The sequence below is a fragment of the Streptomyces sp. NPDC028907 genome, assembly GCF_055564995.1.
On the sequence record NZ_JBVHVE010000006.1, the window covers coordinates 365,961 to 420,501 of the forward strand.

Genomic DNA, 54,541 nt, shown 5'->3' on the forward strand with positions numbered 1-54,541 from the left:
CGCGTGCACCGACAGGGAGTTGATTGAAGCCCTTGTCACGCTGGCAACGGATCGAACGCGCGGCTGGTGGGAGGAGTACCGCGGCCGTCTGCCCACCCCGTTCCTGGACATCGCCGAGTTGGAACACCATGCCACCTACCGAGACGACGTGGAGTTCCTGTTCATCCCTGGCCTACTCCAGACCGAGGACTATGCCCACGCCGCCTTCTCCTCCAGAGTTCCGGAACTCTCCCCCGAGGACCTGGAGCTACGTGTCCGGCATCGCATGCTGCGCAAAGCAGTCATCGAGGGCACCACTCCCACCCCATACAAGGCGCTCATCCATGAGGCAGCCCTGCGTATCCGGGTCGGCGACCGCGCCACCTCGCGAGCCCAACTCAGCCGCGTTCTGGAGCTGTCCGAGGCGGACCACGTCACTGTGCGAGTCATCCCCTTCGACCTCGACGGCTTCGGCGGGACATGGAGCACCATGATGCTGGCGGGCGGCACGGTCCCCAAGCTAGACACCGCCGTCCGCGATGCACCCCATGGCACGGGATTCATCGACTCCGAAGCGCAGCTCAGCGTCTTTCGAACAGTCTTCCGTAGAGTAGAAGCGGTATCGCTCGACCCCGTGAGGTCGCGCGACTTCATCCACGACCTGGCCGAGGAACTGTGAGGCACGCCGTGACCACCCCTGGCACCTGGAGAAAGTCGTCCTACTCCGGCGGCGGCGACGGCAATAACTGCGTCGAGGTCGCCAGCTCCCCTGCCCACATATCCATTCGGGACTCAAAGACGCCGGCCATGGCAGCCCTCACCTTCCCCCACACCGCCTTCACCGCCTTCGTCACCGCCCTCAAAACCGCCACCCAGGGACCCCACGCCGAATGACCGCCAAGGTAACCGCAGTCAGCAGCAACAGCGAGTACTCCTTCACCAAGCCCAACCGCCCCGGCATCACCCTGCTGGCCGGCCTCGGAGTCGAGGGAGACGTGCACGCCGGCGTCACCGTCAAGCACCGTTCCCGGATCGCACAGGACCCCACGCAGCCGAACCTGCGTCAGGTCCACCTCATTCACGAGGAGTTGTTCGCGGAGGTCGACCAGGAAGGCTTCGCCGTCAGGCCTGGTGAACTCGGGGAGAACATCACCACCAGCGGCATCGACCTGCTCGCGCTACCGACAGGGACGCTTCTGCACATCGGCGACGAGGCGGTCGTGGAGGTCACGGGTCTGCGCAACCCCTGCCTGCAGATCGACGCCTTCCAGCAGGGCCTGCTGAAGCAGGTCGTCGGCCGTGACGAGGCGGGGAACATCGTGCGCAAGGCAGGGATCATGAGCGTCGTCCAGGTGGGCGGCGTGGTGCGTCCCGGTGACACGATCACCGTGAAGCTCCCGGACGAACCGCACCGCCCGCTGGAGCGGGTCTGACCGAGCGGGTCTGCCCCCACCCGCGACGGCTACTCCACCGTCACCGACTTCGCCAGGTTCCGAGGCTGATCCACCTCGTTCCCCCGGGCGGTGGCCAGCTCGCACGCGAACACCTGCAACGGCACCGTGGCCACCAACGGCTGAAGCAACGTCGGCGTAGCCGGAATCCGGATCAGGTGATCGGCGTAGGGCACCACCGCCTCGTCCCCTTCCTCCGCGATCACGATGGTCCGAGCTCCCCGGGCCCGGATCTCCTGCATGTTGGAGACGATCTTGTCGTGCAGAACCGACCGCCCCCGAGGCGACGGAACGACCACGACCACCGGCAGGTCGTCCTCGATCAGGGCGATCGGCCCGTGCTTCAACTCCCCCGCCGCGAACCCCTCGGCATGCATATAGGCGAGTTCCTTCAGCTTCAGCGCGCCCTCCAGCGCCACCGGATAGCCGACATGCCGCCCGAGGAAGAGCACCGTGTTCTTGTGGGCAAGGCTCCGCGCCAGCTCCCGCACCGGCTCCATGGTCTCCAGGACCCGCTCGACGTCACCCCCGATGTGCGCCAGGTCCCGGATCACGGCATGGATCTCGTCCCCCCACTTGGTGCCGCGCACCTGCCCCAGGTACAGGGCAACCAGGTAGCAGGCCACGAGCTGCGTGAGGAACGCCTTCGTCGAGGCGACGGCGACCTCGGGCCCGGCGTGCGTGTACAGCACCGCGTCCGACTCCCGCGGAATGGTCGACCCGTTGGTGTTGCAGATCGCCAGTACTCGCGCCCCCTGCTCACGGGCATGCCGCAGCGCCATGAGGGTGTCCATGGTCTCGCCTGACTGGGAGATGGCGATGACCAGCGTCTGCTGATCGAGGATCGGATCCCGGTACCGGAACTCACTGGCCAGCTCCACCTCGCACGGAATCCGCGTCCAGTGCTCGATGGCGTACTTGGCGATCAACCCGGCGTGGAAGGCCGTGCCGCAGGCGACGATGACGACCTTGTCGACCTCCCGCAGCTCGGAGGCGCTGATCCGCACCTCGTCCAGCGTCAGCGACCCACCGGCGTCGATGCGCCCCAGCAAGGTGTCGGCGACAGCCTTGGGCTGCTCGGCGATCTCCTTGAGCATGAAGTAGTCATAGCCCCCCTTTTCCGCCGCGGCGGCATCCCAGTCGACGCGATACGACCGCACCTCCGCCGGGCGCCCGTCGAACCCGGTGACGGTCACCCCGTCCCGCCGCAGCTCGACGACCTGGTCCTGCCCCAGCTCGATCGCCGACCGCGTATGGGCGATGAACGCGGCGACGTCCGAGGCGAGGAAGGCCTCACCCTCCCCAACGCCCACCACCAGCGGCGAGTTCCGCCGCGCCCCGACCACCGCATCGGGCTCATCGGCATGCACGGCGACCAGCGTGAAGGCCCCCTCCAGCCGCCGGCACACCAGCCGCATGGCCTCGGCGAGATCGGCGGTCACCGAGAACTCCTCGGCGAGCAGGTGAGCCACCACCTCGGTGTCGGTCTCCGACCCCAGCTCGTGCCCCCGCTCCTCCAACTCGGCACGCAGCCCTGCGAAGTTCTCGATGATCCCGTTGTGCACGACGGCGACGCGCCCGGCGTTGTCGAGATGCGGATGGGCGTTGGCATCGGTCGGCCCACCATGAGTGGCCCACCGCGTGTGCCCGATCCCGGTGGTCCCGGTCGGCAGGGGCCGCTCCGTCAGCTCCTTCTCCAGATTGACGAGCTTCCCGGCCTTCCTCGCGGCCGCCAGCCCCCCGTCCGCCAGGACGGCGACCCCCGCCGAGTCGTACCCCCGGTACTCCAGCCGCTTCAGTCCGGCCGTGACAATCTCCAGCGCCGACTGCGACCCCACGTATCCCACGATTCCGCACATGCGCGGCAGCCTACGGTCCGGACGTCACCGAGTTCGCCCCCGAACACCGCGCCGCCTGCCCGAATTCGGAAATTCCCACCGGGGTACGAGCACCCGGTCCGCACGCCCCGAAGGCCAACTCATGTCTTGGCCCGATAGGCCCGCATGGCCACCGGATAGAACACCACCGCGATCCCCGCGGCCCACACCAACGACCACAACACCGGCTCCGCCACCGCCCCACCCAGCAACAGCCCCCGGAACGCGTCCGACAGATGCGTCACCGGATTGACGTCGCTCCACGCCTGAAGCCAGCCCGGCATCGTGTCGACCATGACGAAGGCGCTGCTGGTGAAGGTGATCGGGAAGATGATCGTGAACGCGAAGGCCTGCACCTTCTCCGCGTCCCCGGCGAGCATCCCGATGAGCACCGCGCTCCACGAGACCGCCGCGGCGAAGACGACCACCAGCAGCATCCCGAGCACCAGTCCGTCCACTCCCCCGGTGACCCGGAAGCCGAGCAGCAAACCGAGGCCGATCATCAGCAGCATCGCCCAGACGTGCTTGGCGAGGTCCGCGGTGATACGGCCGATGAGCGGGGCGGAGCGGGCTATCGGCAGGCTGCGCAGGCGGTCGAAGACGCCCTTGGTGAGGTCGGTGTTGAGCGCCATGGCCGTGTACATGGTCATGAACAGGGTGTTCTGGACGATGATCCCGGGCAGCGCGTACTTCAGGTACGCCTCGGGCGACCCGGCCATCTGCCCGCCCAGCACATACGTGAAGAGGAACACGAACATGATCGGCGTGATGCTGTAGTCGACCAGCTCCAGCGGGTTGTGCTTGACCGCGACGAGGCTCCGCCAGGCCATCGTGAAGGTCTGGCGGAGTCCGTCGAGCGGTCGGACGCGACCCGACTTGGTGACCGGGGCCGTGATGGTCGTGGCGGTGGCGGTCATGGCCGCATCACCGCCTTGCGCACCTCGGCCTCCCGCAGCTCCGCGTCGTCCTCGTCCCGGGCGGCCGCACCGCCGTTGCCCTCGGGATCGCCCGGCTCGGCGCGGTGGCCGGTCAGCGCGAGGAAGACCTCGTCGAGCGAGGAGCGGCGCAGCGCAAGCTCACCGACCGCGATCCCCTCACGGTCGAGGGTGCGCACGACGGCCGGCATCAGCTCGGGGTCCTTCACCGGGGCGGTGATCGTCTCGCCCTCGATCCGGGCCTGAGGCCCCGCGGCCCCGGCCACCAGCACATGCGCCCGCGCGAGGTCCTCTCCCAGCACCGGCCGCAGCTCCAGCACCTGCCCTCCGACCTGCGACTTCAGCTGGTCCGGGGTGCCCTCGGCGATCACCCGTCCCTTGTCGATCACCACGATGTCGTCGGCGAGCACATCGGCCTCGTTCAGATACTGCGTGGTCAGCAGCGCCGTCGCCCCGTCCGCGACCAGGCCCCGCAGCAGGTCCCACAGCTCACCGCGGCTGCGCGGGTCGAGGCCCGTGGTCGGCTCGTCCAGGAAGAGGATGCTGGGCCGGCCCACGAGGCTGGCGGCCAGGTCCAGGCGCCTGCGCATACCGCCGGAGAAGGTCTTCACGGCCCGCCCGGCCGCGTCCACCAGCTGGAAGCGCTCCAGCAGCTCACGGGCCCTCGCCCTGGCGTCCCGCCGGGACAGACCGAGCAGCCGGCCGATGAGCAGCAGGTTCTCCGTGCCGGTCAGGTTCTCGTCCACCGCCGCGTACTGCCCGGTCAGCCCGACCATCGCCCGGACGACCCCGGCCTCGCGGACCACGTCGTGCCCGGCCACCCGGGCCGTGCCCCCGTCCGGCTGGAGCAGCGTGGCGAAGATCCGGACGGCGGTCGTCTTGCCCGCGCCGTTGGGTCCCAGCAGCCCCAGCACCGAGCCCCTGCGGGCCCCGAGATCGACGCCGGCCAGCGCCTCGGTCTCCTTGAACCGCTTGACCAGGCCCTCCGCCTCTATCGCATACGTCGTCATGAGCACCCCTCACGCCTGCTGCCTCTGGCCAGGTCGCCCGCCGGGATCGGGGGCCCGACCGGGCCCACCTCTCCCACAACTGTGACGCACACCACTGACATTCCGCGCTTCGTAGGTTCTCTCCCCCGAGGGGTACCCGCAGGGCTCAGCGGCGTCGGGGCGGCGGCTGGACGCTGAAGCTGGCCGATTTCAGCCAGCGTCGCATCCTCGCGGCGACCGGCCGTTCGACAAAGCGATGGGCCAGATACGACAGCAGCACGAGGCCACTGACCGTGACGGCGACCAGTGTCCAGGGGTCGACCCGGTCGCCGTAGTGGCGGGCGATGGTCAGGCCGAGGACATCGTGCAGCAGATACAGCGGGAACGTCATCGTCCCGGCGACCGTGAGCCAGCGCCAGCGGATCCTGCTGGTCAGACCGAGCGCGATGGCGGCGATCAGCACGAAGAAGACACTGACCGCGAGGACCAGCCAGCCACGCCACGGCGCCCAGGTGTCCCAGTCGTTGCGGCCGCCGTCCGGGGTGAGCAGGAAGTGCAGGGCCAGCAGCCACGACATCACGACGATGCCCCACAGCAGCGGCGTGGACCGGAACCGGTACATCAGGTAGAAGGCCATGCCCGCGATGAAGTACGGCGCGGAGGGCGGGTTGACCAGCAGCGTGAGCAGGGGGATGTCGGCGGCGGGAGCGAGCACCGCGGCGACGGTCCACAGCCCGCAGTAGACGACGACCCGCTGGTAGGTGAGGCCCTTCCACACCACGACCCCGAAGGTCAGGTAGAAGCACAGCTCCGGCCAGAGCGTCCAGTAGACCGAGTCGAGGTTCTTCACACCGAGGGGCTGCTGGAGCATCGTGAGGTTGGCGAAGATGACCCGCGGATTGGCATGCCCGAACGGCGTGTCGGTGAGGAAGATGACACAGGCCGCCAGGACGACCGAGATCCAGTACATCGGGTACAGCCGGGTCACCCGCGAGATGAAGAAGTCACGCAGGCTGCGGTCCCAGGCGCTCATGCAGATGACGAAGCCACTGATCAGAAAGAACAGGTCGACGCCGAGCCGGCCGAAGGCGAAATAGGCATGGGCCTCGGGGAAGACGCTCTGGTAGGGGCGGCCCCAGATCTTCTCCATCGTCGACGCTTGCTGGCCGACGAAGTGGAACAGCACCACGGCAAGGGCCGCCAGGAACCGCAGGCCGTCGAGCGCGGCCAGCCGCTGTACTGGTGGCCGCATCTCCGCGGCCGGCACCCCGGGGGGCGACGGGACCGCTGGTGCGGCCGCCCCCTCTCCTGTGCGCCGCCCCTTGGACAGGTCGAGGAGCTGGGTGTCCGCCTGGCTCATCCGTTCACCGTTCTGTCGTCGCCTTGTCTGGTGCCGGTCGGCGACCCGCGATCGTCCGACTGCGAGCGTTCCATCCCCACCGTACAAAGGCCGTCCCGAGCCCCCCGTCCTGCCAGGAATCGCACAGGACCGGCACGGGACGGTCACGCGCCGGTCACGGGTACCCACTGAACGACGACATCCTCACGACCTCCGCCCGCGTCGGCGGCTTGACGCCTTTTCGCGTGCGCCCGCCCGGTGCCGCGTGACGCAGCCCACCCCCCGCCTCGTTCAAACTCGGCTCACAATGGACTGTGATCTCTCCGGTCTCCTCGATGCCCCGGAGCGCCCACCGGCCCAGGCCGGAGGCGACTCCCTACGTCGACCTCACCCGCTCGGAGTGGAGCGCGCTGCGCGACAAGACCCCGCTGCCGCTCACCGCGGAGGAGGTCGAGAAGCTGCGCGGTCTCGGCGATGTCATCGACCTCGACGAGGTCCGGGACATCTACCTCCCGCTCTCCCGCCTCCTCAACCTCTACGTGGGCGCCACCGACGGCCTGCGCGGCGCCCTGAACACCTTCCTCGGCGAACAGGGCTCCCAGTCCGGCACGCCGTTCGTCATAGGGGTCGCCGGCTCGGTCGCCGTGGGCAAGTCCACGGTCGCCCGTCTTCTCCAGGCCCTGCTCTCCCGCTGGCCCGAGCACCCACGCGTCGAGCTGGTCACCACCGACGGCTTCCTGCTCCCCACCAAGGAGCTCCAGGCCCGCGGCCTGATGTCGCGGAAAGGTTTCCCCGAGTCCTACGACCGCCGCGCCCTGACCCGGTTCGTCGCCGACATCAAGGCCGGCAAGGACGAGGTCACGGCCCCCGTCTACTCCCACCTGATCTACGACCGCGTCCCGGACCAGAAGCTCACGGTCCGCCGCCCCGACATCCTGATCGTCGAGGGCCTCAACGTCCTCCAGCCCGCCCTGCCCGGCAAGGACGGCCGCACCCGGGTCGGCCTCGCCGACTACTTCGACTTCAGCGTGTACGTCGACGCGCGCACCGAGGACATCGAGCACTGGTACCTCAACCGCTTCAAGCGGCTGCGCGAGACGGCCTTCCAGAACCCCTCGTCGTACTTCCGCAAGTACACCCAGGTGTCCGAGGACGAGGCCCTCGACTACGCCCGCACGATGTGGCGCACCATCAACAAGCCCAACCTGGTCGAGAACATCGCGCCCACCCGCGGACGGGCCACCCTGGTCGTCCGCAAGGGCCCGGACCACAAGGTGCAGCGGCTCAGCCTGCGCAAGCTGTGACGGCTACGCTGCCGCCATGCTGCACCTGCGCCTGATCACGCCGTCCGACAAGACCGACGACGTGGTCCGCCTCATCGAGAAGACGGTGGGGACGGCCCATGTCGCCGTCCTGCCCGGCGCCGCCCGCAACCCCGTCGGGGACCTCGTGCTGTGCGACGTGGCGCGCGAGGCGGGCGACGAACTCCTCACCGACCTTCAGGAGTTGGGCATCGAGGAGTGCGGCTCCATCGCCGTGGAGAACATCGACCTGTCGCTGTCCAAGCGGGCCGACAAGGCCGAGGCGGACGCCCCCGGCGAGGGCGCCGACGCGGTGCTGTGGGAGCACCTGGCCGACGCGACGCACGAGGAGTCGACGCTCTCCGCCACCTACCTCGCCTTCCTCACGCTCGCCACGATGATCGCGGCCTGCGGTGTCGTGCTCGACAACGCGATCCTGATCGTGGGCGCGATGGCGGTCGGCCCGGAGTTCGGCCCGCTGGCCGGGCTCAGCACGGCGATCGTCCAGCGGGCGCCCCGGCTCGCCCTGCGGTCGCTGATCGCGCTCGTCGTCGGTTTCGCCGTCGCCATGGCGGTGACGGTCGGCTTCAGCTCGTTCATGGACTCGCTGGACCTGTTCTCGAAGGAACGGCTGGAGGCCGACCGCCCGAGCACGGCCTTCGTCTACGCCCCCGACGCCTTCTCGTTCATCGTGGCGGTCCTCGCCGGCATCGCCGGCACCCTCTCCCTGACCTCCGCCAAGTCCGGCGCCCTGGTCGGCGTGGCCATCTCGGTCACCACGGTCCCGGCTGCGGCCAACGCGGCGGTGGCCCTGAGCTACGGCGACACGAAGCAGACGTGGGGCTCCACGGAACAGCTCCTGCTGAACCTGCTGGGCATCGTAGTGGCCGGCGCCCTGACACTACTGGCCCAGAAATGGCTGTGGAGAAAAGGGCGCCAACGCACGAACGCCGGCTAGGCCAACTACCCCAGCGCGGACTTCACCACATCGGCCAGCCGCCCGGCCACCGACCGCGCCTGATCGATGTCCGCGGCCTCGACCATCACCCGCACCAACGGCTCGGTCCCTGACGGGCGCAACAACACCCGCCCGGTGCCCCCGAGTTCCCGCTCCGCGTCCGCGACCGCCGCCGCCAGCTCCGCCGACGTCTTCACCCGGGACCTGTCCACATCCGGCACATTGATCAGTACCTGAGGCAACCGCTCCATCACAGCGGCGAGCTCTCGCAGCGTGCGACCGGTCTGCGCGACCCGAGCGGCCAGCAGCAGCCCGGTCAGCGTGCCGTCACCGGTCGTCGCGTGATCGAGGATGATCACATGCCCGGACTGCTCGCCGCCGAGGGCGTACCCGTGCTGTTTCATCTCCTCCAGCACATACCGGTCGCCCACAGCGGTCTGCACCAGCTTCAGCCCCTCGCGCTCCAGCGCCAGTTTGAAGCCGAGGTTCGACATGACGGTCGCCACCACGGTGTCGGCGCGCAGCACGGACCGCTCCCGCATGTCCAGCGCGAGCACCGCCAGGATCTGGTCTCCGTCCACCTCCTCGCCGGTGTGGTCGACGGCGAGGCAGCGGTCGGCGTCACCGTCGTGCGCGATCCCGAGGGCGGCACCGTGCTCGACGACGGCGGCCTTCAGCTGCTCCAGATGCGTGGAACCGCACCCGTCGTTGATGTTGAGCCCGTCCGGCTCGGCACCGATGGTCACGACCTCGGCGCCGGCCCGCTTGAACACCTCGGGCGACACACCGGCCGCGGCGCCGTGCGCCTCGTCGAGGACGATCTTCAGCCCGTCCAGCCGGTTGGGCAGCACGCCGAGGATATGGGCGACGTACTCCTCGAACCCCTCGTCGTACGACCGCACCCGCCCGACCGCCGCACCCGTCGGCCGCTCCCACGGTTCACCGTGCCGGTGCTCGTCGTAGACGGTCTCGATACGGTCCTCCAGCTCGTCGGCGAGCTTGTGGCCGCCGCGGGCGAAGAACTTGATGCCGTTGTCGGGCATGGCGTTGTGGCTGGCGGAGAGCATGACGCCGAGGTCGGCGCCGAGCGAGCCGGTCAGGAACGCCACCGCGGGCGTCGGCAGCACGCCGACGCGCAGCACGTCGACGCCCGCACTCGCCAGGCCGGCCACCACGGCGGCCTCCAGGAACTCCCCGGACGCACGCGGATCCCGTCCGACCACCGCCTTCGGCCGGTGGCCCTCGAAGGTGCCCGCCTCGGCCAGTACATGCGCGGCCGCCACGGACAGACCGAGCGCCATCTCGGCCGTCAGGTCCGCGTTGGCGACGCCGCGCACGCCGTCCGTGCCGAAGAGTCGTCCCACTTGTCCTCCTGAGGAAACTTCAGATCCGGAAGCGGAGCCGGTCCGCCGTCCGCGGCCGGCGGCTCCCGCTTCCCGGCATTCCATGCCTGCGGCATCGGATCACACAAGCCTTTGAACGTCTTGTGCCGTTATACGCCCGAGGCCGGTGATAAAACGAACGCCCCGGCGGCACTGTGCTGTGCCGCCGGGGCGTTCGGAGTACCGGAGTACGTGCAGAGGCAGCTTGCGCTTAGCGCTTGCTGTACTGCGGGGCCTTGCGGGCCTTCTTGAGACCGGCCTTCTTGCGCTCGACCGCACGGTCGTCGCGCTTGAGGAAGCCGGCCTTCTTCAGCGGGCCGCGGTTGTTGTCGACGTCGGCCTCGTTCAGCGCGCGGGCGACACCGAGACGGAGCGCACCGGCCTGACCGGAGACACCGCCACCGGCGATGCGGGCGACGACGTCGTAACGGCCCTCGAGCTCGAGAACCTTGAACGGCTCGTTGACTTCCTGCTGGTGCACCTTGTTCGGGAAGTAGTCCTCGAGGGTGCGACCGTTGATCTTCCACTTGCCGGTGCCCGGAACGATCCGGACGCGGGCGATGGCGTTCTTGCGGCGGCCCAGGCCGGCGGCCGGCTGGGGCTCACCGAAGCGCGAGGCGAGGGACTCGGAGGTGTATTCACCCTCCACCGGAACCTCGGACTCGGTGGTGTAGCTGTCGATGTCAAGCTCTTCGAGCGGCTGCTCGGCAGTGGTCTCGGCCACGATTCTCCTCAGATTCTCTTCAGGCTTAGGGGGTGGCCGGACTTACTGCGCGACCTGGGTGATCTCGTACGGCTGCGGCTGCTGCGCGCCGTGCGGGTGCTGGTCACCCTTGTAGACCTTCAGCTTCGAGAGCATCTGACGGCCCAGCGTGTTCTTGGGGAGCATGCCCTTGACGGCCTTCTCGATCGCCTTCTCAGGGTTCTTGTCGAGGAGCTCGTCGTAACGGACGGAGCGCAGACCACCCGGGTAGCCGGAGTGGCGGTACGCCATCTTCTGGGTCCGCTTGTTGCCAGAGAGGTGCACCTTGTCGGCGTTGATGATGATGACGAAGTCACCGGTGTCGACGTGGGGCGCGTAGATCGGCTTGTGCTTGCCCCGCAGGATGGAGGCGGCGGTGCTGGCGAGACGACCCAGGACGACGTCCTGAGCGTCAATGACGTGCCACTGGCGCGTCACATCGCCGGGCTTGGGGCTGTACGTACGCACGGTTCGTAGCCTTCGCTTCGAGTGAATGGTCCTGAACAGGTCACCGAAACGATCACGACAGCCTGGACCGCACTGCGGCGACGCATACCGCGTACGTGGGGTCGCTGGTCATCGGCCCGGTGGACCGGTGTAAGGGCCCGTCCCGTGAGAATGAGCAAGCCAATACACAACGAACATGCAGGATACCTGCGGCGCCTCGGCCGGGTCAAAATGGCGTGACGACGACTGCCCCGCTGTCCGCCGACCAGGATAAACGCCCCGGCGGTGAGTCGGCACCGGAAGCCGTCCCCGGCACTGGGAGCACCTGGGCCGGACGCGCTGCGCGCGATGCACGGCGCGCTCGACGCGACACCGGCGCTCACTCCCCCGCCCCGGGCGCCTCTGGTGCCGCCCGCGGCCACGTCTCGGCCGACCGGGTCGGGGCCGGGGCCGATGGGGCGGAGCCCCTGGAGGACGGGACGGGCAGGGGCGGCGGGTGCGCGGAAGCACCTCGCCGGCAGCGGGCGGCCAGTGTCACCGCCGTCGCACACAGCGTCACCGCGTCCCGGAACGCCCGCCGCTGCACCGTCTCCAGATACGGCCAGCTCACACCGGGCAGCTGCGGCACCAGCGCCAGCCAGAACCACGGCCCCCGAGCCACCGTCCCCGCACACGGCAACCCCGCCACCAGCAAGGGCACGACAACCAGCAGATAGTGGTCGTAGGACGGCCTGGCCACCAGGAACGCCGAGAGCATCACCATCGCCGCCGTCTCCGCGAGCCGCACCGCCCCACCGTCCCCCCGTCGCCACCGCCACCACGCACACCCCACCCCCACCCCGGCCAGCACCATCCCGATCGCCCCGGCGAGCACCCCCGGCACCCCCACCCGCGGCAGCACCGCACCGGGCGACGCCTCATATAGCCGTACGAACCCGTCGTCCCCGCTCAGCAGAAACGGCAGGGTCCGCGTGAAGAACCCCGCCGGATCCGGCAGCAGCAACGCCGCCCCCGCCGACGCCACCACCGGCACCCCGACCAGCGCCCCCAACCCCCGCCACCGCCCCGCGAACACGAACACCAACGCCGCCGGCGCCAGCAGCGGCTTCAGCGCCACCGCCGCCCCGATCACCGCACCCGCCGCCACCCACCGCCCCCGCCCGGCCAGCAGCAACCCCAGCGGAAGAGCCAGGGCCGCCGTCGCCGTCCAGTTCCCCAACTGGACGAGGTGGGCGAACGGCGCGAACCCGGCCGCGAGCCCGAGCAGCCCGAGCGCGGCGAAGCGACTGCGCAGCGGGACGCCGTAGAGACGTAGAGCACACATCCAGCCCCCGACCAGACACCCGGTCACCGCCAACGGCACCAGCACGCACAGCACACCGCGCGGCAGCAGCACCTGAGGCGCCGCCGCCAGCACCGCGCCCGGCAAATAGAGGAAGTGGGAGTCGTCATACGGCGAACCCCCGGCCCACCACACCCGCGCCGCCCGCACGACGATGGCGTTGTCCATCCCTCCGTCCGAGGTCACCCGGGCCGTACGCACCACAAGGGCGGCCAGCACCACCCCGAGCGCCCCCCACAGATGCCACGTCGCCCGTCGTACCAACCACCCGGAGATGTCGCTTTTGCGCTCGCTCATCGTGTGAACGCTAGGTGCGGGTGCGCCTCTTGGGGCGGACCGGCACACCCTCGGTCCGTCTAAGATGCGCCCCATGAGCTACGGGCAGCAGGGGGGACCCCAGTCCCAGTGGGATCCCTGGACACCGCATTCCCAGCAGCCGTGGAACAGCGGCACCGACGAGACGCCGGACTGGGCCGCACTCGCGGAGGCGTCCGAGACGCGCAACAAACGGCGCCGGCTGCTCTTCATCGGCGGCGGCGCGCTGGCCACCGTCGCCATCGGTGCCGCGGTCGCCGTGGCCGTGGTGTCGGCGAACGACGGCAACCCGGCCGCGAACAAGCCGGCTTCCGGCGTCCCGGGCAGCTCAGGCCTGCCGACCCAGACCACCGCCCCGTCGTTCGCGTCGACGAGCGCTCCGCCGCCGCTGGACCCGAAGGACTTCGTCTCCAGCAAGAGCAAGGACACCGCCCCGCTCAGCGCGGAGAGCCTCTTCCCGGGCACCCAGCTGACCGTGGGCAGTGACACGGTGTACAAGAAGGGCGCGACGGACGACACGAAGAACTGCTCCGCGGCCACCAAGGGCGGCCTGCCGAAGATCCTCACCGACAACAAGTGCACCAGCTTCATGCGCGTCTCGTACGTGAAGGACGGCGTCGCGGTGACGGTCGGCGTGGCGGTCTTCGACAACGCGGCGCAGGCCACCAAGGTCAAGGGCAAGGTCAACACCAAGAAGGACATCATCAGGTCGCTGTCCGGCAAGGGCATCAAGGACTTCTGCACGACCTCGATCTGCCTGTCGACCGCCAACTCCTACGGCCGTTACGCCTACTTCACCATCACCGGCTTCACCAGCGGCAAGAACATGACGGACAAGGACACGGACGCCTTCCAGGTCGGCGAGACCCTGGAGGACTTCGCCTTCCGTCAGATCCGCAGGCGCGGCGAGATCCAGGCGTCGGCAGCGGCCGGCGAGTAACGCCCGGCCTCACCGCGGTCCCCCGCCCCCGGGCGGGGGACAATCTCCTCACGAACGCGTCGGGGAGGGGCGGGGGCTGTGCGGATGCGAGGCCGGATCGGGCTGCTCGGTGCGGCAGCGGGTGCCGCGCTGCTGGCGCCGCTGGGCCTGTGGGCCTGGCGGGAGGAGACGGACGGGGAGCCGGGCGGGACCACGCTCGTGCCCACCGATCTGCGGACCCGGGACCCGAGGGCGACGGTCGCCGCACGCCGGGTGTACGCCCTGCTGGCGGGCCTGGAGAACGACGCCCGCCGCGGCCGCCCGAGCCGCACGGTGATCGGGCAGCACGTCGAGCTGCACAACGAGCGGTACAACCCCGAGTACGGCGACTACCGGGGCGTGAAACAGCCGGGCTACTACTACCGCAAGGCCCGGGACATCACCGGCCGGCTGCCCGGCTTCGTGGAACTGGACCTCGGGCCGGGCTACGACCGTCCTGGCTGGGCGGTGGGCCAGTCCCGCTCCTACTCCCGCGCCTGGCCGAGCTGCCGGCCGCAGTGGGGGTACACCGAGGACGCGGTGGATCTGGCGGTCGGCGTGTGGGCGGGTCTGCCCCGGCCGGCCGACGGCTCGTACCGCCCCACCGGCGGGCACACGGACTGCGCCGACGGCGCCGAGGTCTCCCTGCCGCGGGGCGACGGCGGCCCGGCGGGCATCGTCGGCTTCTCCTTCCACCAGCCCTACCCGGGCAGCCCCGTCAAGGGCTTCGCGCAGACGCTGCACCGCAACTCGCCCGGCGCCCGGGAAGCGGACTGGTTCGCCCGGGTGGTCACCCCGGGCAGCACCGAGCACGGGCACCTGTTGCAGGACCTCGCCTTCCTCGCGGACCATCTCGGCTATCTCGCCGGCCGAGGTGTGCCGGTGCTGCTGCGCCCGTACCACGAGATGAACACGGCACCCGGCCGGGGCTTCTGGTGGGCGGGCCAGGACCCCGCCGCGTTCCGGAGGCTGTGGCGGCTGACCTACGACTACCTCGTGCACCGGCGCGGACTGCACAACCTGGTCTTCGTCTGGGCGCCGAACTCCTGGGAGGGGACGTACGCCCGAGAGCCACGGGACTACTACCCGGGCGGCCGCTACGTCGATGTCGTGGGCGTCGACGACTACAGCGACACCCCCGCCGAGCCTTTCGGCACGGGCGCCTGGACGGAGGTCTGGTACCGGGGCCTGGAGCCGTACCGCAAGCCCCGCGTCCTCGCCGAGTCCTTCCATGTGCCGCTCAACTCCGCCCGCCCCGACACCCTGACCAGCACGCCGTGGGTGCTGTGGACGGTATGGGGCCAGGCACTGTCGTACGACAACCTCAGCGAGCCTCGGCGCAAGAACAGCGACAGCGATGTGAAGCGGACATACGGATCACCGATGGTGATAACGGCCGGTGACTTCGTTAACATTTGAACACACCTTTCTCACATCCGTTCCAATGTCCGACACATATATGCAAGGATCGGCCATCTGTTCGGCCTGTTGTTTGGGCGCCTGGGGGGGCATCTGAGCGGCGACAGGGCCGAAGCGCCAATGAAGGCGTTGGGGGGCAGAAGCCCGAAGTAGACGTGCCGTGGTGCGCTGTGCGTGCCAGGGCCGAGATCTGTTGCTGCCTCAACGCACCACCGATCTCACAGGAGTTCCGCAGTCGTCATGGCATCGACACTGGTCGAGGGGGGCGTGCCGCATTCGCGGCACCATCAGAAACTCGCGAAGCGCACAGCGGCCTGGAAACCGGGAATCCTCCCGTTCCTGCTGCCGTTCATTCTGCTGGTCGCGTTCGGACTCTGGAGCTACCGGCCCAGCTCGTCCCTGATGAGCTGGATCCTGACCGTCGTCTGGTCCCTGCCGGTGGCCGGTGTGCTGGTCGGCATCCAGGGAGCCCTGCTGATCCGCCGACGGGTCCGCAAGAGCGACCGGATGACCCCGCCGGCACCGGCCGAACAGGACTTCCTGATCGTCCTGTGCCCGACCATCGGACGGCACGACACCTACCCGGCCCTGGAGCGCTCGGTCCTCAGCTACGTCGAGCACCTGCCGGAGTGGTTCCCGTACATGCGGGTCGACATCCTCACCGAGGAGGGCTGCGAGGCGACGGAGGCCATCGACCGGCTCGCCGACTCCCACCCGCTGATCCGGGTCGTCACCGTCCCCAAGGACTACGTCCCGGCCAACGGCACCCGCTTCAAGGCCCGCGCCAACCACTACGCCCACGAGCTGCGCATCGAGGAGGGCGAGGCCCTCGACTACGTGTGGGTGCTGCACATGGACGACGACACCGGCGTCGGCCCCGACACCGCGTCCTCGCTCGCCCAGTTCATCAACCGCCAGCGCCGTGCCCACCCCGACGACGCCAAGCACATGGCGCAGGGCATCCTCACGTACCCCCGTGAGAACGCGGTCAACATGTTCACCTGGCTCGCGGACGCCGTGCGCCCCGCCGACGACATCGCCCGCTTCCGCGCGCTGACCGGCATGGGCACTCCGGCCGCCGGCGTGCACGGTGAGCTGCTGGTGCTGCGGGCGTCCATCGAGGCCGAGATCGGCTGGGACTTCGGCCCCAAGGAGATCGTCGAGGACGCACGTCTCGCCCTGACCTTCTGCCGCAAGTACCCGGGCCGCAGCGACTGGTTCAACGGCCGCTGCTACGGCGCCTCCCCCGCCAGCGCCGCCGACTTCGTCAAGCAGCGCGACCGCTGGGCCTGGGGCCTGGTGGCGCTCTGCTTCAACCGGGCCGTGCCCCTGCGCTACCGCTGGTTCCTGTCGATCTGCGTGACCACCTGGATCCTCGGCCCGCTGCAGCACATCGGCGCCGTACTGCTCGTCGGCTGGCTCATCAACGACATGAACACCTCGCCGGTGACCCAGTCCATCGTGCTCCTGTGGGCGCTCAACTTCGCCTACGTCATCTGGACCTACTGGGAGGGTCTGCGGCTGAACGCGCTCGCGTCGGTCAGCGGGCGGCGCAAGTGGTGGGAGCCGATCGTGGTGGTCGCGCTGATCCCCGTCTTCTCCGTGCTGGAAGGACTCGGCGGCTTCAAGGGCTTCCTGAAGTTCGTCCGGCGTGAGGAGAACAAGTTCGTCGTGATCGCCAAGCCCGCCTGACCACCCGGAAGACCACTGACATGCGTTCACGACTGCCTTTGCTTGCCATTTTCCCGGTGACCGTCCTCACCGTCGTGCTGGGCACGCCCTTCGTCCTCGGCGACCACCCGGTGCGCTGGGAGTCGGGCTCGGCCCTGCCCAGGATCGTCATCGGCGACTCCGCGGACTCCGCCGACCCGGCCGGCGGCACCGACGGCACCAAGTCCACACCCTCCGAGTCCTCGTCCTCCCCCGCCGACACCCTCCAGGTCGCCCGGCCCTGGAAGAAGGGCATGGCGCAGTGGGGCGTACAGCTCTACTGGGAGGAGGAGAAGACCCAGCGCTCGGACTCGTTCATCGAGAAGCAGGCCGCCAAGCACGCCAAGTACCTCGTCGGCCTCGGCGCGAACTCGGTGGCCCTCTCCTTCCCGTTCTACATCGAGAGCGCCACCTCCAACGAGCTCACGGCCGGCGCCAAGACCCCGTCCCCCGAGCGCGTCCAGCGCGTGCTGAAGGTGTTCAAGGACGCCGGTTTCCGCACCACGCTGCGCCCGATCATGGACGAGGGGAACCTGACCCAGGGGAACGGCTGGCGCGGCAACATCGAGCCCGGCTCCCGCTCCGCCTGGTTCGCCTCGTACAAGAAGCTCCTCACCCCGTATCTCAAGGCCGCCGACGAGACGAGGACGAACACCTTCGTCATCGGCACCGAGCTCAACTCCCTGGAGGGCGACCCGGGCTGGAACACCCTGGTCGACTCGGCCGAGAAGACCTTCTCCGGCGAGGTCTCCTACGACGCCAACTGGGACAACTACGTCTCCGGCCGCATCAACATGCCGGTCAACCACCTCGGCGTCGACGCCTACTTCCCGGTCAAGGTGGCGGACACCGCGCCCGTCGGGGACCTCGTCGAGGGCTGGAACGACTGGCTGGACCGCAAGGCCGCCGGCCCGCTGCCCAACATCCTCATCGCGGAGTCCGGCATCGGCGCCATGAACGGCGCCTACCACGCGCCCGGTGACTTCTACGCCCGGCGCACGGTCAACCAGAAGGTGCAGGCCAACTGGTACGAGGCGGTCTGTCAGGTCGTCCAGGAACGGAAGATGCAGGGCGTCTACTGGTGGTCGATCCACTTCGACGACGACCCGAACACCGCCCCCGACGACAAGACCGCCTCCCGGCTCGACTTCGCCGGACGTCCCCTCACCGAGAAGGCCATCAAGACCTGCTTCAGCTCTGACTACGCAGGCCCTGGCACCGACACCGCGAGCTGACCGAGCGAGGCAATCATGCAGGAAGCCATCATCCTCGTGGGCGGCAAGGGAACCCGCCTGCGACCTCTCACGAACCACACCCCGAAGCCGCTCCTCAACGTCGCGGGCTCCTCCTTCATCCGGCACCAGATAGCCAAGCTGATGGACGCCGGCGTCGAACACGTCGTCTTCGCCACCTCGTACCTGGCCGGGCTCTTCGAGGAGGAGTTCCGGGACTTCTCCCAGAACCTGGAGATCTCCTACGCCGTCGAGGAAGTGCCGCTCGGCACGGGCGGCGCGATCCGCAACGCCGGGCGCCTGCTGCGCGGCGACGCGGCGGACGCGCCGGTACTCGTCCTCAACGGCGACATCCTGTCCGGCGTCGACCTGCGCGCCCTCCTGGCCCGGCACGAGGCACGGGACGCGGAGGTGACGCTGCACCTCACCCGGGTCGCCGACCCGCGCGCCTTCGGCCTGGTCCCCACCGACGAGGCCGGAAGAGTGCTGTCCTTCCTGGAGAAGCCCAAGACGGCCGAGGAGATCGTCACCGACCAGATCAACGCCGGCTGCTACGTCTTCCGCCGCTCCGTCCTCGACGCCATCCCGGCCGACCGCGAGGTCTCCGTCGAGCAGGAGACCTTCCCTCAACTGGTCGCCGCGGGGCAGCACGTGTTCGGCCACACCACGGCCGAGTACTGGCGTGACCTCGGCACCCCGCTGGCCTTCGTGCACGGCTCCGCCGACCTGGTCACCGGCAAGGCGCCCTCGCCCCTCGTGGAGCGGCCGGCCGAGGCCCTGGTCCACCCCACGGCGGTCATCGACCCGACCGCCCGCGTCACGGGCGGCTCGACGGTCGGCCCGGACGCCGTCATCGGCGCGCACGTGGTCGTCGACCGCTCCATCATCGGCGCCAACGTCACGGTGGCCGAGGGCGCCCAGGTACGCGAGTCCGTGGTGGACCACGACTCCTCGATCGGCAGCGAATCGTTTCTCCGTGAAGCCGTGGTGGGCTGCCACTCCCATGTCGGCGCCCAGAACGAACTGCCGGCCCAGCTGAGGCTGTCGTGCGGCATCCGCATCCCCGCCCAGGGCGTGCGCGTCAGCGGTACAGCTGTCGCCTGCCCGACGGTCCACTGAAGTCGCCGGTCAGCCCGGACAGTTACTGGAGAACCGTGACCCGCCATCGTTCACAGGCCGCGAACGCGGAACGCCTGCGCAAGTACCGGCCGGACATTCAGGGCCTGCGTGCCGTCGCCATCATGATGGTCGTCAGCATGCACTGCGGCATACTCGACATCCACGGCGGCGTGGACGTCAGCTTCGTGCTCAGCGGCTTCCTCATCGGCAGCCAGCTCCTCGCCGAGATCGGCAAGACCGGCAAGGTCTCCCTGAGCAAGTTCTGGGCCCGCCGCTTCCGTCGTCTGGCGCCGGGCGCCGCCTTCACCATCGTGGTGGTGGGTGTCCTGTCCTGGCTCTACGCGAGCCCGTTCAGGTTCCGCGAGTACATGGACGACGGACTCGCCGCCTCGCTGAGCGTCATCAACTGGCGGCTGGCCGAGAACGGCACCGACTACTTCGCGAACGACGGCACCCAGTCCCCGTACCAGCACTTCTGGTCGCTCGGCATCGAGGAGCAGTTCTACCTCGCGGCCCCGATCGTGCTCGTCGTAGCGGCCTGGCTCAGCCGGGCGGTCTTCCGCAACCGCCTCCTGGTGGGCGTGGTCCTCATGGCGGTGGTGGGCGGCTCGTTCTACGTCGGCTACACCCAGACCACGACCAACCAGCCCCAGGCCTACTTCGGCACCCACGCCCGCATCTGGGAACTCACCATCGGCGTCCTGCTCGCCCTGTGGGCGCCCTTCCTCTCCCGCATGCCCCGGGGGCTCGCCGCGTTGGTCTCCTGGCTGGGCCTGGGCACCGCCCTCGTCACCGGACTCCTCATCACGGAACACACCCCGCTGCCGGGATACGCCGTAGCCGGCCCCGTGCTGGGCGCGTCGATGATCATCGCCGGCGGCTGCGCCAACCCCCGCTTCGGCGCCGAGAAGCTCCTCGACAACCCCGTCTTCGACTTCATCGGCAAGGTCAGCTACGGCTGGTACCTGTGGCACTGGCCCCTGCTGATCCTGTGGACCCACATGATCGACTGGGAGTTCGGCTACGCCGACCGATTCCGGGTGGCGGTCCTCTCCTTCCTCTGCGCCATCGCGATGCACTTCATCGTCGAGAAGCGGTTCAGGGAGAACGTGAAGCTGGTCGTCCGCCCCTGGCGCGGGATCCTCACCGGCGGCACCCTGACGGCCACCTCCGCCGTCGCCATGGTGGTCGCCCTCCAGGTACCGCTCAACCTCTCCATCGGCACCGCGGGAACCGCGGCCGCACTCACCGGATTCACCGGCACCGACTCCGTCGAGCAGGCGGTGCGCGAGAGGAGCGAGCCCAAGGTCAGCCAGAACACACTGCTGAAGTCCCCCGACGACCGGGGCGACCACGGCTGCATCGACCAGCTCCTGGTCACCAGCTTCACCCCGTACGACGAGTGCGTCATCGGAGACCCGACATCCGACCGAACGATGGTGCTGCTGGGCGACTCGCACGCCTACCAGTGGGGCAACGCCTTCGACGCCCTCGGCCGCGAGCTGAACGTCAAGGTCGTCACGGTCATCAAGAGCGGCTGCTCCCCGGAGGCCTACAAGATCACGCGCGAGGATCTCGGCCGTGAGTACACCGAGTGCCCCCAGTGGCGAAAGACCGCCCTCGCCTACATCAAGAAGCTCAAGCCGGACGTCATCGCGGTGGCCAACCGCGTCCAGTACACGACCGTACGGGAGGGCGCCGAGGACACGTTCAGGGCGCTCAAGGCCACGGGGGCGGAACTGGTCTACCTGACCGACACCCCCAAGCCGACCTTCAGCGTCCCGGACTGCCTGGCCGAGCAGTCCGACAACCCCGCCGAGTGCGCCCTCAGGGCCGAGACCGCCGTCGACCTCCCGGAGTTCCGCAAGCTGGAACGCGAGGTCGCCGAGGAGTACGGGGCCACGGTCATCAACACGCTCCCCGCCTTCTGCGCCGACGGCTACTGCCCGGCGGTGATCGGCGGGCACGTCGTCTACTGGGACAACAGCCACATGACCGGCGGCTACGCCGAGTCCCTGGTGCCGTTCCTGGAGCCGGCCTTCAAGCAGGCCCTGGCCGGCTGACAGCACACCCCCGTTGCCCGGGCCCGGCTCAACAACAGCCGGCCCCGGGCAACGACCGCTTGTTCCGCGCCTCCTTGCTCCGCGCGGCCAGCAACTCGTCGGCCGGATAGCCCACTTCTTCGAGCGTGAGCCCATGGGGCCGTACGACATGCACGGCCGAGTCCCTGACCCCGGCGGCGAGCACCTTGCCCGGCCAGTCCGCCGGCCGATGCCCATCCCCCACGAACAACAACGCCCCGATGAGCGACCGCACCATGTTGTGGCAGAAGGCGTCGGCACGCACGGTGGCGGTGACGATCCCGTCGTCCCCCCGCACCAGACTCAGCTCCTGCAACGTCCGGATGGTCGTGGCCCCCTCCCGCTTCTTGCAGTACGCGGCGAAGTCATGCTCACCGAGCAGGCGTCCGGCGGCCTCGTTCATGGCATCGACGTCCAGCGGCCAGTCGTGCCAGAGGACATGACTGCGCAGCAGCGGATCGACGCCCCCGGGATTGTCGGTGACGCGATACGCGTAACGCCGCCACACGGCCGAGAACCGCGCGTTGAACCCGCTCGGCGCCTCCCTCAGCGCCCACACCCGCACATCCTTGGGCAGCCGCCCGGCCAGCCGCTTGAGCAGCTTCTCGTGATGCTCACGCCACACCGCCTCCGGCAGATCGACATGCGCGACCTGCCCCCGCGCATGCACCCCGGCATCGGTTCGCCCGGCCACGGTCAGTTCGTACGTGGTGCTACCCGACCGCGTGACGGTCCGCAGCGCATCCTCGATCTCCCCCTGCACGGTCCGCCGCCCACCGGCCTGCTTGGCCCACCCGGAGAACTCGGTCCCGTCGTAGGACAGATCAAGACGGATACGAACATGCCCGGCCGCTACTTCATCACTCACACAGAGATCCTCTCAGGAACACAAAAGCGGGCCCGCTCCTGGAAGGAACGGGCCCGCAAACGCCCCTAGGGGCTCGGGGAACTGCGCGACCAGCCACGACGGCGCCGCAGCCGCAATCGAACAGCCCCCGGCAGAACGCTTAGGCGTCCTTCGACTCCTCGGCAGCAGCCTCGTCGTCGGCCTTGGTCGTGTCGACCTTGGCCTCGGCAACCTCGGCAACCTCGGCGTCCTTGGCGGCACGCTTGGTGGCGGCCTCGGCCTCACCCGTGGCCTCCTGCGCGACCGTCAGCGCCTCGACCAGCTCGATGACAGCCATGGGCGCGTTGTCGCCACGACGGTTACCGATCTTGGTGATCCGGGTGTAGCCACCGGGACGGTTCTCGTACCGCGGGCCGATCTCGGTGAAGAGCGTGTGGACGACGCTCTTGTCCGTGATGACCTGGAGCACCTGACGGCGGTTGTGAAGGTCGCCCTTCTTCGCCTTGGTCACCAGACGCTCGGCGTACGGCCGCAGACGACGGGCCTTCGCCTCGGTGGTGGTGATACGGCCGTGCTCGAACAGCGCCTTCGCGAGGTTCGCGAGGAGCAGCTTCTCGTGCGCGGCACTGCCGCCCAGACGGGCACCCTTGGCGGGCTTCGGCATGGTGTTTCTCCTAGGTGTCTGCCCCGGCCGTGTCAGGTACCGGAGTCAGTATCTGAGCAGGCGGTCGCCTGTCAGAGATCCGAGCAGGCCCCGAGGGGCCGCTCGGAATGGGGCGCGGGGAACTGCGCGATCAAGCACAGCGCACCCGCACCCAAGTACGGACCGTAGGGCCCGAGCTCTTAGTACTGCTCGGTCTCCACGAAGCCCGCGTCCGCGTCGTCGTCGGCGCCGAAGGCGTCCGCGGCGGCGGTCGGGTCGAATCCGGGCGGGCTGTCCTTGAGGGCCAGGCCCATGCCGGCCAGCTTCGCCTTGACCTCGTCGATCGACTTCGCACCGAAGTTACGAATGTCGAGGAGGTCGGCCTCGGAGCGCGCCACGAGCTCACCCACGGAGTGGATGCCCTCACGCTTGAGGCAGTTGTACGACCGAACGGTGAGCTCCAGCTCCTCGATCGGCAGCGCCAGATCGGCGGCGAGGGCGGCGTCCGTCGGGGACGGACCCATGTCGATGCCCTCGGCGTCGATGTTCAGCTCACGGGCGAGACCGAACAGCTCGACCAGCGTCTTACCGGCCGACGCCATGGCGTCACGCGGACGCATCGCCTGCTTGGTCTCGACGTCGACGATCAGCTTGTCGAAGTCGGTGCGCTGCTCGACACGCGTGGCCTCGACCTTGTACGTGACCTTCAGCACCGGCGAGTAGATCGAGTCGACCGGGATACGCCCGATCTCCTGACCGACCTGCTTGTTCTGAACAGCCGAAACGTAACCACGGCCGCGCTCGACCGTGAGCTCCATCTCCAGCTTGCCCTTGCCGTTGAGCGTGGCGAGGACGAGGTCGGGGTTGTGCACCTCGACACCGGCCGGGGGCGCGATGTCGGCGGCGGTGACCAGACCCGGGCCCTGCTTGCGCAGGTACATCACGACGGGCTCGTCGTGCTCCGAGGAGACGACCAGCTGCTTGATGTTGAGGATCAGGTCGGTGACGTCCTCCTTGACGCCCGGCACGGTGGTGAACTCGTGCAGCACGCCGTCGATGCGGATGGACGTGACCGCCGCACCCGGGATCGAGGACAGGAGGGTCCGGCGGAGGGAGTTTCCGAGGGTGTAACCGAAGCCCGGCTCCAGCGGCTCGATCACGAACCGGGAGCGGAACTCGTCGACGACCTCTTCGGTCAACGAGGGACGCTGAGCGATCAGCATGTGTGGATCAGATCCTTCTCTCGTGGACGCCCGCTATTTGACGCCCGACGGAAACCGCACCTGTGAGAAGTGCGGGTACTGCAAGGGTACGGGCGATACGGCCCCTTTACGGTGCCGTACCGCCCGGCTGTTACATGTGGGGGACAACCCCCACACCCCCGGCCGAAAAGCCCGGAGGCGCAGCAAGCCCTTGAAGCGCCGGTGTCAGACGCGACGACGCTTCGGCGGGCGGCAGCCGTTGTGCGGGGTCGGGGTGACGTCCTGGATGGAGCCGACCTCGAGGCCCGTGGCCTGGAGCGAACGGATCGCGGTCTCACGACCGGAACCCGGACCCTTCACGAACACGTCGACCTTGCGCATGCCGTGCTCCTGGGCGCGGCGGGCAGCCGACTCGGCGGCCATCTGCGCGGCGAACGGCGTGGACTTCCGGGAGCCCTTGAAGCCGACGTGGCCGGCGGAGGCCCAGGAGATCACGTTGCCGGACGGATCCGTGATGGAGACGATCGTGTTGTTGAACGTGCTCTTGATGTGCGCGTGGCCGTGAGCGACGTTCTTCTTTTCCTTGCGGCGCACCTTCTTGGCAGCGCCCTGACGACCCTTGGGGGGCATCTACAAACTCCTACGGGGAGGTGGTCGGTCCTACAGCGAAGACCGCTGATGAAGCGTTGTCCGCTGAGGACTACTTCTTGCCCGGCTTCTTCTTGCCGGCGATGGCGCGACGCGGGCCCTTGCGGGTACGGGCGTTCGTGCTGGTGCGCTGACCGCGGACGGGCAGGCCGCGACGGTGACGCAGACCCTGGTAGCAACCGATCTCGACCTTGCGGCGGATGTCGGCCTGGATCTCACGACGGAGGTCACCCTCGGTCCTGATGTTGTTGTCCACGTACTCGCGGATCGCGACGAGCTGCTCCTCGGAGAGGTCGCGAACGCGGGTGTTCGGGTCGACGCCGGTGGCGGCCAGCGTCTGCTGCGAAAGGGTCCGGCCGATGCCGAACACGTAGGTGAGGGCAACCTCCACGCGCTTGTCGCGCGGGATGTCAACACCGGAAACGCGTGCCATTCAATGGCTCCTGGTGATCTTCGGAGGTCTTCCGCAGAACCGACTCCCAGCCGCCGTACGAGGTACGAACTGAGTCCCCGGCCTCCGAACCGGGGGTGTCAGGCGAACGATCGTTCTCCTGGGTTCTGCGTATGAACATATTCAGCTTGCGTCGCGCGAATCTCTGCGATGGATGCAGAGGGATCGGTCGTGCGTCAGCCCTGGCGCTGCTTGTGGCGCGGGTTCTCGCAGATGACCATGACCCGACCGTGACGGCGGATCACCCTGCACTTGTCGCAGATCTTCTTGACGCTCGGCTTGACCTTCATTGGGTGAGGTTCTCCGGGTCAGTGCCATCGCCCAGGGAGGTCCCGGGGCGCGGGCAAGATCTACTTGTACCGGTAGACGATCCGGCCACGCGTCAGGTCGTACGGAGACAGCTCCACCACGACCCGGTCGTCAGGGAGGATGCGGATGTAGTGCATACGCATCTTGCCGCTGATGTGTGCCAGGACCTGGTGGCCGTTCTGGAGCTCGACCTTGAACATGGCGTTCGGCAGAGACTCGACGACAGTGCCCTCGATCTCGATGGCACCTTGCTTCTTGGCCACGCTTCGCCCTTCGAATCGACTACCTTGATCGACTCCCCTGCGTTCCCTTACGGGCGCATGCGGACATGCGGGTGCACGAGAGCCGACGAGTCAGTCTACGTCAGCACACCCTGAAAGACGAATCGAGAGATCCTGCCCCGACGGGCAGATCATTAAGCGCCGGGAAAGGCGACGCAGAAGGGGGCGCGGGGAACCGCGCGACGAGCCACGACGCGGCGGCAGCCGCAATACGGCAGGGCCACCCTCCCCGTAGGCGAACTCAGCCCAGGGGATCCGGTGCCGCAACGATCCCCAGCTCCGCCAGCTTCGCCTTGCCCCCGTCGGGAGACGTAAGCACCAGCGGCCCCTCCTCCGTGAGCGCCACCGAGTGCTCCCAGTGGGACGACCACGTGCCGTCGGTCGTGATCACCGTCCAGTCGTCAGAGAGCACCTCGGTCTTGGGCGTCCCCAGCGAGACCATCGGCTCGATCGCGAGGCAGAACCCGGGCACCAGCTTCGGCCCCTTCCCCCGTCGCCGGTCGACGTAGTTCAGCAGATGCGGGTCCATGTGCATCTCGGTACCGATGCCATGACCGCCGTAGTCCTCGACGATCCCGTACTTGCCGCCACCCGGCTTCGGCTGCCGGCGGATGTACGTCTCGATGGCACGGGAGACGTCGACGAGCCGGTTCCCCTGCTTCATCGCCGCGATGCCGGCCCACATCGACTCCTCGGTCACCCGGGAGAGCTCGACCAGCTCCGGGGCGTGGCCGGAGCCCACGAAGGCGGTGTACGCGGCGTCGCCGTGCCAGCCGTCGATGATGGCGCCGCAGTCGATGGAGATGATGTCCCCGTCCTTGAGGACGACGTCCTCGGACGGGATGCCGTGGACGACGACGTCGTTCACGGAGGTGCAGATCGTCGCGGGGAACCCGCCGTAGCCGAGGAAGTTCGACTTCGCACCGTGCTCGGCGAGCACCTTGCGCGCGACCTCGTCCAGGTCCTTGGTGCTGGCCCCGGGTACGGCGGCCTCGCGCGTGGCCGCGTGAATGGCGGCGACGACCAGCCCCGCCTCACGCATCTTGGCGATCTGCTCGGGGGACTTGATCTGCACCATGGGGACGGGCGCCTTTCGTGGGCCGGATAGAGGGGACTGTGTCAACCATAAGGGCGGAGCCTGCGCGCCCCACCCCACGCAGCAGCCGCGGCCCCCTCAAAGGGAGCCGCGGCCTGAGCTACGTACGAGCCGAGAGCGCTGCTACTTGCCGTCCTCGTCACTCTGAAGCGCCTCCATGGCGCGAGCCGTGACCTCTTCGACCTTGCCCAGCGCGGAGATGGTGACGACCAGTCCCTGCGCCTTGTAGTAGTCGATGATCGGCTCGGTCTGCGTGTGGTAGACCTCCAGCCGCTTGCGGACCGTGTCCTCCGAGTCGTCGTCACGCTGGTACAGCTCGCCGCCGCAGGCGTCACAGACGCCCTCGGCCTTCGGCCGGCTGTACGTGACGTGGAAGACGTGGCTGGAGTCCTTGCGGCAGATGCGCCGCCCGGCGATCCGCTTGACGACCTCTTCCTCGGGGACCTCGAGGTCCAGCACCGCGTCCAGCTTCATGCTCTCGGACTGGAGCATCTCGTCGAGCGCCTCGGCCTGGGACACGTTGCGCGGGAAGCCGTCCAGCAGGAAGCCGTTCTCGGCGTCCGGCTTCTCCATGCGGTCCTTGGCCATCCCGATGGTGACCTCGTCCGGCACCAGGTTGCCCGCGTCCATGTAGGACTTCGCGAGTTTCCCGAGTTCCGTCTGCTGGCTGATGTTGGCCCGGAACAGGTCGCCCGTGGAGATGTGCGGGATCGACAGGTTCTTGGCGAGGAACGCGGCCTGCGTTCCCTTACCGGCACCCGGCGGCCCGACGAGGACGATACGCATTAGCGGAGGAACCCTTCGTAATTGCGCTGCTGGAGCTGGCTCTCGATCTGCTTCACCGTCTCGAGACCGACACCCACGATGATCAGGATGCTGGTCCCGCCGAACGGGAAGTTCTGGTTTGCCCCGAAACCAGCCAACGCCATCGTCGGCACGAGAGCGATCAGGCCCAAGTACAGCGAGCCCGGCCAGGTGATCCGGTTGAGCACGTACGAAAGGTACTCAGCGGTCGGTCGGCCAGCCCGGATGCCCGGGATGAAGCCACCATACTTCTTCATGTTGTCCGCGACTTCCTCGGGGTTGAACGAGATGGCCACGTAGAAGAACGCGAAGAAAATGATCAGGAAGAAGTAGAGGACGATGTGCGTCGGAGCGTCCGTCTGCGCGAGGTTCCGCTCGATCCAGGCCTTCCAGCCGGAGGCTCCTCCGGAGAACTGGGCGATCAGCGCCGGGATGTAGAGCAGCGACGAGGCAAAGATCACAGGGATGATGCCCGCCTGATTGACCTTCAGCGGAATGTAGGTCGACGTACCGCCGTAGGACCGGCGGCCGATCATCCGCTTCGCGTACTGAACCGGAATACGACGCTGTGCCTGCTCGACGAAGACCACCAGGCCGATCATCACGAGGCCGACGGCGACCACGGTGCCGAACTCGATCCAGCCGCCGGCCAGGGAGCCCTCCTCCTTGATGGCCCACAGCGCGGACGGGAAGGTCGCGGCGATCGAGATGAACATCAGGATCGACATGCCGTTGCCGATGCCGCGGTCGGTGATGAGCTCACCGAGCCACATGACGGTGGCCGTACCGGCGGTCATGGTGATGACCATCACGACGGTGGTGAAGATCGACTGGTCCGGCACGATCTGGTTGGCGACCTGGCAGCGCTGGAAGAGCGCGCCGCTGCGGGCGGTGGCCACCAGGCCGGTGCCCTGGAGGATCGCAAGCGCCACGGTCAGGTACCGCGTGTACTGGGTGATCTTCGCAGTACCGGCCTGACCCTCCTTCTTCAGGGCTTCCAGGCGCGGGATCACTACGGTCAGCAGCTGAAGGATGATGCTCGCCGTGATGTACGGCATGATGCCGAGCGCGAAGATGGTGATCTGAAGCAGAGCGCCGCCGCTGAACATGTTGACCAGACCGAAGAGGCCGGTGTTGGTGCTCGCCTGATCGATACAGACCTGGACGGCCCTGTAGTCGACGCCGGGGATCGGGATATGCGTACCGATCCGGTAGATCACGATGATGCCGAGCGTGAAGAGCAGCTTCTTGCGCAGGTCGGGCGTCTTGAACGCCCGGGCGAACGCGGTGAGCACGGTGCCTCCTGCGACCCCCGCGCTACTGCGTCAAGGGTGACGGTCTTGAGGTTCGACTAATAGGACGACTTATCTAACGGTCAACTGCCGCTCCGAGTGCCTCACAAGAAGCACTCAGTAAAAGTGGGCAGCGCAGGCCACCTTACCGGCGAGACCGCCCCCCTTGGAACGACCAACCGGGGATACCCCATTTGTGGGTATCCCCGGTTGGGATCGCTCAAGTCATCGAGACGCCTGATGCTTTCAGACGAGCTCGGTGACGGTGCCGCCGGCGGCGGTGATCTTCTCCTTGGCGGAGCCGGAGACGGCGTCGACCGTCACCTGCAGCGCCACGGAGATCTCGCCCTGGCCGAGGACCTTGACGAGGCTGTTCTTGCGAACGGCACCCTTGGCCACCAGACCCTCGACGGTGACCTCGCCACCCTCGGGGTAGAGCGCGGCCAGCTTGTCGAGGTTCACGACCTGGTACTCGGTCTTGAACGGGTTCTTGAAGCCCTTCAGCTTCGGAAGGCGCATGTGGAGGGGCATCTGGCCACCCTCGAAGCGCTCCGGAACCTGGTAACGGGCCTTCGTACCCTTGGTACCACGACCGGCCGTCTTACCCTTCGACGCCTCACCACGACCGACACGGGTCTTGGCGGTCTTGGCGCCCGGGGCGGGACGGAGGTTGTGGATCTTGAGCGGGTTCTGCTCCGCCATGATCAGTCGACCTCCTCGACCGTCACGAGGTGGCGGACGGTGTGCACCATGCCGCGGAACTCGGGGCGGTCCTCCTTGACGACCTGCGTGTTGATGCCCTTGAGACCAAGGGAGCGCAGGGTGTCACGGTGGTTCTGCTTGCTGCCGATGTAGGACTTGACCTGCGTAATCTTGAGCTGCGCCATGATTACGCACCCGCCCCGGCACGCGCACGGAGAAGAGCCGCGGGGGCGACGTCCTCGAGCGGCAGACCACGGCGGGCCGCGATCTCCTCGGGACGCTGCAGGCCCTTCAGGGCCTCCACGGTCGCGTGCACGATGTTGATGGCGTTGTCGGAGCCGAGCGACTTCGACAGCACGTCGTGGATACCGGCGCACTCGAGCACGGCACGCACCGGACCACCGGCGATAACACCGGTACCGGGCGACGCGGGCTTGAGCAGCACGACGCCGGCAGCCTTCTCACCCTGGATGGGGTGCGGGATGGTGCCCTGGATGCGGGGGACCTTGAAGAAGTGCTTCTTGGCCTCCTCAACGCCCTTGGCGATGGCGGCCGGCACCTCCTTGGCCTTGCCGTAACCGACACCCACGGTGCCGTCACCGTCGCCCACCACGACCAGCGCGGTGAAGCTGAAGCGACGACCACCCTTCACAACCTTGGCGACGCGGTTGATCGCGACAACGCGCTCAACGTACGCGGTCTTCTCGGCGGCAGCTGCGCCGCCGTCACGGCCCTTCCGGTCCCGCCGCTCGCCGCCACCGGCACCGCCACCGCGGCGCTGGGGTCCAGCCATTGGATTTACCTCTCTCTGTTTCCGCTAGCTACGGAAGCGGCTCAGAACTTGAGCCCGGCTTCGCGGGCGGCGTCCGCCAGAGCGGCGATGCGCCCGGCGTACTGGTTGCCACCACGGTCGAATACGACGGCCTCGACGCCCGCGGCCTTGGCGCGCTCGGCGACCAGGGCGCCGACCTGCTTGGCCTGCGCGGACTTGTCGCCCTCGCCACCGCGGATCGAGGTGTCCAGGGTGGACGCCGACGCAAGGGTGTGACCCTTGATGTCGTCGATCACCTGGGCCACGATGTGGCGGTTCGAGCGGGTAACGACCAGACGAGGACGCTCCGCCGTTCCGTTGATGTGCTTACGGATCCGGATGTGGCGGCGCTTGATCGCGGCGCGCTTGTAGGCGTCGCCCTTAAGGATCTTCTGTCCGTATGCCATGGCTTACTTACCCGCCTTTCCGACCTTGCGGCGGATGACTTCGCCCTCGTACTTGACGCCCTTGGCCTTGTACGGGTCGGGCTTGCGCAGCTTGCGGATGTTGGCCGCAACCTCGCCGACCTTCTGCTTGTCGATGCCCTCGACCGAGAACCGGGTGGGGGCCTCCACCTTGAAGGTGATGCCCTCGGGGGCCTCGACGGTGATCGGGTGGCTGTAGCCCAGAGCGAACTCCAGGTTCGAACCCTTGGCCGTCACGCGGTAACCGACACCGCTGATCTCGAGCTTCTTCACGTAACCCTGGGTCACGCCGGTGATCATGTTCGCCACCAGCGTGCGGGACAGGCCGTGCAGGGCCTTGTTCTGACGCTCGTCGTTGGGGCGGGTCACCGAGAGGGTGCCGTCCTCGCCCTTGGCGATGTCGATCGGCGCTGCGACGGTGTGGGTCAGCGTGCCCTTGGGGCCCTTGACCGAGACCGTACGGCCGTCGATGGTGACGTCCACGCCGGCGGGAACCGCGATGGGGAGCTTGCCGATGCGCGACATAGCTGTTTCCTCCGTTCCCTTCTGCTACCAGACGTAGGCGAGAACTTCTCCGCCTACGCCCTTCTTGCCGGCCTGCTTGTCGGTCAGGAGACCGTGCGACGTGGAGATGATCGCCACGCCGAGGCCACCGAGGACCTTGGGCAGGTTGGTGGACTTCGCGTACACCCGGAGACCGGGCTTGGAGATCCGCTTGATGCCCGCGATGGAGCGCTCACGGTTCGGGCCGAACTTCAGCTCGAGGACGAGGTTCTTGCCGACCTCGGCGTCCTCGACACGCCAGCCCGTGATGAAGCCCTCCTGCTGGAGGATCTCCGCGATGTGCGACTTGATCTTCGAGTGCGGCATCGCCACGGTGTCGTGGTACGCCGAGTTCGCGTTCCGCAGACGCGTAAGCATGTCTGCGATCGGATCAGTCATGGTCATGAATTGGCCTTCGGCCTCTCTCGCCGGGGTTTCCTGGTGCGCCATCCCTCTCCCCGATCCGAGACGGGACGGGTGCGGCGCGGTGGACCTACGGCGTAGTAAGTCGTACGGGCGACCGTCAGGCGCCCAACCCTCCAAGCCTAAGCCATGGAAGGGAGGGCACCTGACACGCCCAGTGCTTACCGAGAGCCCTTGGAATCCCTAAATGGGGGATTACCAGGAGCTCTTGGTCACGCCCGGCAGCTCGCCACGGTGAGCCATCTCACGAAGGCACACGCGGCACAGGCCGAACTTGCGGTACACGGAGTGCGGGCGGCCGCAGCGCTGGCAGCGGGTGTAGCCACGCACACCGAACTTGGGCTTGCGAGCAGCCTTAGCGATCAGAGCCTTCTTCGCCATCTCGCTCACGCCTCCTTGAAGGGGAAGCCGAGGTGACGAAGGAGCGCGCGGCCCTCAGCGTCGTTGGTCGCCGTGGTCACCACGGTGATGTCCATACCCCGGACGCGGTCGATCTTGTCCTGGTCGATCTCGTGGAACATGACCTGCTCCGTGAGACCGAAGGTGTAGTTGCCACGGCCGTCGAACTGCTTGGGGGACAGACCACGGAAGTCGCGGATGCGCGGCAGCGCGAGCGACAGGGTGCGGTCCAGGAACTCCCACATGCGGTCGCCACGGAGCGTGACGTGGGCACCGATCGGCTGGCCCTCACGCAGCTTGAACTGCGCGATGGACTTGCGGGCCTTGGTGACGGCCGGCTTCTGACCGGTGATCGTGGTCAGGTCGCGGATCGCGCCCTCGATCAGCTTCGAGTCACGGGCGGCGTCGCCGACACCCATGTTGACCACGATCTTGACGAGGCCGGGAACCTGCATGACGTTCTCGTACTTGAACTCGTCACGCAGCTTGCCCGCGATCTCCTCGCGGTACTTCGTCTTCAGACGCGGAGTGGTGGTGGTAGCCATCAGATGTCCTCACCCGTCCGCTTGGCAACGCGGATCTTGTTGCCTTCGTCGTCGAAGCGGTAGCCGACACGCGTGACGACCTTGTTGCCGTCCTTCTCAACGACCAGCTGGACGTTGGAGACGTGGATCGGCGCCTCGGTCGTGACGATGCCGCCGGCCTGCGAACCGCGAGCGGTCGGACCGGCCTTGGTGTGCTTCTTGACCCGGTTGACACCCTCGACCAGGACGCGCTCGTCGCGCGGGTAAGCGGCAATGACCTTGCCCTGCTTGCCCTTGTCCTTGCCGGTGATGACCTGGACCAGGTCGCCCTTCTTGATCTTCATGCTTACAGCACCTCCGGAGCCAGCGAGATGATCTTCATGAACTTCTTCTCGCGCAGCTCACGCCCGACCGGGCCGAAGATGCGGGTGCCGCGAGGGTCGCCGTCGTTCTTCAGAATGACGGCGGCGTTCTCGTCGAAGCGGATGTACGAGCCGTCCGGACGGCGGCGCTCCTTGACGGTGCGAACGATGACCGCCTTGACGACGTCACCCTTCTTCACGTTGCCACCGGGGATCGCGTCCTTGACGGTGGCGACGATGACGTCACCGATGCCCGCGTAGCGGCGACCGGAGCCACCGAGCACACGGATGCAAAGGATCTCCTTCGCACCAGTGTTGTCGGCGACACGCAGTCGCGACTCCTGCTGGATCACGTCTATCTCCTGTTTGTCTGCCGGTTCCCGGCAGGGACCGCCTCTTTACGAGGTGAGGCCCCTGCCGAGCCTGGCGGAACTGTCCTGCGGGCTACCCCGCAGGAATTACTTGGCCTTCTCGAGGATCTCGACGACGCGCCAGCGCTTCGTCGCGGACAGCGGCCGGGTCTCCATGAGGAGGACGCGGTCGCCGACACCCGCGGCGTTCTGCTCGTCGTGCGCCTTGAGCTTGTTCGTACGGCGGATGACCTTGCCGTACAGCGCGTGCTTCACACGGTCCTCGACGGCGACGACGACGGTCTTGTCCATCTTGTCGCTGACGACGAGACCCTCACGGGTCTTGCGGAAACCGCGCGCCTCTGCGTTCTCAGTCACGTTCTTCTCGCTCATCAGGCGTTCTCCACCGTTTCGATGCCCAGCTCACGCTCGCGCATCAGGGTGTAGATCCGCGCGATGTCCTTGCGGACCGCCTTGAGACGGCCGTGGTTCTCGAGCTGACCAGTCGCCGCCTGGAAGCGGAGGTTGAACAGCTCTTCCTTGGCCTCGCGGAGCTTCGCCAGAAGCTCCTCGTTGCCCAGCTCGCGCAGCTCGGACGCCTTGGTACCGGCCGACATCACGCTTCACCTGCCTCGCGCTTGACGATCCGGCACTTCATCGGCAGCTTGTGGGCGGCGCGAGTCAGAGCCTCACGGGCGATCTTCTCGTTGGGGTACGACAGCTCGAACATCACGCGTCCGGGCTTGACGTTGGCGATCCACCACTCCGGAGAACCCTTACCGGAACCCATGCGGGTCTCGGCGGGCTTCTTGGTGAGCGGACGGTCCGGGTAGATGTTGATCCAGACCTTGCCACCACGCTTGATGTGACGCGTCATGGCGATACGAGCGGCCTCGATCTGACGGTTCGTCACGTAGGCCGGGGTGAGCGCCTGGATGCCGTACTCGCCGAACGCAACCTGCGTTCCACCCTTGGACATGCCAGAGCGCTTCGGGTGGTGCTGCTTGCGGTGCTTGACCCTACGGGGGATCAGCATTTCGGTCAGGCCTCCGTTCCGGTGCTCTCAGCCGGAGCGGACGCGGGAGCCTCGGCCTTGGGGGCCTCGGAACCGGCAGCCTGCTGCGGCTTACGACCGCGCCGCTCGCCACCGCGGCCACCACGGGCCGGGCGGTCGGCACCACCACGGGCCGGGCGGTTACCCGCACGGGCCGCAGCGTTCTCGGCGCGGACCTCGGCGATGTTCTTGACGTCGCCCTTGTAGATCCAGACCTTCACACCGATGCGGCCGAAGGTCGTCTTGGCCTCGAAGAAGCCGTAGTCCACGTTCGCGCGGAGCGTGTGCAGGGGCACACGGCCCTCGCGGTAGAACTCCGAGCGGGACATCTCGGCGCCACCGAGGCGGCCACCGCACTGGATCTTGATGCCCTTGGCGCCGGCCTTCATCGCCGACTGCATGCTCTTACGCATGGCACGGCGGAAGGAGACGCGGGAGGAGAGCTGCTCGGCAACGGCCTGGGCAACCAGCTGAGCGTCGGTCTCGGGGTTCTTGACCTCGAGGATGTTCAGCTGGACCTGCTTGCCCGTGAGCTTCTCGAGGTCACCGCGGATGCGGTCGGCCTCGGCGCCACGGCGGCCGATGACGATGCCCGGACGCGCGGTGTGGATGTCCACCCGCACACGGTCACGGGTGCGCTCGATCTCAACCTTCGAGATACCGGCGCGCTCCATGCCGGACGTCATCATCCGACGGATGGCGACGTCTTCCTTGACGTAGTCCTTGTACAGCTTGTCGGCGTACCACCGGGACTTGAAGTCCGTGGTGACACCGAGCCGGAACCCATGCGGGTTAACCTTCTGGCCCATTACCGGGTTCCTTCCTTGCTGGCGACGACCACGGTGATGTGGCTGGTCCGCTTGCGGATCCGGTAGGCACGGCCCTGGGCACGCGGACGGAACCGCTTCAGGGTCGGGCCCTCGTCGACGTACGCCTCGCTGATGAACAGCGAGGTGGCGTCCGGGTGGTCGTAGTTGTGCGCGGCGTTGGCGATGGCGCTGTCCAGCACCTTGCCGACGGGCACGGAGGCTGCCTGCGGAGCGAATCGCAGAACAGCCTGAGCCTCCGTGGCATCCATGCCACGGATAAGGTCCACCACGCGGCGGGCCTTCATGGGCGTAACGCGGATGTACCGCGCCTGGGCCCTGGCTTCCATGGTTGTCCCTCTCAGTTACTTACGTGTCTGAATGCGATCCGCTACTAGCGGCGCTTCGACTTCCGGTCGTCCTTGACGTGGCCCCGGAAGGTGCGCGTCGGCGAGAACTCGCCGAGCTTGTGGCCGACCATCGACTCGGTGACGAACACCGGGATGTGGGTCTTGCCGTTGTGCACCGCGAGCGTGTGGCCGAGCATGGCCGGCACGATCATGGAGCGACGGGACCAGGTCTTGATGACGTTCTTGGAACCGGCTTCGTTCTGGGCTTCCACCTTCTTGATCAGGTGGTCGTCGACGAAGGGCCCCTTCTTGAGACTGCGCGGCATCTAAACCCGCTCCTAGCGCTTCTTGTTCGTCTTGCGGCGGCGGACGATGTACTTGTTGCTCGCCTTCTTGGGAGCACGAGTACGACCCTCCTTCTGACCCCACGGGGAGACCGGGTGGCGACCACCGGAGGTCTTGCCCTCACCACCACCGTGCGGGTGGTCAACCGGGTTCATCGCCACACCGCGAACGGTCGGGCGAACGCCCAGCCAGCGCTTACGGCCGGCCTTACCCCAGTTGATGTTGCTCTGCTCGGCGTTGCCGACCTCGCCGACGGTGGCGCGGCAGCGCACGTCGACCAGGCGGATCTCACCGGAGGGCATGCGCAGGTGGGCCATCTGGCCCTCCTTCGCGAGCAGCTGCACGGAGGCACCGGCGGAGCGGGCGAACTTGGCGCCGCCACCGGGACGGAGCTCGATCGCGTGGATCGTGGTACCGACCGGGATGTTGCGCAGCGCCAGGTTGTTGCCCGGCTTGATGTCGGCCCCGGGACCGTTCTCCACGCGGTCACCCTGCTGCAGGTTGCGCGGGGCGAGGATGTAGCGCTTCTCGCCGTCGGCGTAGTGCAGCAGCGCGATGCGCGCGGTGCGGTTGGGGTCGTACTCGATGTGCGCGACCTTCGCCGGCACGCCGTCCTTGTCGTGACGACGGAAGTCGATCACGCGGTAGGCGCGCTTGTGGCCACCACCCTGGTGGCGGACGGTCACACGACCGGAGTTGTTACGGCCACCCTTGCTGTGCAGGGGGCGGACCAACGACTTCTCCGGCGTGGACCGCGTGACCTCGACGAAGTCGGCGACGCTGGAGCCACGACGGCCCGGCGTAGTCGGCTTGTACTTGCGGATTCCCATTTCTCAGTCCTCGTCCGATATCGGACGATCCGGACCGCCCTTAGGCGGTCGGACCGCCGAAGATGTCGATACGGTCGCCCTCAGCGAGGGTCACGATCGCGCGCTTGGTGCCTGCGCGCTGGCCGAAGCCCGTGCGGGTCCGCTTGCGCTTGCCCTGGCGGTTGATCGTGTTGACCCCGGTGACCTTGACCTCGAAGACCGACTCGACGGCCTGCTTGATCTGGGTCTTGTTGGAGCTCGGCGCGACGATGAACGTGTACTTGTTCTCGTCGAGAAGCGCGTAGCTCTTCTCGGACACGACCGGCTTGATCAGGACGTCACGGGGGTCCGTGAACGCCTTGCTGACCGGGGTGACGACGGTGTTCTTGCCCTCGGCGGCGTGGCGACGCGCCTTGGCGACGCGAGCGGCCTTGGCCTTCTTCGCGGCCTTGGAGGCAATGGCGGGGTGACGGATAGCCATCAGGCCTCGCTCCCTTCGGTGTCATTGGCCTTCGGGCCGGACACGAAGGACTCCAGGGCGGCCTGGGTGAAGACCACGTCGTCCGAGACGAGAACGTCGTACGTGTTCAGCTGGCCCGGCTCCAGGATGTGGACCTGGGGCAGGTTGCGGGCGGACAGCCACGCGGCCTCGTCGGCGCGCTCGACGACCAGGAGCAGGTTCTTGCGCTCCGAGATCTTGCCGAACAGGCTCTTCGCGGCCTTCGTGGAGGGGGTCTCGCCCTCGATCACGCCGGAGACGACGTGAATGCGGTTGTTGCGGGCCCGGTCGGTGAGGGCGTGGCGCAGGGCCGCGGCCTTCATCTTCTTCGGGGTCCGCTGCGAGTAGTCACGCGGCACGGGACCGTGCACGACGCCACCACCGGCGAACTGCGGCGCGCGGGTCGAGCCCTGACGGGCGCGACCGGTGCCCTTCTGGCGGTAAGGCTTCTTGCCACCACCACGGACCTCGCCACGCGTCTTGGTCTTGTGCGTGCCCTGGCGGGCAGCGGCCAGCTGTGCGACGACGACCTGGTGGAGCAGCGGGACGCTGATCTTCTCTACGTCGAAGATCTCCGCGGGGAGCTCGACGGAACCGGCCTTGTCGCCCACCGGCGAAAGGATGTCAACAGTGCTCATCGGTTACCTCAGGCCCCCTTGGCCGCGGTGCGGACCAGGACGAGGCCGCCGTTCGGACCGGGAACCGCGCCCTTGATGAGCAGCAGACCCTTCTCCGCGTCAACGGCGTGGACGGTCAGGTTCTGGGTGGTGACCCGCTCGTTGCCCATGCGACCCGCCATGCGGAGGCCCTTGAACACGCGGCCCGGGGTGGCGCAGCCACCGATGGAACCGGGAGAGCGGTGCTTGCGCTGGGTGCCGTGTCCGGCGCCGAGGCCCTTGAAGTTGTGACGCTTCATGACACCGGCGAAGCCCTTGCCCTTGCTCTTGCCGGTGACGTCGACCTTCACGCCGGCCTCGAAGACCTCGGCCGTGACTTCCTGGCCGAGCGTGTACTCGGAGGCGTCAGCGGTGCGGATCTCGACGAGGTGGCGACGGGGGGTGACGTCGGCCTTGGCGAAGTGGCCCTTGAGGGGCTTGTTCACCTTGCGCGGGTCGATCTCGCCGAAGGCGATCTGGACCGACTCGTAGCCGTCGACGTCGTTGGTACGGACCTGGGTGACGACGTTGGGGCCGGCCTTGACGACGGTGACCGGAACAACACGGTTGTTCTCGTCCCACACCTGCGTCATGCCGAGCTTCTCGCCCAGGATGCCCTTGATCTGCTTAGCCATTCTCAGATCACCAGCCCTCAGAGCTTGATCTCGATGTCGACACCGGCCGGGAGGTCGAGTCGCATCAGAGAGTCAACGGTCTTGGGCGTCGGGTCGAGGATGTCGATCAGGCGCTTGTGCGTGCGCATCTCGAAGTGCTCGCGCGAGTCCTTGTACTTGTGCGGCGACTTGATGACGCAGTACACGTTCTTCTCAGTGGGCAGCGGCACCGGGCCCGCGACCGACGCACCAGTGCGGGTCACCGTCTCGACGATCTTCTTCGCCGAGGAGTCGATGACCTCGTGGTCGTAGGCCTTGAGCCGGATGCGGATCTTCTGTCCCGCCATGGCTACTCAGTAGTCCTGTCTCTCTACAGCTCTGGAACCCGGTGTCCCTTTGACTCCTCCGACCCACGCGGTCGGGCGTGTCGCGCTTTCGCTGACACAGATGTCCCTTGTTCGAACATCCCTTGCCTTGGGAAAGAGGTTCACCGGGTGCCTGGCCAGTGCCGCACCACACTTCCCGGAAGATTCCCGTACGTCCGCCCCAGCGCTGCCTTGCGGCAGTTAGGGCGACGAGTACTGTGGGACTCGCTTCCGGTCCTCCCGGCGGGAGGCGCGCAGCATCAACACTCGACCGAGCAACTCCGACAGTCTGCCATATGGGGCAGGGGGCTGGCCAATCGAGCCGGAGAGAATACCCCGGGGGTGACGTAGGTCAAACCCGGGTGCGGATCGGGCGCGAGCGCGGCAATTCCGACGAGGCGTGATCGGGGCGCCACTGACGGTGAGCGAGGACGGTGGGCCGCGGCCGGCGGGTCCGCCTCAGCGGGCCCGCCGGCCGTACCGGCACCTGGCCGAGGGCCTGTGTCAGCTCCCCGTTCCGCTCGGCCGGGGTCCCGTGAGCCGGCCCGAGGCCGGCCCGGAGGGGTGCTGCTCGCCGAGGAGGCGGAGCGCCTCGCGTAGCAGCGTGCTGGAGGTGTGCACGGTGTAGGGGAAGTAGACGACCTTCACCCCCACCGTCGCGAATTCGGTTTCGAGCGTCGTCCAGACATCCGTGCCGAGCCAGTCGTCGCCCTTGAAGATGACGTCGAAGCCGACCTCCTTCCAGATCTCCATCTTGTCGTCCACGTCCGCGACGAAGGTCTCGTCCACATAGCGCACGCTGCGGACGATCTGCAGTCGCTCGGAGAGCGGTACGACCGGCGGCCTGCCCTTCAGCCGCACCACGAGTTCATCGGAGCAGACGCCGGCGATGAGCCGGTCGCAGTGGCCGCGCGCCCGGCGCAGGATGTTCAGATGGCCCACGTGGAAGAGGTCGAAGACCCCCGGCGCGTAGCCGAGACGTTCTCCCATCAACGCCTTGCCTTCGTACGCTCGGCGGCCGCGGTGACCACGAGCGTCTCCGACGCGGGCGAGGCGTTGACGCCGTCGGTGACGACGATCCGGTAGCGGTGGCGGGAGCCGGGCGTGACGTTGTCCCTGTACTTCATCGTGGGGCGCTTCCACTCCGCGGACCGGCCCGTCGGCGAGGCCACGAGCCTGCCGTCCCGGTAGATCCGGTACTTCAGCACCGCGTTGTCCCGGTCCCATGCGGAGCGCCAGCTGAGCGTGACCCGGCCGGCGCTCGAGGTCGATGCCTTGAGCTTGGGCGGATCTTCCGGGGCTCCCCGGTCGGGCCCGGCGGTGAACCGGGTCAGGCTCTGCTGCCGCCTGCCGTTGACCTCGGTGAACTCGCCGCCCGCCCAGAGGATCTGCCCGGCCGTCTTCAGCGCCCGGGGGCCGTTGCCCTCGCCGGTCCCGCCGTCCGTGTCGGGGAACCAGTGCAGGATGTGCCGGTTCCGGATCGACTGGGCCAGGAAGTGCTGGCGGAAGTTGCCCTCGTCGAAGCCGCCCGGTGTGTCCCGGCAGTTGTGGGCGTGGGAGCCGCTGTAGAGGACGCCGTTGAGCACGGCGACGGCCTGGGTGGCGCCCAGGCAGGTGTCCTTCCACACCAGCTCGCCGTTGCCCAGGCGTCCGGCGATACGGCCGTCGAAGATGCCGGTGCCCTTGCCCTCGGCCGCGACATAGAAGTTGGTGGCGTCGCGGGTCAGGGCCTGCACGGAAGATCTCGACGGCAGCCAGTCCGGGTACGACATCACCGTCCGGCCGGTGACGGGGCGCAGGGCGACGAGCGCCCTCTCCAGGTCACCGTTGACCATGTTGAAGTTGCCGCCGACGAGGAGCTTGCCGAATTCGGGCGCGGCGAGCAGCGCACGTACGGGGCCGTCGATCTCCGCCTTGAACGGCAGCAGCGCTCCGCTGGGGGTGAACGCCGCGACGCGCTCCCTCTCGCGACCGTTGACGCGCGTGAAGTCGCCCCCCAGGTAGACCGCGCTGTCAGTGACCTCGATGGCCCGGACGAACGACGACATGCTGGGACGGAAGTCGTCGCGCAGCGAGCAGTTGCCCGTGTTGAGCGCGACCGCGCCGGCCGCCCGCTTCTTGCCGGCCTTGGTGAACGAGCCGCCGATGTACAGCACTTCGTCGGCCGGCGAGGCCTTCAGGGCCCGTACGGTGTTCCCGCCGCCGGACAGCCGTGGGGCGCACGGCAGGAGCTTGCCGGTCCGGGCGTCGAACGCGGCGAAGTTCTTGCGTGCGACCTCCCTCTGACCGGGTTTCGCGCCCGGGGGGCGGACCTTGTTGAAGCTTCCGCCGACGTACATGACCCCGTTCGCGTACTCCAGCGACCAGACGATGCCGTCGGTCTGCCAGGTCGCCAACGTGTCGGCGGTCAGGGTCTTCTCGTCGCTGTCGGCTGCCGAGGCGGACGCGGTGATGAGCGAGACAGCCGCGAGGAGGGCCACAGCCGAAGCCGTGGTGGCCCCTCTCCTGGTGCTTTTTCTGAGGCGCATGGAACTTCCCGGGTTGCAGCGAGTACGGGTGGTGAGAAGGGGAGAAGGCGGGCGGTCTCGGCTCGGAGTCGGCCTCATGTGGCGCGTTCGCGCAGCACACCGACGAGTTCGCGCATATCCAGAGGTGTGCGAAATCGCCACAAACTTATACTGAATGTGACAATTCCCAGGGTGACCGCGACGGTAAGTCCGACGGTCGTGTCACCTGCCAGCAGCCTCGCGGAAAGGACCAGTGGCACCGTGAGGCCGAGTCCGGCGGCGGTCGCCACGAGGTATCCGCGGTCGATGATCGTGAAGCCCCAGTGCCGCCGCACCAGCGCCGCGGAGACGAGGTTCTCGACGACCGTCGCCGCTCCCCAGGAAAGGGCGGCGCCGAGGACGCCCAGCCGGGGAACGGCGAGGAGGCCTACCGTCAGCTGCACGGTGAACGCGACGCCGGTGACCGCCAGATGCCAGGAGCTCTTGCCTGCCATGAGCAGCACGGTCTGGGCGTTCCCCACCCCGACGTTGACCGCGGAGGCGACGCAGAGCACCACCAGCGCGGCCGCCCCCTGCTCGAACTCCGGCCCGAACAACGACAGGACGGTGCCCGGGAAGCTCGTGAGCAGGACGAGCAGCGGCCAGGAGAACAGCACGATCCAGCGCGTCGAGACCCGGTGCAGATGGCAGGCCTGCGGCAGGTCGCCCACGGCGAGGAGGCGGCTGATCTCGGGAGCGACGGCCAGTCGGATGGCGAGCTGGAGCAGCGTCGCCGCGATGACGACGCGCCCGACGGCGGTGTAGATGCCCGCCTCTTCGCTCGTCGCCAGGCCGGACAGCAGGACGACCCCCACCCAGACCGCGCTGATGTCGAAGACGGAGGAGACCGCCCGTGGCCCGGCGAAGGCCCAGAACCCTCGCCGGGCGGCGACCATGTCCGGTCCGGACGTATGGCTCGGACTCGGCCGGCGGCGTCTGCGCAGGGCGAGACAGGCGATGACGAAGCCGGCCACGGTCGGCACGAGCCAGGCGGCGGCCAGGCTCAGCACCCCTGGAACCAGCAGCACGACCGGTACGGCGATCAGTACGCGCAGGACCGGCTTGCCGATCTGCTCGACACCGACGAACGGGAGCACGGTGCCGTAGCCCTGGGTGGCGCCCAGCAGGATCAGGGTGACCGTGGCCAGGGGGAGGAACACGGCGAACAGCCGGACCAGGGTCACCGCGTCGTCCGGGGCGAGGCTCGGCAGCAGCGAGGTGGCCGTCCAGGGCGACAGGAACAGCAGCGCGGCGACCGCCGTACTCGCGACGGCACCGGGCAGGACCGCGCTGCGCAGCAGTGGGCCCACCGCGCGGCCACCGGTGGTGGCCAGGTCACCGGAGACGAAGCGCACCAGCCCCGTGTCGGCCCCGAGCTTGCAGGCGTTGCACAGGATGGTGAAGGCCGCGACACCGGTGAACACCGCGCCTGCCCCGTGGGCCCCGAGCCCTCGGGTGACCAGGGTGACCAGGGCGTAGCCGAAGACCGCGTTGACCGTCGCCCCCAGAAAGCCCCACCATCCGCCCCGCGCGGTGGCGGCGACCCCGGACCTGGCGGTCGTCTCGCCCGTGGCGGTGGCCGTACCGGAGGCGCTCACCGGGAGGCGGAGAGGCTGTCGTCCCGCACGGGCACGGCCGGCTTCTCCACGGCGTCGGTCGGCGCGGACGCGGCCGGGGCGGACTTCCGCTCCCTCGTACGGCGCACCCAGTCGCTGTCCATGACACGGCGGCGCACGCTGCGGCCAGCGCCGCTGTGGAGGGCGGCCCCCACGATGCGCCCGCCCGAGCAGCCGATCAGCTCGCGTACCCGCTTGAGATCGTCGCGCCTGGTCTCCTCCAGCCCAGCCACCACGACCACGCCGTCCACACGTTGGGCGAGCCCGAGACCCTCGGGGTGCTCCAGCAAGGGCGGGGCCAGGACGAGCGTCGGACTCTTGGACTCGGCGTCCGGCAGGGCGCGCGCCGCCGTCGGGGCAGCCGGCCCGTCGTCGCCCGTGGGGCGACGGACGTAGCGGCAGATCGTGAATCGCCCGGCTGTGCCGGCGTCGACGACCGCTGCGCCCTGCGGCGCAGGTACGCCCGGCGGGACGGAGCCGCCGGCCGACAGCGGGAGCCGTGCCGGCAGCCCGGGTTCGTTTCCGGTCGCGTCCACGAGCAACACGTCGTCACCGGACTCGGCGAGGGCGGCCGCGAGATTGACTGCGACGGTCTCGGCGCCGCGTTCCCGCTTCGGCGCCACGAGCATGAGCGTGCCCATGGCGGCGGGGCTGTCGGCGCCCCGCACCCGGAAGGCCAGGGCGCGGTACGCCTCCGCGCGGCCGCCGTCCGCCCGGCCGACCTCCAGCAGGTCGCCGTCGGTGTCGGGGGCCGGGAGGATACCCAGCACCGGAGCGCCGAGGGCTCCTTCGACCTCGCCGACCGAGCGTGCCCGGGGCTCAAATGCACAGCGCAGCCAGGCGAGCACGACGCCCACGACGAGACCGCCGATCAGGCCGAGCGGGAGGAGCCAGACCGGGCCCGGTCCGGAGGGCCGCGCCGCCGGCTCGGCCCTGCGGACCACGTCACCACCGGTGGTGTCGTAGGCCTTGATGTCCGACACCCTCTTCTGCAGGGTGCCGATCTGTTGCTGAAGGCCCGCGGTGCCGGCGGCGGACTCAGCCGACTTCTTCTTGGCTGCGACCCGGGCGGTGAGCTCGGTGAGCTGCTGCTCCAGCCCGGCCACCATCCGCGTGATCATGGACTTGGACCGGTTCTGGCGATCGGCGAGGTAGGCCTCCGCGAAGGCGTTGCTCACCCGAGCCGCACCCTTCGCGGTGCCCGCGGTGTACTCGAACCGGAGCAGCTGGGTGTCGGGGGGATTCATCACGCGCAGGTCCGTCAGCAGCGCATCGGCGCGAGAGGGCTGCCCCAGTGCCGTCGCCGCCCGGGCCGCGACCGTCGCACTGAGCGCGATATGCCGCTCCGTGCCCATGCTGACCTGACTGTCGACGGCCACCGCGAACGTACTGAAGGGGTCCGTTCTCGGGCGCACGAGCACCTCGCTGGTGGAGGTGTAGTCGCCCGCGCGCAACAGGACCAGGAGCAGTCCGCCGAGCAGCCCGAGGAGCACGCCCAGCGCGATGGTCGCGCGGTACCTGAGCAGTAGGCGCACCTGGTCACGAAGCCGGTCGGGGTCGTCGTACCGATCGTCGAGGCCGGCGGGGCTGGTCACGGATGCCTCCTGTGTCCGGGGATGAAGCCGGGGGTGGGTGCCCGGCCGCTCGTGGTCGCGGGCGGCCGCACCGGGGACGGGGACGGCGCGGCGGCGCGGGTGGTGATGAACAGGGGGACGGTCAGGAGCAACAGCAGAGGGCCGACGATCGCCATGAGACTGCCGCGCAGGAAAACCATCTGGTAGAAGGCGAAGGCGGGAACCAGCAGAACCGCCAGCGTGCGCTGTCGGTGTCGCAGCCGCTCCCGAATGTCGTCCATCCGCCGGCCGGCCGCGCCCAGCAGACAGAAGACCGCGACGACGCACGGAGCACCGCCCCACAGGTAACTCTCGATCCACACCGGCGCGGAAAGATTGTGGAAGTCGTATCCCGCGTACTGGGCGAGTTCGATACCCGTCGCCTGCGGTTTGTCGGGCCACATGGAGCGGGGCACCATGAACAGGACCACGCCAAGGGCTGCCGCCGGCGAGAAGCCGTTTTCCTGCACATAGTCGATACCGGTCTGCATTTGCTGAAAGGCGTCGTAATCCATGCTGGTGCTGAACTGCTCCGCCAGCGGGACGACTTGCAGTGCTTCTCGTTCGTCGTAACGGAAGTAGTCGCTGTACGGGAAAGCGAACAGCACCACGGCCGTGATCGCGGCGGCGGCAACGCGAAAGGCCCTCGGGGTGCTGAACCGGCGCCATGAGAACAGCAACACCAGAAGGACCGTGCCGGCCCAGAAACGCGGCCTGCTGATCGGGTTGTTGACGATCACGTTGAGCACCAGGAGGCTCGGGAGCGCTGTCCAGCGGATCGCGCGCACCAGCCGGTCCTTCCTGTTCGGGCGGGGCAGCTGGACCAGGGCCACCAGGGCCCAGAAGGCGGGGACGGCGAGGGCCCAGACGCGCAGCGTGTGCGTGGGATCCGATTCGGCACGCGACTGCCAGAGAGCCTGTCTGCTGGCGAAGAAGGCGCGTAGACCGCCTTCCTGCCCGGGGATCAACACGGCCGCCAGGGCGAGCGACAGAGCGCACAGCATGAGTACGGGCAGCGGCGAGAGTCTGCGGGACAGCAGTGGTACGAACACGACCGACCTGCCGTCGTTGCGTCCGGCGGCCCATGCCACCCCGGCGCTGTAGGCGAGGAGGCCGAGTTCGGTCAGCGCGGCGGCCACGAAGGCGGTCGTCTCATCGCTGCGGTGTTCAAGCGGGTAGGAATCGGTGGCGAGCATGGCGAGCGGTGCCAGCCCGAGCCACACATAGGCGAAAAGCCAGAACCCGAAGGCGACGAGGCGCACCGACGTATCGGTGAGCACCTTGGTGAGTCCCCCGCCGGAGTGCGCCACGACGGCGCACTGCACGGCGAGCGCCGCTCCGAATCGCGTATCGATGGACTGCAGGATCAGCCCCGGCAGAAGAACGACGAGCACCAGGGCCCAGACGCATACCGCAGCCATGCAACGGACTTGGCCGTCCCGCACCTGCATCCCCTCATCGACGCCATCAATGAAATGAATCAACAGCAATCGATTTATAGCCCAGCGCCGGAACATATCAGGCGATATTGCCGGGCGTTTCTTTCCGGGAACTCTCTTACTCGTGTCGTATTTTAATTAAATGACTGATATGTTCGCGGGTTGCCGCGTCCTCCTTGTGTCAGCCAACTACGCCCCCGAGCACGCCGGAATCGCCCCCTATTCGACCCTGACCGCCGAACACCTGGTCCTCCGCGGCGCCGAGGTCGACGTCCTGTCGGGGATGCCGCACTATCCGAGCTGGCGGGTACACGGCGACTACCGGGGGCGCTGGCGCATGGTGGAGAACCGGGGGGGTGTCCGGGTCCATCGCCGTCGCGGCTTCATTCCCACGCGTCAGACCGCGCTGCTCAGGGCGGCCTACGAGGCCAGCTTCCTGGCCCATGGTTCGATCCGTCCGCCGGCCGCACGACCGGACCTGGTACTGAGTCAGATGCCTGCTCTCGCCGGTGGCGTGCTCGGCAGCCGGCTGGCCCGTCGCCACCGGGTGCCCCATGTGGTCGTGGTGCAGGACCTCATGGGCGCGGCTGCCGCGCAGAGCGGGATCAGCGGCGGCGGCCGGGTGGCATCCCTCGTGACCGGAGTGGAGTCGAAGGTCCTGCGCACCGCCGCTCTGGTCGGTGTGGTGCACGAGTCGTTCGTGGACCGTGTCACCGCCATGGGCGTGCCGGAGTCACGCGTGCGGGTGGTGCCCAACTGGAGCCATGTGGCGCCTGCCACCGGCGATCGCCGAGCGGTGCGGAAGCGACTCGGCTGGCGTGACGAGGAGTGCGTCCTGCTGCACGCGGGGAACATGGGCCTGAAGCAGGGGCTGGAGGTCCTGGTCGATACGGCCCGCATCGCGGCACGCGACACCCCGGCCCTACGGATCGTCCTCATGGGCGACGGCAGCCGGCGGACACACCTGGAGCAGCTCGCGGCCGGCATGCAGAACTTGGACTTTCTCCCGCCCGCGGCCGACGCCGACTTCCCGGACGTACTGGCCGCGGCGGACGTCCTCGCGCTCACTCAGCGGGCTTCCGTGGCCGACATGAGCCTGCCTTCCAAGCTGACGTCCTACTTCGCGAGCGGACGTCCCACCGTTGCCTCGGTGGCCGCACAGGGCGGCACGGCTCAGGAAGTACGGCGGTCCGGTGCCGGGGTGGTCGTCCGCGCGGACGATCCGGTCGCACTGCACGGCTGCGTCGCCGAGCTGATGCGGGATCCCGACCGAGCGGCCGCGCTCGGCGCCCGCGGTCCCGACTACGTCCGGCAACGGCTGAGCCCGGAGGCCGGACTTGGCCGGATCACCGCGATGCTGTCCGAGGCTCTGGCCCGTTGACAGCCGTCCTCAGCAGAGCCAGCTCGCGGAACCACTTGGCGAGGAACGCCGGCACCAACACCATGTGGGCCGCGAGCAGGGCGACGTACAGGGCGAGGAAGAGCTTCTGGTTCCCCAGGGACAGGAAGATCAGGCACAGCAGACCGTAGTCCACGGGGAGCAGGGCCATGCCCCGAACGGTGGAGGGCGCGGTTGCGGGGCCGGCGGGCTCGGCAGCGCCCCGCCTTCTCAGCTGGTCGGTCAGCGTTGCGCCGAAGAACAGCAGGACAGCTGCGAACTGGAACCCGATGGGAGCGAGCAGAAGCGCGGGATGCGGCAGGTCGAAGAAGCGGTAGAAGGAAATCAGCACCGCGGCGTGGATGCCCAGGAGCTTCGCGCAGTCCACCACATGGTCCATCCACTCCCCCGACGGGCTGGCCGACCGGTGCAGCCGGGCCAGCTGGCCGTCCGCGGAGTCGAGGGCGAAGCCGAAGAGCAGAGCGAGGGTGACCCACGGTCCCAGGGCGTGGGAGGGCGGGTACACGGAGACCGTGGCGACGGCCGCGAACGTGGCCAGCGCGCTCGCTGCGGTCACGTGGTTGGGCGACAGCCCTAAGCTGTGCGCCATGGCCGCGAGCACCCGGCCGACGGGGCGATTGACGAACCGTGTGTACACGGGTACTCCGCGGGCCGGCTTCTGCACACCCGAGAGTTGTCTCAGTGCGTTGGAGAAGTCCACTCTCTACACCTCGTGCATGAACAGGCGGGATCGTTCCGGAATTCAGCGCAGCGGAATGTGCAGGGGGCGGCGCCGACCGGGTCGCCGGTGCACGGGTCTCTCCTCACGGTCCTCCTGGGGTGACCGATCAGAGGCGGCCGTCGGCGATTGCCTGGCGTACCCAGGGGATGACCTTGTCGAGGATGTCGTCCAGTGTGGTCGACGCGGTGAAGCCGAGGACGTCTCTGGCCTTGGACACGTCGGGGCTGCGGCGCTGGACATCGTGCTCGAAGGGCTGGTCGGTCGTGTAGCGGAACGGCTCGTGGACCCCGTTGATCTTGTGCCAGATCCGCTCCGCCAGCTCCAGGATGCTGGTCGGCTCGGCGCTCGCCAGGTTGAAGTCCTCGTTGAGCGCGGCTGGATGGAAGATCGCCATCCGGATACCCCGGGCCAGGTCGCCGGCATAGGTGAAGTGCCGCGTCTGGGCGCCACTGCCGAGGATGTGCAAGGGGTCCTGTCCCTTGAGCACCTTCTGCACCAGGTCGGGAACGACATGCGACATGCTGATCTTGATGTCCCCGGAGCGCTCCTCGCTCTGCCCGACGGTCCGCTCCTCTCCGACGTCCACGCAGTTGAAGGGCCGCACGATGGTGAAGGGCAAGCCGTACTGTTCGTGGGCCGCCCTGGCGAAGTACTCCACCGCCAGCTTCTGGAAGCCGTACGAGGACGACGGCGGGGCGATGCGACGCTCGTCGCCCTCCCGGGACGGCCAGAAGGCGGTGTTCTCGTACACCATCGAGGAGCTCAGATACGTCACCTTCTGCAACGGCCCGTCGCCGTACACCCGGATCGCCGCGTCGCAGGCTGCGGCGGTGATCCGCTCATTGTTGGCGAGGAGGTCGTAGGCGTAGGTGTGGAAGTAGGAGATCCCACCGATCATGGCCGCACCGGCGACGAAGTGATCGCAGTCGGCCAGCAGTTCAGCCATCAGATCCGTGTCGCGGGCGTCTCCCTCGACGAGCCGGTACCGAGGGTTCTCCACCGGACTGCGGCGGCTCGCCCCGTACTTGGAGAAGTTGTCGAGGCCCACCACAGTGTGCCCCTGATCCAACAGCTCCCTGATGAGGTAGCTGCCGATCAGCCCGGACGCGCCGGTGACGAGAACCTTCACAGGAGACCTTTCTGGTGCGGGTGGTGCCCGGTGCCTCGGGACCGGGTGGGGAGAGGGCCTTCGCCGTACGGCAAGGTCACGCCCGGACGCCTCTGCCGGTGACGCCCCAGAGGTCCACGACCGGCTTCTCGGTGACCAGATTCCGGTATTCGCGGTGCGGCGTCGCGATGACCAGGACATCGGCCCGGCGCATGACCTCGTCCAGTTCCACGAAGCGCGGATCGCTGACGTAGGGATCAGTGCACAGCGTTTCCCGAGCCTTGGCCATCAGAATCCTGCGCAGCTTGAACGACAGGCTTTCGCGGACATCGTCACTGCCGGCCTTGAAGCCCATGCCGAGCACGCCCACCCGTGTGTCGGAAAGCGGGAACCTGCGTTCCAGACGGGAGACGAGATAGAGCGGCAATCCCTCATTGACGAGCATGGCCGCGTGCCCCAGCACGAAATTGTTCCCGGTGAACGCCGCCAACTGCAGTGTGTCCTTGAGCAGGCAGGGGCCGGCGGCGAATCCCGCTCCCGGCATGTCGGCGGCCCGGGGATACTCGTAGGTCATCGCGTGGCGGATACGCTCGAAGTCGAGCCCGAAATCGTTCGCCATCATCCAGAACTGGTTGACCGTGGCGAACTTGATATACCGCCAGGTGTTGGCGAAGAGCTTGGCGAGTTCTGCCTCTTCCGGCTCCATCCGGACGATCTTGTCCGTGAGCGTGCGGAAGAACTTCTCCGCCCGGTCCCCGGCCCGCTGCGAGCGGGCGGCCACCAGTTGCGGCAGCTCGAACAGCTCGGTCATGGCCGCGCCCTCGGCGATGCGCTCCGGACAGAAGGCCACGTCCACCGTGGTGCCGAGCCCGGCCAGCAGGCGCTCCGTCAGTGCCGTGACACCTGGGTGCACCGTGCTTCTGAGCATGACCAGCTGTCCGTCGTGCAGATACTCGGCACAGCGCTCCAACGCCCGGGGGACCGCCCCGAGATCCGGGTTGAGATGCTCGTCCACCGGCGTGCCCACCACGACGACCAGGTTCTCGGTGGTGGCCACACTCGCGGCGTCCGTCGTGGCACGCAGCAGACCGTCGCGTACGCTTTCGCGCAGCGGCTCTGCGGCCCCTTCCTCCAGGAAGGGAAGCTCGCCCCGATTGACCGTTTCAACGGCGGCGGAGTCAATGTCGTAGAGCGTCACCGAAAGCATTCCACGGGCGGCGAGCGCAATTCCCAGAGGAAGTCCCACACGGCCGCAGCCGCCAATGATGACCACATCGCTCGCGTGCCGTGCATTCTCCGTGTCGCCGCGTGATTGCTCGATCATGCGTAGCACTCATTTCGGTCGCTCGGTCACCGGTGGCGGGCGGACAACGATGCGGGAACTCTACAGTGATCTTGGGGGGAAATGATTCGGAAAACAGGTTTTCAGGTGGATTTACTCCGGACAGCCGAAGTGGCACAGCACAGCTTCCGGTAAATCTCCTCCAGCCGGTCCGTCACCGCATGGACGGAAAAGGCTTCCTCGACGGCCCGGTGACCCGCCTTCACGAGCGCGTCGCGCCTGCGGTCGTCCTCCAGCAGGCCGCACACGGCGTCGGCCATGGCCTGCGGACTGCCGTCGGTGACGATCGCCGCCTGACGGCGTGCCAGTTCGTCCGCCATGCCGCAGGTGTCGGTGCACACGACGGGTGTGCCCGCGCACAGGGCTTCGATCACGGTCATGGGGAACGGCTCGTCAACACTGGGCAGTACGTACACGGCCGCCTTCTCGTAGGCGCCGGCTGTCTCCGCATGGCCGAGCGCACCGCGGTAGGAGACCACGTTCTCAAGGTGGTGCGCGGCGATGAGCCGACGCACCGTCGGCAGTGAGCCCTCGTCCGCCCCGTACAAGGTGAATCGCGCGTCAGGCACCCTCTGGTGGACCAGGGCAGCCATCTCGACGAAGGCGTCCGGACGCTTGCGGGGGTGCAGTCGGGCAAGGAAGAGCACCTCTCGCTCGCGCTCCGGGCCCCGCGCGGTACCGGCACCCGACGGCCGGACGCCGTTGGGGAGGCTCAGCAGCGGCGGACCTTTCGGGCCGGTGACCTCGGCCAGGGCCCGCCGCTCCCGCTCCGTGAGGACCAGACAGCCGCGAGACCGGCGCAGGAGCGGCACATACACCAGGTCGAAGAGCCTGGCGGCGAGCCTCCGGCGCGGCTCCACCATGCCGTGCGTCTGCGTGACGAACCTCTTGCGCCCCAACACGGCCAGCCCCAGCGCGGTCAGGGAGACGAGGTCACGCCCCGCGTGGATGTGCACCACATCGGCCCGGCCCATGGAACGCCACATGTCCCCGACGAGCAGCGGGTGCATGAGCCCGGTGAAACGCCCCGGCAGCAGGGAGCGCGCCGGGCGCGTACGCAGCGGTACCGAGCCGATGCGCACCGGCGCCGGGGACCTGCCCCGCCACAGGGACACGAGTTCGACCTCGTGGCCCCGTGCGGCGCACTCCTCGAGCTGCCCGGTGGCCACACTCGTAGGGCCACCGTACGCGCCGTCGTCGCTGAGCAGCGTCACCACGTGGAGGAGTCTCATGCCGCGACTCCGGTCGTGACGAGCTCCCCCGGACCGACATCACGACGGGCAACCGCCGAGGCACCCACGACCGCCCCCCGGCCGACGGTGACGCCGCGCAGCACGACAGCCCGCGCCGCGACCCAGGATCCGGCCTCCAGGCGAATGGGCGCGTTGTCGAACTCGAAGGTCGCACTGTGACGTTGATGGCTCCCGGTGCACAGGAACGCCTCCTGCGAGACGCACACATCGCTGCCGATCGTGATCCGTTCCAGGTTCAGCAGCCAGGCACCCTCGCCGATCCACACGTCGTCGCCGACGTCCAGCCGCCACGGCCAGTGCACTCGCACCCGGTGGCGGATCAGCACGCGCTGCCCGATGCGCGCACCGAACGCGCGCAGCAGGGCCGGTCGCCAATGAGCGGGAAACCACCAGCGGACGAAGACGAGATTGAGGACGGCGAACCAGGCGGCCTGCACGAGTGCGGGGCGCCCCTTGTCGTAACCGGCTCCAGTGAAGCACCGGAGGGAACGGTCCATCAGCGATGGTCCTCCTGACTCGCTCGTGTGCGTTGCTGCCTCGCCATTTTCCGTGGAGCACCCACAGGAAGCGGCATTTACATCCTTAATCAGGGCAAACTACGCCACATGGAAGATCTACTCCCCTCCCCCGCCCGCGTATACGTAGCCGGCCACCGTGGGCTCGTCGGTTCCGCGGTCGTCCGCCGCCTGACGGCCGACGGGCACGAGGTCATCGCACGGACCCGGTCCGAACTGGACCTTCGCGACGCGACGGCCACCGCCGCCTTCCTGCGCGAGACCCGGCCGGACGCCGTCGTCCTGGCCGCGGCCAAGGTGGGCGGCATCATGGCCAACAGCACCTGTCCGGTGGAGTTCATCGAGGACAACCTGCGCATCCAGCTGAGCGTGATCTCCTCGGCGTACGCCGCCGGTGTACGGCGCCTGCTGTTCTTGGGGTCGTCCTGCATCTACCCGAGGCTCGCGCAGCAGCCGATCCGGGAGGACGCCTTGCTGACGGGCCCTCTCGAGCCGACCAACGAGCCGTACGCGCTTGCCAAGATCGCGGGAATCGTCCAGGTGCGGTCCTATCGGCGGCAGCACGGAGCCTCGTACATCTGTGCGATGCCAAGTAATCTCTACGGGCCGGGCGACAACTTCGATCCGGAGTCCTCGCACGTACTGCCCGCTCTCATTCGCCGCTTCCACGAAGCCAAGAGGGACGGCCTGGACGAGGTGGTCCTGTGGGGAAGCGGCTCTCCCCGCCGGGAATTCCTGCACGTCGACGACCTCGCCGACGCCTGTGTGACGCTGCTGCGCCGCTACGACGACGACCTTCCCGTCAACGTCGGATGCGGGGACGACCTGACGATCCGCGAACTGGCCCACCTCATCGGGGAGGCCGTCGGCTATCAGGGCCGGGTCACCTTCGACAGAACGAAGCCGGACGGTACGCCTCGCAAGGTGCTGGACATCTCCCGTATGACCGCGCTCGGCTGGAAACCGAGGATCACGCTACGAGACGGCATCGCCGCCACCTACGCGTCATGGTCGAGCACAGGGCAGTCCAGGTCGGCGGTCGGCGTCTGAGCCTCAGTAGGCGCCGCGCCCGTCCAGCACAGCCCGAACCGTACGAGCCATGACCGTCATGTCCCAGGCCCACGACCAGTTGTCGACGTAGCGCAGATCGAGCGAGACGGTCTCGTGCCAGGACAGGTCCGACCGTCCGCTCACCTGCCACAGTCCCGTGAGACCGGGTTTGACGCTCAGTCGGCGCATCTCCACCCGGTCGTAGCGGGCGACCTCCTCGGGCAGCGGCGGGCGGGGGCCCACCAGCGACATATGGCCGAGCAGGACATTGGCCAACTGGGGCAGCTCGTCCAGCGAGTAGCGGCGCAGGAAGCGCCCGGCGGACGTGACGCGCGGGTCGCGGCGCAGCTTGAACATATGGCCGTCGTGTTCGTTCGCCGCCGCGAGGTCGTCCTTCATCCGGTCCGCGTCCACGACCATGGTCCGGAACTTCCACATGGGAAACGGCGTCCCGTTACGGCCCACTCGGGTCTGGCGGTAGATGACGGGACCGGGCGAACTCAGCCGCACGGCGAGCGCCAGCAGAGCGAACAGCGGGGCCAGCACCACGAGCAGGACGAGCGAGCCCGACCGGTCCGTGGCGGCCTTCAGCAGCGTGGGCAGGCCGCGGCGCGTCGGCGGTGAGACGTCCAGCAGGGTGAGCCCGGCCGCCGAGGCGATACGGACCCGTCGCCGGGCCACCTCGACGATGCCGGGCAGCACCATGAGCCGGCGGCCCCGGTCGTGCAGGGCCCAGGACAACCGCCGCAGCCG

63 protein-coding genes (2 of these 63 only partly in view) are annotated in these 54,541 nt (G+C 68.2%); 13 read left to right on the forward strand and 50 right to left on the reverse strand.

Annotated elements, in window-relative coordinates; translation table 11 throughout:
- The 3 genes in view from ACZ4UU_RS20670 to ACZ4UU_RS20680 are tightly spaced (at most 8 nt apart) and all read left to right on the forward strand, a layout consistent with a single transcriptional unit that may run on beyond the window.
- Positions 1 to 658 carry the 3' portion of a helix-turn-helix domain-containing protein gene (locus ACZ4UU_RS20670; protein WP_471904851.1) on the forward strand. The gene continues 197 nt to the left of window position 1, outside the view, so the window shows 658 of its 855 coding nt (coding positions 198–855); the start codon falls outside the window, past its left edge; the stop codon is at positions 656 to 658.
- A gap of 8 nt (positions 659 to 666) precedes the next feature.
- The gene (locus tag ACZ4UU_RS20675; RefSeq protein WP_471904852.1) at positions 667 to 873 is read left to right on the forward strand and encodes a DUF397 domain-containing protein; all 207 of its coding nucleotides are present in this window, start codon (positions 667 to 669) and stop codon (positions 871 to 873) included.
- Positions 870 to 1,412 (forward strand): MOSC domain-containing protein, encoded by a 543-nt coding sequence (locus ACZ4UU_RS20680; RefSeq protein ID WP_471904853.1) that lies wholly within the window; start codon positions 870 to 872, stop codon positions 1,410 to 1,412. The genes ACZ4UU_RS20675 and ACZ4UU_RS20680 overlap by 4 nt, the downstream gene beginning before the upstream one ends.
- A 29-nt stretch (positions 1,413 to 1,441) precedes the next feature.
- Here the strand turns inward: ACZ4UU_RS20680 and glmS are convergent, their stop codons facing one another.
- From glmS to ACZ4UU_RS20700, 4 genes are all read right to left on the reverse strand, one after another.
- Entirely contained in the window at positions 1,442 to 3,289 is a 1,848-nt protein-coding gene (glmS, locus tag ACZ4UU_RS20685; protein WP_471904854.1) for a glutamine--fructose-6-phosphate transaminase (isomerizing), read from the reverse strand.
- Between the two features lie 119 nt (positions 3,290 to 3,408).
- Entirely contained in the window at positions 3,409 to 4,224 is an 816-nt protein-coding gene (locus tag ACZ4UU_RS20690; RefSeq protein ID WP_471904855.1) for an ABC transporter permease, read from the reverse strand.
- Positions 4,221 to 5,252 carry an ATP-binding cassette domain-containing protein gene (locus ACZ4UU_RS20695; RefSeq protein WP_471904856.1) on the reverse strand — a complete coding sequence of 344 codons (1,032 nt, stop codon included), beginning with the start codon at positions 5,250 to 5,252 and terminating at the stop codon, positions 4,221 to 4,223. The genes ACZ4UU_RS20690 and ACZ4UU_RS20695 overlap by 4 nt, the downstream gene beginning before the upstream one ends.
- A 145-nt stretch (positions 5,253 to 5,397) precedes the next feature.
- A complete protein-coding gene (locus ACZ4UU_RS20700) occupies positions 5,398 to 6,591 on the reverse strand; it encodes an acyltransferase family protein (RefSeq protein WP_471904857.1) in 1,194 nt (397 codons plus the stop codon).
- A 314-nt stretch (positions 6,592 to 6,905) separates the two neighbouring features.
- On the opposite strand from ACZ4UU_RS20700, the gene coaA reads away from it, so the two are divergent.
- Together coaA and ACZ4UU_RS20710 are read left to right on the forward strand one after the other, a co-directional pair.
- Positions 6,906 to 7,874, forward strand: coding sequence for a type I pantothenate kinase (coaA, locus tag ACZ4UU_RS20705; RefSeq protein WP_471904858.1), 969 nt, complete (start codon positions 6,906 to 6,908; stop codon positions 7,872 to 7,874).
- Positions 7,875 to 7,890: 16 nt separating this feature from the next.
- Positions 7,891 to 8,829 (forward strand): DUF389 domain-containing protein, encoded by a 939-nt coding sequence (locus ACZ4UU_RS20710; protein WP_471904859.1) that lies wholly within the window; start codon positions 7,891 to 7,893, stop codon positions 8,827 to 8,829.
- A gap of 5 nt (positions 8,830 to 8,834) precedes the next feature.
- Here the strand turns inward: ACZ4UU_RS20710 and glmM are convergent, their stop codons facing one another.
- From glmM to ACZ4UU_RS20730, 4 genes are all read right to left on the reverse strand, one after another.
- Positions 8,835 to 10,193, reverse strand: coding sequence for a phosphoglucosamine mutase (gene glmM, locus ACZ4UU_RS20715; RefSeq protein ID WP_471904860.1), 1,359 nt, complete (start codon positions 10,191 to 10,193; stop codon positions 8,835 to 8,837).
- Positions 10,194 to 10,422: 229 nt separating this feature from the next.
- Positions 10,423 to 10,935, reverse strand: coding sequence for a 30S ribosomal protein S9 (gene rpsI / locus ACZ4UU_RS20720; protein ID WP_019754544.1), 513 nt, complete (start codon positions 10,933 to 10,935; stop codon positions 10,423 to 10,425).
- Positions 10,936 to 10,977: 42 nt separating this feature from the next.
- Positions 10,978 to 11,421 carry a 50S ribosomal protein L13 gene (rplM, locus tag ACZ4UU_RS20725; RefSeq protein ID WP_030046395.1) on the reverse strand — a complete coding sequence of 148 codons (444 nt, stop codon included), beginning with the start codon at positions 11,419 to 11,421 and terminating at the stop codon, positions 10,978 to 10,980.
- A 358-nt stretch (positions 11,422 to 11,779) separates the two neighbouring features.
- Positions 11,780 to 13,039: a glycosyltransferase family 87 protein gene (locus ACZ4UU_RS20730; protein ID WP_471904861.1), complete on the reverse strand. Its 1,260-nt coding sequence runs from the start codon at positions 13,037 to 13,039 to the stop codon at positions 11,780 to 11,782.
- Positions 13,040 to 13,112: 73 nt separating this feature from the next.
- Here ACZ4UU_RS20730 and ACZ4UU_RS20735 point away from each other — a divergent pair, with 73 nt between their 5' ends.
- The 6 genes from ACZ4UU_RS20735 to ACZ4UU_RS20760 all read left to right on the forward strand — a co-directional run bounded on the left by ACZ4UU_RS20735 (position 13,113) and on the right by ACZ4UU_RS20760 (position 21,558).
- Entirely contained in the window at positions 13,113 to 13,997 is an 885-nt protein-coding gene (locus ACZ4UU_RS20735) for a hypothetical protein (protein ID WP_471904862.1), read from the forward strand.
- A gap of 84 nt (positions 13,998 to 14,081) precedes the next feature.
- On the forward strand, positions 14,082 to 15,434 hold the full coding sequence (locus ACZ4UU_RS20740) for a glycoside hydrolase family 26 protein (protein WP_471905094.1): 1,353 nt from the start codon (positions 14,082 to 14,084) through the stop codon (positions 15,432 to 15,434).
- 240 nt (positions 15,435 to 15,674) lie between these two features.
- Positions 15,675 to 17,126 (forward strand): glycosyltransferase family 2 protein, encoded by a 1,452-nt coding sequence (locus tag ACZ4UU_RS20745; protein ID WP_471904863.1) that lies wholly within the window; start codon positions 15,675 to 15,677, stop codon positions 17,124 to 17,126.
- Positions 17,127 to 17,182: 56 nt separating this feature from the next.
- Positions 17,183 to 18,379: a glycoside hydrolase family 113 gene (locus tag ACZ4UU_RS20750; protein ID WP_471904864.1), complete on the forward strand. Its 1,197-nt coding sequence runs from the start codon at positions 17,183 to 17,185 to the stop codon at positions 18,377 to 18,379.
- A gap of 15 nt (positions 18,380 to 18,394) precedes the next feature.
- The gene (gene manB, locus ACZ4UU_RS20755) at positions 18,395 to 19,495 is read left to right on the forward strand and encodes a mannose-1-phosphate guanylyltransferase (RefSeq protein ID WP_471904865.1); all 1,101 of its coding nucleotides are present in this window, start codon (positions 18,395 to 18,397) and stop codon (positions 19,493 to 19,495) included.
- A 35-nt stretch (positions 19,496 to 19,530) separates the two neighbouring features.
- Positions 19,531 to 21,558, forward strand: coding sequence for an acyltransferase family protein (locus ACZ4UU_RS20760; RefSeq protein WP_471904866.1), 2,028 nt, complete (start codon positions 19,531 to 19,533; stop codon positions 21,556 to 21,558).
- A 28-nt stretch (positions 21,559 to 21,586) separates the two neighbouring features.
- Here the strand turns inward: ACZ4UU_RS20760 and truA are convergent, their stop codons facing one another.
- The 36 genes from truA to ACZ4UU_RS20940 all read right to left on the reverse strand — a co-directional run bounded on the left by truA (position 21,587) and on the right by ACZ4UU_RS20940 (position 46,478).
- Complete coding sequence (gene truA / locus ACZ4UU_RS20765; protein ID WP_471904867.1) at positions 21,587 to 22,444, reverse strand: tRNA pseudouridine(38-40) synthase TruA; 858 nt, start codon at positions 22,442 to 22,444, stop codon at positions 21,587 to 21,589.
- Positions 22,445 to 22,583: 139 nt separating this feature from the next.
- On the reverse strand, positions 22,584 to 23,087 hold the full coding sequence (rplQ, locus tag ACZ4UU_RS20770) for a 50S ribosomal protein L17 (RefSeq protein WP_471904868.1): 504 nt from the start codon (positions 23,085 to 23,087) through the stop codon (positions 22,584 to 22,586).
- A gap of 179 nt (positions 23,088 to 23,266) precedes the next feature.
- Positions 23,267 to 24,289 carry a DNA-directed RNA polymerase subunit alpha gene (locus ACZ4UU_RS20775; protein ID WP_003966937.1) on the reverse strand — a complete coding sequence of 341 codons (1,023 nt, stop codon included), beginning with the start codon at positions 24,287 to 24,289 and terminating at the stop codon, positions 23,267 to 23,269.
- A gap of 204 nt (positions 24,290 to 24,493) precedes the next feature.
- A complete protein-coding gene (gene rpsK, locus ACZ4UU_RS20780) occupies positions 24,494 to 24,898 on the reverse strand; it encodes a 30S ribosomal protein S11 (RefSeq protein WP_003956432.1) in 405 nt (134 codons plus the stop codon).
- Between the two features lie 70 nt (positions 24,899 to 24,968).
- The gene (gene rpsM / locus ACZ4UU_RS20785) at positions 24,969 to 25,349 is read right to left on the reverse strand and encodes a 30S ribosomal protein S13 (protein ID WP_019753104.1); all 381 of its coding nucleotides are present in this window, start codon (positions 25,347 to 25,349) and stop codon (positions 24,969 to 24,971) included.
- A gap of 194 nt (positions 25,350 to 25,543) precedes the next feature.
- Positions 25,544 to 25,657: a 50S ribosomal protein L36 gene (gene rpmJ, locus ACZ4UU_RS20790; protein WP_003998809.1), complete on the reverse strand. Its 114-nt coding sequence runs from the start codon at positions 25,655 to 25,657 to the stop codon at positions 25,544 to 25,546.
- A gap of 60 nt (positions 25,658 to 25,717) precedes the next feature.
- Positions 25,718 to 25,939, reverse strand: a complete 222-nt coding sequence (gene infA, locus ACZ4UU_RS20795) for a translation initiation factor IF-1 (RefSeq protein ID WP_003948620.1) — start codon at positions 25,937 to 25,939, stop codon at positions 25,718 to 25,720.
- A gap of 259 nt (positions 25,940 to 26,198) precedes the next feature.
- Positions 26,199 to 27,035 carry a type I methionyl aminopeptidase gene (gene map, locus ACZ4UU_RS20800; RefSeq protein WP_471904869.1) on the reverse strand — a complete coding sequence of 279 codons (837 nt, stop codon included), beginning with the start codon at positions 27,033 to 27,035 and terminating at the stop codon, positions 26,199 to 26,201.
- 141 nt (positions 27,036 to 27,176) lie between these two features.
- Positions 27,177 to 27,839: an adenylate kinase gene (locus ACZ4UU_RS20805; protein ID WP_471904870.1), complete on the reverse strand. Its 663-nt coding sequence runs from the start codon at positions 27,837 to 27,839 to the stop codon at positions 27,177 to 27,179.
- Positions 27,839 to 29,152: a preprotein translocase subunit SecY gene (gene secY / locus ACZ4UU_RS20810; RefSeq protein WP_471904871.1), complete on the reverse strand. Its 1,314-nt coding sequence runs from the start codon at positions 29,150 to 29,152 to the stop codon at positions 27,839 to 27,841. The genes ACZ4UU_RS20805 and secY overlap by 1 nt, the downstream gene beginning before the upstream one ends.
- A gap of 243 nt (positions 29,153 to 29,395) precedes the next feature.
- Positions 29,396 to 29,851, reverse strand: coding sequence for a 50S ribosomal protein L15 (gene rplO, locus ACZ4UU_RS20815; RefSeq protein ID WP_014674382.1), 456 nt, complete (start codon positions 29,849 to 29,851; stop codon positions 29,396 to 29,398).
- 2 nt (positions 29,852 to 29,853) lie between these two features.
- Complete coding sequence (gene rpmD / locus ACZ4UU_RS20820; protein WP_003974250.1) at positions 29,854 to 30,036, reverse strand: 50S ribosomal protein L30; 183 nt, start codon at positions 30,034 to 30,036, stop codon at positions 29,854 to 29,856.
- A gap of 2 nt (positions 30,037 to 30,038) precedes the next feature.
- On the reverse strand, positions 30,039 to 30,644 hold the full coding sequence (gene rpsE / locus ACZ4UU_RS20825; protein WP_009190144.1) for a 30S ribosomal protein S5: 606 nt from the start codon (positions 30,642 to 30,644) through the stop codon (positions 30,039 to 30,041).
- A gap of 41 nt (positions 30,645 to 30,685) precedes the next feature.
- A complete protein-coding gene (rplR, locus tag ACZ4UU_RS20830) occupies positions 30,686 to 31,069 on the reverse strand; it encodes a 50S ribosomal protein L18 (RefSeq protein ID WP_007494754.1) in 384 nt (127 codons plus the stop codon).
- Between the two features lie 3 nt (positions 31,070 to 31,072).
- Positions 31,073 to 31,612, reverse strand: a complete 540-nt coding sequence (rplF, locus tag ACZ4UU_RS20835; protein WP_471904872.1) for a 50S ribosomal protein L6 — start codon at positions 31,610 to 31,612, stop codon at positions 31,073 to 31,075.
- Positions 31,613 to 31,636: 24 nt separating this feature from the next.
- Positions 31,637 to 32,035 carry a 30S ribosomal protein S8 gene (gene rpsH, locus ACZ4UU_RS20840; protein WP_129799270.1) on the reverse strand — a complete coding sequence of 133 codons (399 nt, stop codon included), beginning with the start codon at positions 32,033 to 32,035 and terminating at the stop codon, positions 31,637 to 31,639.
- A gap of 213 nt (positions 32,036 to 32,248) precedes the next feature.
- A complete protein-coding gene (locus ACZ4UU_RS20845; protein WP_003948630.1) occupies positions 32,249 to 32,434 on the reverse strand; it encodes a type Z 30S ribosomal protein S14 in 186 nt (61 codons plus the stop codon).
- Positions 32,435 to 32,439: 5 nt separating this feature from the next.
- Positions 32,440 to 32,997, reverse strand: coding sequence for a 50S ribosomal protein L5 (rplE, locus tag ACZ4UU_RS20850; protein ID WP_053661885.1), 558 nt, complete (start codon positions 32,995 to 32,997; stop codon positions 32,440 to 32,442).
- A complete protein-coding gene (rplX, locus tag ACZ4UU_RS20855) occupies positions 32,997 to 33,320 on the reverse strand; it encodes a 50S ribosomal protein L24 (protein WP_053674523.1) in 324 nt (107 codons plus the stop codon). Before rplX ends, rplE begins: the two co-directional genes overlap by 1 nt.
- Positions 33,321 to 33,322: 2 nt before the next feature.
- Positions 33,323 to 33,691 (reverse strand): 50S ribosomal protein L14, encoded by a 369-nt coding sequence (rplN, locus tag ACZ4UU_RS20860; protein ID WP_003998823.1) that lies wholly within the window; start codon positions 33,689 to 33,691, stop codon positions 33,323 to 33,325.
- Between the two features lie 105 nt (positions 33,692 to 33,796).
- Positions 33,797 to 34,081: a 30S ribosomal protein S17 gene (gene rpsQ / locus ACZ4UU_RS20865; protein ID WP_018543912.1), complete on the reverse strand. Its 285-nt coding sequence runs from the start codon at positions 34,079 to 34,081 to the stop codon at positions 33,797 to 33,799.
- A complete protein-coding gene (rpmC, locus tag ACZ4UU_RS20870; RefSeq protein ID WP_007494763.1) occupies positions 34,081 to 34,305 on the reverse strand; it encodes a 50S ribosomal protein L29 in 225 nt (74 codons plus the stop codon). The genes rpsQ and rpmC overlap by 1 nt, the downstream gene beginning before the upstream one ends.
- A complete protein-coding gene (rplP, locus tag ACZ4UU_RS20875; RefSeq protein WP_030745246.1) occupies positions 34,305 to 34,724 on the reverse strand; it encodes a 50S ribosomal protein L16 in 420 nt (139 codons plus the stop codon). The genes rpmC and rplP overlap by 1 nt, the downstream gene beginning before the upstream one ends.
- Before the next feature lie 5 nt (positions 34,725 to 34,729).
- Complete coding sequence (gene rpsC / locus ACZ4UU_RS20880) at positions 34,730 to 35,551, reverse strand: 30S ribosomal protein S3 (RefSeq protein WP_031477835.1); 822 nt, start codon at positions 35,549 to 35,551, stop codon at positions 34,730 to 34,732.
- Complete coding sequence (gene rplV / locus ACZ4UU_RS20885) at positions 35,551 to 35,898, reverse strand: 50S ribosomal protein L22 (RefSeq protein ID WP_062706767.1); 348 nt, start codon at positions 35,896 to 35,898, stop codon at positions 35,551 to 35,553. The genes rpsC and rplV overlap by 1 nt, the downstream gene beginning before the upstream one ends.
- A gap of 44 nt (positions 35,899 to 35,942) precedes the next feature.
- The gene (rpsS, locus tag ACZ4UU_RS20890) at positions 35,943 to 36,224 is read right to left on the reverse strand and encodes a 30S ribosomal protein S19 (protein ID WP_301997685.1); all 282 of its coding nucleotides are present in this window, start codon (positions 36,222 to 36,224) and stop codon (positions 35,943 to 35,945) included.
- 12 nt (positions 36,225 to 36,236) lie between these two features.
- Entirely contained in the window at positions 36,237 to 37,073 is an 837-nt protein-coding gene (gene rplB / locus ACZ4UU_RS20895; RefSeq protein ID WP_037887002.1) for a 50S ribosomal protein L2, read from the reverse strand.
- Positions 37,074 to 37,113: 40 nt separating this feature from the next.
- Entirely contained in the window at positions 37,114 to 37,533 is a 420-nt protein-coding gene (gene rplW / locus ACZ4UU_RS20900) for a 50S ribosomal protein L23 (protein WP_471904873.1), read from the reverse strand.
- Complete coding sequence (rplD, locus tag ACZ4UU_RS20905; RefSeq protein ID WP_471904874.1) at positions 37,533 to 38,189, reverse strand: 50S ribosomal protein L4; 657 nt, start codon at positions 38,187 to 38,189, stop codon at positions 37,533 to 37,535. The genes rplW and rplD overlap by 1 nt, the downstream gene beginning before the upstream one ends.
- Before the next feature lie 8 nt (positions 38,190 to 38,197).
- On the reverse strand, positions 38,198 to 38,842 hold the full coding sequence (gene rplC, locus ACZ4UU_RS20910) for a 50S ribosomal protein L3 (RefSeq protein ID WP_062706771.1): 645 nt from the start codon (positions 38,840 to 38,842) through the stop codon (positions 38,198 to 38,200).
- A gap of 17 nt (positions 38,843 to 38,859) precedes the next feature.
- Positions 38,860 to 39,168, reverse strand: a complete 309-nt coding sequence (rpsJ, locus tag ACZ4UU_RS20915) for a 30S ribosomal protein S10 (RefSeq protein WP_003948644.1) — start codon at positions 39,166 to 39,168, stop codon at positions 38,860 to 38,862.
- A 522-nt stretch (positions 39,169 to 39,690) separates the two neighbouring features.
- Entirely contained in the window at positions 39,691 to 40,176 is a 486-nt protein-coding gene (locus ACZ4UU_RS20920; protein WP_471904875.1) for an FAD synthase family protein, read from the reverse strand.
- Positions 40,176 to 41,714 carry a fibronectin type III domain-containing protein gene (locus ACZ4UU_RS20925; protein ID WP_471904876.1) on the reverse strand — a complete coding sequence of 513 codons (1,539 nt, stop codon included), beginning with the start codon at positions 41,712 to 41,714 and terminating at the stop codon, positions 40,176 to 40,178. The genes ACZ4UU_RS20920 and ACZ4UU_RS20925 overlap by 1 nt, the downstream gene beginning before the upstream one ends.
- Before the next feature lie 74 nt (positions 41,715 to 41,788).
- Complete coding sequence (locus ACZ4UU_RS20930) at positions 41,789 to 43,330, reverse strand: MATE family efflux transporter (protein WP_471904877.1); 1,542 nt, start codon at positions 43,328 to 43,330, stop codon at positions 41,789 to 41,791.
- Positions 43,327 to 44,943: a hypothetical protein gene (locus ACZ4UU_RS20935; protein WP_471904878.1), complete on the reverse strand. Its 1,617-nt coding sequence runs from the start codon at positions 44,941 to 44,943 to the stop codon at positions 43,327 to 43,329. Before ACZ4UU_RS20935 ends, ACZ4UU_RS20930 begins: the two co-directional genes overlap by 4 nt.
- Positions 44,940 to 46,478 carry a hypothetical protein gene (locus ACZ4UU_RS20940; protein ID WP_471904879.1) on the reverse strand — a complete coding sequence of 513 codons (1,539 nt, stop codon included), beginning with the start codon at positions 46,476 to 46,478 and terminating at the stop codon, positions 44,940 to 44,942. The genes ACZ4UU_RS20935 and ACZ4UU_RS20940 overlap by 4 nt, the downstream gene beginning before the upstream one ends.
- A gap of 64 nt (positions 46,479 to 46,542) precedes the next feature.
- On the opposite strand from ACZ4UU_RS20940, the gene ACZ4UU_RS20945 reads away from it, so the two are divergent.
- Positions 46,543 to 47,781 (forward strand): glycosyltransferase, encoded by a 1,239-nt coding sequence (locus ACZ4UU_RS20945; protein ID WP_471904880.1) that lies wholly within the window; start codon positions 46,543 to 46,545, stop codon positions 47,779 to 47,781.
- On the opposite strand, the gene ACZ4UU_RS20950 is transcribed toward ACZ4UU_RS20945, so the two are convergent.
- From ACZ4UU_RS20950 to ACZ4UU_RS20970, 5 genes are all read right to left on the reverse strand, one after another.
- On the reverse strand, positions 47,747 to 48,499 hold the full coding sequence (locus ACZ4UU_RS20950) for a CDP-alcohol phosphatidyltransferase family protein (RefSeq protein ID WP_471904881.1): 753 nt from the start codon (positions 48,497 to 48,499) through the stop codon (positions 47,747 to 47,749). The two genes, ACZ4UU_RS20945 and ACZ4UU_RS20950, sit on opposite strands and share 35 nt — an antisense overlap.
- Positions 48,500 to 48,626: 127 nt before the next feature.
- Positions 48,627 to 49,649 (reverse strand): NAD-dependent epimerase/dehydratase family protein, encoded by a 1,023-nt coding sequence (locus tag ACZ4UU_RS20955; protein ID WP_471904882.1) that lies wholly within the window; start codon positions 49,647 to 49,649, stop codon positions 48,627 to 48,629.
- Between the two features lie 76 nt (positions 49,650 to 49,725).
- The gene (locus ACZ4UU_RS20960) at positions 49,726 to 50,952 is read right to left on the reverse strand and encodes a nucleotide sugar dehydrogenase (RefSeq protein WP_471904883.1); all 1,227 of its coding nucleotides are present in this window, start codon (positions 50,950 to 50,952) and stop codon (positions 49,726 to 49,728) included.
- A gap of 101 nt (positions 50,953 to 51,053) precedes the next feature.
- Positions 51,054 to 52,202, reverse strand: a complete 1,149-nt coding sequence (locus tag ACZ4UU_RS20965; RefSeq protein WP_471904884.1) for a glycosyltransferase — start codon at positions 52,200 to 52,202, stop codon at positions 51,054 to 51,056.
- Positions 52,199 to 52,720, reverse strand: a complete 522-nt coding sequence (locus ACZ4UU_RS20970) for an LbetaH domain-containing protein (protein WP_471904885.1) — start codon at positions 52,718 to 52,720, stop codon at positions 52,199 to 52,201. Before ACZ4UU_RS20970 ends, ACZ4UU_RS20965 begins: the two co-directional genes overlap by 4 nt.
- Positions 52,721 to 52,828: 108 nt before the next feature.
- Between ACZ4UU_RS20970 and ACZ4UU_RS20975 the strand changes: the two genes are divergently transcribed.
- On the forward strand, positions 52,829 to 53,788 hold the full coding sequence (locus tag ACZ4UU_RS20975) for a GDP-L-fucose synthase family protein (RefSeq protein WP_471904886.1): 960 nt from the start codon (positions 52,829 to 52,831) through the stop codon (positions 53,786 to 53,788).
- A 3-nt stretch (positions 53,789 to 53,791) separates the two neighbouring features.
- On the opposite strand, the gene ACZ4UU_RS20980 is transcribed toward ACZ4UU_RS20975, so the two are convergent.
- On the reverse strand, positions 53,792 to 54,541 hold the 3' portion of the coding sequence (locus ACZ4UU_RS20980) for a sugar transferase (protein WP_471904887.1). The gene runs 654 nt beyond the window's last position; only the last 750 of its 1,404 coding nucleotides appear in the window; the start codon falls outside the window, past its right edge — the gene reads right to left on this strand; it ends in the stop codon at positions 53,792 to 53,794.

Coding starts and splice junctions, on each gene's coding strand:
- ACZ4UU_RS20680 (WP_471904853.1), top strand. CDS start 870: ATGACCGCCAAGGTAACCGCAGTCAGCAGCAACAGCGAGTACTCCTTC.
- glmS (WP_471904854.1), bottom strand. CDS start 3,289: ATGTGCGGAATCGTGGGATACGTGGGGTCGCAGTCGGCGCTGGAGATT.
- ACZ4UU_RS20690 (WP_471904855.1), bottom strand. CDS start 4,224: ATGACCGCCACCGCCACGACCATCACGGCCCCGGTCACCAAGTCGGGT.
- ACZ4UU_RS20695 (WP_471904856.1), bottom strand. CDS start 5,252: ATGACGACGTATGCGATAGAGGCGGAGGGCCTGGTCAAGCGGTTCAAG.
- ACZ4UU_RS20700 (WP_471904857.1), bottom strand. CDS start 6,591: ATGAGCCAGGCGGACACCCAGCTCCTCGACCTGTCCAAGGGGCGGCGC.
- coaA (WP_471904858.1), top strand. CDS start 6,906: ATGCCCCGGAGCGCCCACCGGCCCAGGCCGGAGGCGACTCCCTACGTC.
- ACZ4UU_RS20710 (WP_471904859.1), top strand. CDS start 7,891: ATGCTGCACCTGCGCCTGATCACGCCGTCCGACAAGACCGACGACGTG.
- ACZ4UU_RS20730 (WP_471904861.1), bottom strand. CDS start 13,039: ATGAGCGAGCGCAAAAGCGACATCTCCGGGTGGTTGGTACGACGGGCG.
- ACZ4UU_RS20735 (WP_471904862.1), top strand. CDS start 13,113: ATGAGCTACGGGCAGCAGGGGGGACCCCAGTCCCAGTGGGATCCCTGG.
- ACZ4UU_RS20740 (WP_471905094.1), top strand. CDS start 14,082: ATGCGAGGCCGGATCGGGCTGCTCGGTGCGGCAGCGGGTGCCGCGCTG.
- ACZ4UU_RS20745 (WP_471904863.1), top strand. CDS start 15,675: ATGGCATCGACACTGGTCGAGGGGGGCGTGCCGCATTCGCGGCACCAT.
- manB (WP_471904865.1), top strand. CDS start 18,395: ATGCAGGAAGCCATCATCCTCGTGGGCGGCAAGGGAACCCGCCTGCGA.
- rplQ (WP_471904868.1), bottom strand. CDS start 23,087: ATGCCGAAGCCCGCCAAGGGTGCCCGTCTGGGCGGCAGTGCCGCGCAC.
- ACZ4UU_RS20775 (WP_003966937.1), bottom strand. CDS start 24,289: ATGCTGATCGCTCAGCGTCCCTCGTTGACCGAAGAGGTCGTCGACGAG.
- rpsK (WP_003956432.1), bottom strand. CDS start 24,898: ATGCCCCCCAAGGGTCGTCAGGGCGCTGCCAAGAAGGTGCGCCGCAAG.
- rpsM (WP_019753104.1), bottom strand. CDS start 25,349: ATGGCACGCGTTTCCGGTGTTGACATCCCGCGCGACAAGCGCGTGGAG.
- rpmJ (WP_003998809.1), bottom strand. CDS start 25,657: ATGAAGGTCAAGCCGAGCGTCAAGAAGATCTGCGACAAGTGCAGGGTG.
- map (WP_471904869.1), bottom strand. CDS start 27,035: ATGGTGCAGATCAAGTCCCCCGAGCAGATCGCCAAGATGCGTGAGGCG.
- ACZ4UU_RS20805 (WP_471904870.1), bottom strand. CDS start 27,839: ATGCGTATCGTCCTCGTCGGGCCGCCGGGTGCCGGTAAGGGAACGCAG.
- rplO (WP_014674382.1), bottom strand. CDS start 29,851: ATGGCGGAGCAGAACCCGCTCAAGATCCACAACCTCCGTCCCGCCCCG.
- rpmD (WP_003974250.1), bottom strand. CDS start 30,036: ATGGCGCAGCTCAAGATTACGCAGGTCAAGTCCTACATCGGCAGCAAG.
- rpsE (WP_009190144.1), bottom strand. CDS start 30,644: ATGGCTGGACCCCAGCGCCGCGGTGGCGGTGCCGGTGGCGGCGAGCGG.
- rplR (WP_007494754.1), bottom strand. CDS start 31,069: ATGGCATACGGACAGAAGATCCTTAAGGGCGACGCCTACAAGCGCGCC.
- rplF (WP_471904872.1), bottom strand. CDS start 31,612: ATGTCGCGCATCGGCAAGCTCCCCATCGCGGTTCCCGCCGGCGTGGAC.
- rpsH (WP_129799270.1), bottom strand. CDS start 32,035: ATGACCATGACTGATCCGATCGCAGACATGCTTACGCGTCTGCGGAAC.
- ACZ4UU_RS20845 (WP_003948630.1), bottom strand. CDS start 32,434: ATGGCGAAGAAGGCTCTGATCGCTAAGGCTGCTCGCAAGCCCAAGTTC.
- rplE (WP_053661885.1), bottom strand. CDS start 32,997: ATGGCTACCACCACCACTCCGCGTCTGAAGACGAAGTACCGCGAGGAG.
- rplX (WP_053674523.1), bottom strand. CDS start 33,320: ATGAAGATCAAGAAGGGCGACCTGGTCCAGGTCATCACCGGCAAGGAC.
- rpsQ (WP_018543912.1), bottom strand. CDS start 34,081: ATGAGCGAGAAGAACGTGACTGAGAACGCAGAGGCGCGCGGTTTCCGC.
- rpmC (WP_007494763.1), bottom strand. CDS start 34,305: ATGTCGGCCGGTACCAAGGCGTCCGAGCTGCGCGAGCTGGGCAACGAG.
- rplP (WP_030745246.1), bottom strand. CDS start 34,724: ATGCTGATCCCCCGTAGGGTCAAGCACCGCAAGCAGCACCACCCGAAG.
- rpsC (WP_031477835.1), bottom strand. CDS start 35,551: ATGGGCCAGAAGGTTAACCCGCATGGGTTCCGGCTCGGTGTCACCACG.
- rplV (WP_062706767.1), bottom strand. CDS start 35,898: ATGGAAGCCAGGGCCCAGGCGCGGTACATCCGCGTTACGCCCATGAAG.
- rpsS (WP_301997685.1), bottom strand. CDS start 36,224: ATGCCGCGCAGTCTCAAGAAGGGGCCCTTCGTCGACGACCACCTGATC.
- rplB (WP_037887002.1), bottom strand. CDS start 37,073: ATGGGAATCCGCAAGTACAAGCCGACTACGCCGGGCCGTCGTGGCTCC.
- rplW (WP_471904873.1), bottom strand. CDS start 37,533: ATGGCTATCCGTCACCCCGCCATTGCCTCCAAGGCCGCGAAGAAGGCC.
- rplD (WP_471904874.1), bottom strand. CDS start 38,189: ATGAGCACTGTTGACATCCTTTCGCCGGTGGGCGACAAGGCCGGTTCC.
- rplC (WP_062706771.1), bottom strand. CDS start 38,842: ATGGCTAAGCAGATCAAGGGCATCCTGGGCGAGAAGCTCGGCATGACG.
- rpsJ (WP_003948644.1), bottom strand. CDS start 39,168: ATGGCGGGACAGAAGATCCGCATCCGGCTCAAGGCCTACGACCACGAG.
- ACZ4UU_RS20920 (WP_471904875.1), bottom strand. CDS start 40,176: ATGGGAGAACGTCTCGGCTACGCGCCGGGGGTCTTCGACCTCTTCCAC.
- ACZ4UU_RS20925 (WP_471904876.1), bottom strand. CDS start 41,714: ATGCGCCTCAGAAAAAGCACCAGGAGAGGGGCCACCACGGCTTCGGCT.
- ACZ4UU_RS20940 (WP_471904879.1), bottom strand. CDS start 46,478: ATGTTCCGGCGCTGGGCTATAAATCGATTGCTGTTGATTCATTTCATT.
- ACZ4UU_RS20945 (WP_471904880.1), top strand. CDS start 46,543: ATGACTGATATGTTCGCGGGTTGCCGCGTCCTCCTTGTGTCAGCCAAC.
- ACZ4UU_RS20960 (WP_471904883.1), bottom strand. CDS start 50,952: ATGATCGAGCAATCACGCGGCGACACGGAGAATGCACGGCACGCGAGC.
- ACZ4UU_RS20965 (WP_471904884.1), bottom strand. CDS start 52,202: ATGAGACTCCTCCACGTGGTGACGCTGCTCAGCGACGACGGCGCGTAC.
- ACZ4UU_RS20970 (WP_471904885.1), bottom strand. CDS start 52,720: ATGGACCGTTCCCTCCGGTGCTTCACTGGAGCCGGTTACGACAAGGGG.
- ACZ4UU_RS20975 (WP_471904886.1), top strand. CDS start 52,829: ATGGAAGATCTACTCCCCTCCCCCGCCCGCGTATACGTAGCCGGCCAC.